Origin of the sequence: Pseudomonas sp. C6002, assembly GCF_013385805.1 — a bacterium.
In the GTDB taxonomy this organism is placed as follows: Bacteria; Pseudomonadota; Gammaproteobacteria; order Pseudomonadales; family Pseudomonadaceae; genus Aquipseudomonas.
The window spans coordinates 114,937-172,607 of sequence record NZ_JACAPH010000004.1; the positions used below are offsets into that span (position 1 = coordinate 114,937).

Here is a 57,671-nt window from a genome sequence, read left to right on the forward strand (position 1 = left end):
GGGCGACAGGTTGATCGCCACTTGCAGGTTGCCCATGCCGGCAGCGGTCAGTTGTCGGCTCATGCGGCAGGCCTGGCGGGCGATCCATTTGCCGATGGGGATGATCAGCCCGGTCTCTTCAGCCACGCTGATGAATTGATCGGGGCGGATCATGCCCTTTTCCGGATGGTTCCAGCGTAACAACGCTTCCATCCCCAGCAGACGACCGCTGCGCAGGCACAGCTTGGGCTGGTAGAACACGTCCAGTTCGTTCTGGGTCAGGGCGCGGCGCAGATTGTTTTCCACGAACAGCTTGTAGCTGGCTTCGGCATTCAGCGCTTCGGTAAATACCTGCACCTGGTGTTTGCCGTTGGCCTTGGCCTTGTGCAGCGCCAGGCCGGCGTTGCGCATCAGGGTCTGCGGGTCACGGCCATGCAGCGGCGCGCAGGCGAGGCCCACGGAGCCGGTGACGCTGATCAGCTGGTTGTCGACGAACATCGGCTTGTCGAGGGTGGCCAGCAACTGGCTGGCGACCTGCTGGCCGGTTTCAAGGTCGGTATCGTCCAGCAGCACGGCAAATTCGTTACTGGCAAACCGCGCCAGGCTGCCACTGGCGGTCAGGCTGTTGCGCAGGCGCCGGGCCAGGCTGATCAGCAGCTTGTCGCCGGTCTGGTGGCCGAGGCTGTCGTTGATCCGCTTGAAGTTGTCGATGTCCACCAGCAGCAGGCTGATGGGGCTGTCGCTGTCCCGGGCAAAGCGTTCGTCCAGGTTGCGGATGAACGCCGGGCGGTTGCCCAGGTTGGTCAGGTTGTCGGTGTAGGCCAGCCGCTCGATGCGCTGCTGGGCCAGCTTGGTCTGGGTGATGTCTTCGTAGATGCCGATGTAATGGGTCAACTCACGGTTGTCGCCATAAACCTTGGAGATCGACAACTGGCCCCAGTAGGGTTCGAGGTTCTTGCGCCGGCTCTTGAACTCGCCTTGCCAACTGTTGCTCTTGGCCAGGCTTGAAGGCGCGTCGAACAGCAGCTCGCTTAGGTTCTCCAGCGCCGGCAGTTCCGACAGCTGGTGGCCGTGGACTTCTTCGGTGCTGTACTGGGTGATCGCGGTAAAGCTGGGGTTGACGTATTCCACCACGCCGTCGCAATTGACCAGCAGGAACGCATTGGCGCTTTGCTCCACGGCTCGCTGGAACAAGTGCAGGGCACTGGTGGCGGTGCGGCGGTTGTGGTTGTTGATCACCTGGGCGAACTGGTCGGCCAGCTCGCCGGCAAAGGCGATCTCGTCGGACTGCCAGACGCGGGTGCTGCCACTTTGCTCCAGGCACAACACGCCGACCACGTTGCCATCGACGCGGATGCTGGCGTCGAGCATGGCGTGGATGTCCCGCGGGCGCAGACTCTCGGCCATTTCACGCGTGCGTGGGTCGCGCATGGCGTTGGTGGCGTCGATCGCACGGCTGGTTTGCAGGGCTTCCAGGTAATCCGGGAAGCCACTGGCATCGATAGACTCTGGCAGGTGGTGCTGCTGATCGGCGCGGTGATAAGCGGAAATCGGCACCAGATGCTGGTTTTCGAGGTTCCAGATGCTCGCGCAGTCGATCTGGTAGATATCGCAGGCACTGCGGGTGATCAGCTCGGCGGCTTCCTGCAGCGAGTTGTTGGTGCTGTAGCGCTGGCGGGCCAGCAGCAGGATCAATTCCTGCTGGGCGCGTACCCGCTCAAGGTGTTGCAGTTGTTCCTGCTGGGCGCGCTGGTTGAGTTCCAGGGCAATCTGCAAGCGGCTGTTCTGGCTCTCCAGGTCTGCCGCAGGGGCCGGTGGGAGATCACTGAACAGGCCGTCGACCACCATCAGGTAGCCGCGCAGCAGGTGACGATTGTGTTGTTTGTAGGCTTCACCCAGTTCCAGCAGGCTCAACGGGCCGTCGTTGGTGTGCAGGGTGTAGCGCACCAGGTAATGCGGGCTGATGGTCAGCTGTTCCTGGATCGCATCATGCAGCTGATAGCGCGCCTGGGGCTCCATCAGGCTGGCGTAGGGCGAGCCGATCAGGGCGCACAGTTCCATCGCGGGCAGGCCGAACTGGCGTTCGCAATTGGGGTCGAGGTACAGCAGGGCCCAGCTAGCCTCATTAAGCCGCTCGAAACGCAGCATACCGAGGCGCGAAGGCACCGGTAATTGCGTCACTACCTCGGCCGCCGTACGGGCGACATCGGGTTGGCTTTTCATGGGGAAACTCGCTTGGAAAAATGCGCATCGCGCCGGGCTCACGCCCTCTTTACTGTTGCCTGCGGCAAGGTTGCATCATGCAGCACAGGCTGACAAGAGAGGATGAAGGCTAAGTGCTATAAGTGGGTTATCGGCCAGCGAGCGGTTTTCTGCAACCGGGGTGATGGGCGGTGTACAACCTCGATTTCCGTGTCCAGGTTTTCCCTGGAAAGCAGGCAAAAAAAGCCCCGCCAATTGGCGGGGTTGAGGTACGAGCGTGGCGCTCGGAAATCGTTGAAGCCAGGTCTTCTGCATGGGCAGAAGACCTGTTGTGGCTTAAAGCAGGATGGTGCGGATGTCGTTCAGCAACTGGCTCAGGCGCTGGGTGAAGCGTGCGGCAGCCGCGCCGTTGATCACACGGTGATCGTAGGACAGCGACAGTGGCAGCATCAGCTTCGGCTGGAACGCTTTACCGTCCCACACAGGCTGGATAGTGGCCTTGGAAACACCCAGGATCGCCACTTCCGGCGCGTTGACGATTGGCGTGAAGCCAGTGCCGCCAATGTGCCCGAGGCTGGAGATGGTGAAGCACGCGCCCTGCATGTCGTCCGGGGTGAGCTTCTTGTCGCGGGCCTTGGCAGCCAGTGCAGCAGCCTCAGCGGCAAGCTGCAGCAGGCTCTTCTGGTCGACGTTCTTGATGACCGGTACCAGCAGGCCATCCGGAGTGTCGACGGCAAAGCCGATGTGCACGTACTTCTTGCGAATGATCGCCTTGCCGCTTGGCGCCAGCGAACTGTTGAAGTCCGGCAGCTCCTTGAGCAAATGTGCGCAAGCCTTGAGCAGCAGGGGCAGCACGGTCAGCTTCACGCCGGCCTTCTCGGCCACGGCTTTCTGCGCAACGCGGAATGCTTCCAGGTCGGTGATGTCGGCCTGGTCGAACTGGGTCACGTGCGGGATGTTCAGCCAGCTGGCGTGCAGGCCGGCCGCGCCGATTTGCATCAGGCGGGTCATCGGCACTTCTTCGATTTCGCCGAAGCGGCTGAAGTCGACGGTGCGGATCGGCGGAATGCCCGAGCCACCGGTAGCAGCGCCGGCAGCCGGAGCTTCCTTGGCCTTCTGCATCATGGATTTGACGTAAACCTGCACGTCTTCCTTGAGCACGCGACCGTGAGGACCGCTGGCGGTTACCGCGCTCAACTCGACGCCGAATTCACGGGCCAGTTGGCGCACGGCAGGGCCGGCATGAACCTTGGCACCGCTTGGCGCAGGTGCAGCCGCCGGAGCCGGTGCGGCCTCGGCTTTTGCAGCAGGCGCAGGCGCGGCAGCAGCCGGTGCGGCTTCAGCCTTGGCGGCCGGAGCAGCGGCGGCCGGAGCGGCAGCAGCAGGAGCCGAAGCGCCCGCTACTTTCAGCTTGAGGATGAAGTCACCAGTGCCGACTTCGTCTTCCAGCTTCACGGCAATGCTTTCCACCACACCGGCAGCCGGCGAAGGGATTTCCATGGAGGCCTTGTCGGACTCCAGGGTGATCAGCGATTGATCAGCTTCGACGGTGTCGCCGACTTTAACCAGCAGCTCGATGATCTTGGCCTTGCCCGACGAACCGATGTCCGGAACATGAATGTCCTGGACTGTTTCGGCGGCAGGTGCAGCCGCCGGAGCCGCAGGGGCCTCGGCAGCAGCGGCAGGCTTCTCGGCGGCAGGAGCCGGGGCAGCAGCAGGAGCGGCCGCCGCAGGGGCCGCATCAGCGGCACCTTCGATTTCCAGCTCAAGCAGTTCGTCGCCTTCTTTCAGGCGGTCGCCCAGCTTCACTTTCAGGCTTTTGACCACGCCGGCCTTGGGAGCAGGGATTTCCATGCTCGCCTTGTCCGATTCCAGGGTCAGGATGCTCTGGTCGGCTTCGACGGTGTCGCCGACCTTCACAAACAGTTCAATTACTTCACCTTCACCGCTGCCGATGTCAGGTACGCGAATGAGTTCGCTCACAGAAAGTCTCCTCAGCAGTCCAGTGGGTTGCGTTTTTCCGGGTTGATCCCGAACTTGACGATAGCGTCTGCTACCACCTTGGGTTCGATTTCACCACGGTCAGCCAAGGCTTCCAGGGCTGCCAACACCACGAAGTGACGGTCGACTTCGAAGAAGTGACGCAGCTTCTTGCGGCTGTCACTACGGCCGAAACCGTCGGTGCCCAGGACTTTGAATTCCTTGGACGGTACCCACTGACGAATTTGTTCAGCAAACAGCTTCATGTAGTCGGTAGAGGCGATAACCGGACCCTTACGGCCAGCCAGGCACTCTTCGACGTAGGTGCGCGCAGGCTTCTGGCCTGGGTGCAGGCGGTTGCTGCGCTCTACGGCCAGGCCGTCGCGACGCAGTTCGTTGAAGCTGGTAACGCTCCATACGTCAGCACCGACGTTGAACTCTTCACGCAGGATTTTTGCAGCTTCACGCACTTCGCGCAGGATGGTGCCGGAGCCCATCAGTTGCACGTGGTGAGCGGCTTCCTTGGTGTCTTCTTCGAGCAGGTACATGCCCTTGATGATGCCTTCCTCGACACCGGCCGGCATGGCTGGCTGCTGGTAGGACTCGTTCATCACGGTGATGTAGTAGAAAACGTCCTGCTGCTCTTCGGTCATCTTCTTCATGCCGTCCTGGATGATCACCGCCAGCTCATAGCCGTAGGTTGGATCAAAGGTGCGGCAGTTCGGGATGGTGCCCGCCAGGATGTGGCTGTGACCGTCTTCGTGTTGCAGGCCTTCGCCGTTCAGCGTGGTCCGCCCGGCAGTACCGCCGATCAGGAAGCCACGGGTACGGCTGTCGCCTGCTGCCCAAGCCAGGTCGCCAATACGCTGGAAACCGAACATCGAGTAGAAGATGTAGAACGGCAGCATCGGCTGGTTGTGGCTGGAGTACGAAGTACCGGCAGCGATGAAGGAGCTCATGGCGCCCGCTTCGTTGATGCCTTCTTCGAGGATCTGGCCCTTCTTGTCTTCCTTGTAGAACATCACCTGGTCTTTATCGACTGGCTCGTAGAGCTGGCCGACGGAGGAGTAGATGCCCAGCTGACGGAACATGCCTTCCATACCGAAGGTACGGGCTTCGTCCGGGATGATCGGCACGATACGCGAGCCGATTTCCTTGTCCTTGACCAACTGCGCGAGGATCCGCACGAAGGCCATGGTGGTGGAGATTTCACGGTCGCCCGAGCCGTCCAGGATCGCCTTGAGGGTATCCAGTGGCGGAGTCGGGATGTTGAAGCTCTTGGCGCGGCGCTGTGGCACGAAACCGCCCAGTGCAGTGCGACGCTCGCTGAGGTAGCGGGCTTCGGCGCTGTTTGGCTCCGGCTTGAAGAACGGCAGGTTCTCCAGCTCTTCGTCCTTGACCGGGATGTCGAAGCGGTCGCGGAACAACTTCAGGCTGTCGACATCGACTTTCTTGGTGTTGTGCGCAGTGTTCTTCGCTTCGCCGGCACCGGTGCCATAACCCTTGATGGTCTTGGCCAGGATGACGGTCGGTTGTTCTTTGTGGTTGACCGCTTCGTGGTACGCCGCGTAGACCTTGTACGGGTCGTGGCCGCCACGGTTGAGTTTCCAGATCTCGTCGTCGGACAGGTCTGCAACCATTGCCTTGAGTTCAGGCGTGTTGAAGAAGTGTTCACGTACGAACGCGCCGTCTTTGGCTTTGTAGTTCTGGTACTCGCCGTCGATGACTTCGTCCATGCGGCGTTGCAGGATGCCGTCGACGTCCTTGGCCAGCAGTGGGTCCCAGAAACGGCCCCAGATGACTTTGGTCACGTTCCACTGAGCACCACGGAACACGCCTTCGAGTTCCTGGATGATCTTGCCGTTGCCGCGAACCGGGCCGTCGAGGCGCTGCAGGTTGCAGTTGATGACGAAGATCAGGTTGTCCAGCTTCTCGCGGCCGGCCAGGGAGATGGCGCCCAGGGATTCCGGCTCGTCACACTCGCCGTCGCCCAGGAAGCACCAGACTTTCTGCTTGCCTTCAGGGATGAAGCCACGGGCTTCCAGGTACTTCATGAAGCGTGCCTGGTAGATCGCCTGGATCGGGCCCAGGCCCATGGATACCGTCGGGAACTGCCAGAAATCAGGCATCAGCCAAGGGTGCGGATAGGACGAGAGGCCCTGGCCGTCGACTTCCTGGCGGAAGTTGTTCATTTGTTCTTCGGTGATGCGGCCTTCCATGAACGCACGGGCGTAGACGCCTGGCGAGGTGTGGCCCTGGAAGTAGATCAGGTCGCCGCCATGTTCTTCGGTCGGGGCCTGGAAGAAGTAGTTGAAGCCGATGTCATACAGGGTTGCGCTGGAAGCGAAGCTGGAGATGTGACCGCCCAGGTCAGAATCTTTCAAGTTCGTGCGCATTACCATCGCCATGGCGTTCCAGCGTACCAGCGAGCGAATGCGGCGTTCCATGAACAGGTCGCCAGGCATGCGTGCTTCGTGGGTTACCGGGATGGTGTTGCGATACGGCGTGGTGATGGCGTAGGGCAGTTGCGAGCCGCTGCGGGTCGCGAGTTCGCCCATACGGGTCATCAGGTAGTGAGCACGGTCTTCGCCTTCTTTGTCGAGAACCGATTCCAGGGCGTCCAGCCATTCCTGGGTTTCGACGGGATCGAGGTCTTGCATGGCTTGCTCCAGGGCGGAAAGGCTACCAGAATCGGTTGCCTGAAGTTTGCGACTGGCCTTGTGGGCAGACGACATAAATTCTTGGATGGCCGAAGGTTGCTTCGGCGTCCTGTAGTTTTACTACAAATCGTCGGCCATTTCAGCCTTTCGAATGTATATACGAGTAGTAAAACTACACAAGACTGAGCGGATTGCTCGGTCTAGCTGGCGAGCATAATCGTTATTGTTGATCTTTTGCGAACAAGAAAGGGTAGAGATTTGATGTTGACTGCCAAAAAAGAAAAATTTTCAGCTATTTCTAACCTTTGTTCGACAGTCCTTCACCGAGCGTGGTTCTTGCGTTCACAGCTACAAGCCCTTTACGCGCCGATCAAGGATAGACCATGAGCCTTCCAATGCAGGCCGAACTCCCGGCCATCCTGCTTCCATTTGCCAAGCGGGCCGAGCAGTCATTTCGTGACGCCGTGGCCGGATTGGACGGCGATAATGGCCTTTCTGAGTGGACGCCGCAACGTTGGGCTGACTTCGCCCGTGTGTGCGCCGCCAGTGATTTCGTCATTGAACAGAGTGTTCGTGACCCTTTGATGTTGCTCGAGCTGGTGGCCTGGGGCGAACTGGACCGCAGCTTTGCCCCCGGCGAGCTGTGCGGGCAGATTGCAACGGCCGTGCAACAAGCCGAGACAGAAGACGAACTGGGCCGGGTTCTGCGCCGCCAGCGCACCCGCCAGCAGGTGCGGATCATCTGGCGCGACCTGACCCGACAGGCGGACCTGGTGCAAACCTGCCGCGACCTGTCGGACATGGCCGACGCCAGCATCGACCAGGCCTATCAGTGGTTGTACCAGCGCCACTGCGTATTGTTCGGCACACCCACGGGCCGTCGCAGCGGCGAACCGCAGCACATGGTCATCCTCGGCATGGGCAAGCTCGGCGCAGTGGAGCTGAACCTGTCGTCCGACATCGACCTGATCTTCGCCTATCCCGAAGGCGGCGACACGGTTGGCGTGAAGCGCTCGCTGGACAACCAGGAGTTCTTCATCCGCCTTGGTCAAAAACTGATCAAGGCCCTGGACCCGATGACCGTCGACGGCTTTGTGTTCCGGGTCGACATGCGCCTGCGACCTTACGGTTCAGCCGGGGCGCTGGTGCTCAGCTTCAACGCGCTGGAGCAGTACTACCAGGACCAGGGCCGCGACTGGGAACGCTACGCCATGATCAAGGCGCGGGTGGTGGCCGGTGACCAGGTGGCCGGTGCGCAACTTCTCGACATGCTGCGACCGTTTGTCTACCGGCGTTACCTGGACTTCTCCGCCATCGAAGCGCTGCGCACCATGAAGCAGCTGATCCAGCAGGAAGTGCGGCGCAAGGGCATGGCCGAGAACATCAAGCTCGGCTCGGGCGGCATCCGTGAAGTCGAATTTATCGCCCAGGCGTTCCAGCTGATCCACGGTGGCCGTGACCTGAGCCTGCAGCAGCGCCCACTGTTAAAAGTGCTGGGTACCCTGGAAGGCCAGGGTTACCTGCCGCCGGCGGTGGTCGCCGAGCTGCGCGATGGCTATGAATTCCTGCGCTACACCGAGCACGCGATCCAGGCGATCGCCGATCGCCAGACGCAGATGCTCCCGGATGGCACCGAAGACCAGGCGCGGATTGCCTTTATGCTGGGCTTTCCGGACTGGACCGCGTTTCATGAGCGCCTGATGTACTGGCGTGGCCGGGTGGACTGGCATTTCCGCCAGGTGATTGCCGATCCGGATGAAGAAGAGGGCGAAGAGAGCGAGTTGGTGGTGGGCGGTGAGTGGTTGCCGTTGTGGGAAGAGTCCCAGGACGAGGAAGCCGCCTGCCGTCAGTTGCAGGAAGGCGGTTTTACCGACGCGCCCAAAGCCTTGAAAACCCTGGCCGGCCTGCGCAGCAGTCCGCAATTGCGTGCCATGCAGCGCCTGGGTCGCGAGCGTCTGGATGCATTTATCCCGCGCTTGCTGGCCCAGGCCGTCGAACATGCCAACCCGGACCTGGTACTGGAGCGCGTCCTGCCCTTGGTCGAAGCCGTCGCCCGGCGTTCCGCTTATCTGGTGTTGCTGACGGAAAACCCCGACGCCCTGCGTCGCCTTCTGACCCTGTGCGCCGCCAGCCCGTGGATTGCCGAGCAGATCACTCGCTTCCCGCTGCTGCTGGACGAACTGCTCAACGAAGGCCGCCTGTTCAAGCCGCCGCTGGCGCCGGAACTGGCCGCCGAATTGCGCGAACGCCTGACGCGTATTCCCGAAGACGACCTTGAGCAGCAGATGGAAGCCCTGCGCCACTTCAAGCTGGCCCACCGCCTGCGGGTGGCCGCCTCGGAAATCGCTGGCAGCCTGCCGCTGATGAAAGTCAGCGACTACCTGACCTGGCTCGCCGAAGCCATCCTCGAACAAGTGCTGGCCCTGGCCTGGCGCCAGACGGTTGCCCGCTACGGCTCGCCGCAACGGGTGGACGGCACCTTGTGCGATCCTGGCTTCATCATTGTCGGTTATGGGAAAGTCGGCGGCATCGAATTGGGGCATGGTTCGGACCTGGACCTGGTGTTTATCCATGACGGTGACCCCCAGGCCGAAACCGACGGTGCCAAGCCGATCGATGGCGCGCAGTTCTTTACCCGGCTGGGGCAGCGAATCATTCATCTGCTGACCACCCAGACCAACTCGGGCCAGTTGTATGAAGTGGACATGCGCCTGCGGCCTTCGGGCGCATCCGGTTTGCTGGTGAGTTCCCTGGGCGCATTTGCGCGTTATCAGGAAAACGAAGCCTGGACCTGGGAGCACCAGGCGCTGGTGCGTGCGCGAGTGCTGGTAGGCAGTCAGGATGTGGGCCGTGCTTTCGAGCAGGTACGGGCGCAAGTGCTGGGCCGTGCGCAGGACCTGGACAAGCTGCGCCAGGAGGTCAGCGAGATGCGCGCCAAGATGCGCGACAACCTCGGCACCAAGTCCACGGCGGCGGGAACGGCGGCGAATGCCTTCGAACCCACGGCGTCGTTCGACCTCAAGCAGGACGCCGGAGGTATCGTCGATATTGAATTTATGGTGCAATACGCGGCTCTGGCGTGGTCTGCGCAACATCCATCGTTGCTGCGCTACACCGACAATATCCGCATTCTGGAAGGCCTGGAGCAGGTCGGGCTAATGCCCGCCGCCGATGCCCATTTGCTGCGCGAGGTGTATAAAGCCTACCGTTCCGCCGCTCACCGCCAGGCCCTGCAGAACGAGGCCGGTACGGTGGCCGGGGACCAGTTCGCTGACGAACGGCGCCAGGTGCAGCGAATCTGGCATGAACTGGGGTTAAGCTGAAACACTATATAAGGCGGGGAGGCATGAGCCTCCCCGTATCGTTTGTGGAAACTACATGAATATTCTGATCGTTGGGCCCAGTTGGGTCGGTGACATGGTGATGGCGCAGACACTGTTCCAGTGCCTCAAGCAACGTCATCCCGACTGCCAAATCGACGTGCTCGCCCCCGAGTGGAGCCGGCCGATCCTTGAGCGCATGCCCGAGGTGCGTCAGGCCTTGAGCTTCCCGCTCGGCCACGGCGCGCTGGAGCTGGCGACCCGTCGACGCATCGGCAAGTCCCTGGCCGGCCGGTACGATCAGGCGATCCTGTTGCCCAACTCGATGAAGTCGGCACTGGTGCCGTTCTTCGCCGGTATTGCCAAACGCACCGGCTGGCGTGGCGAGTTTCGCTATGGCCTGCTCAACGATGTGCGCAAGCTCGACAAGGCCCGTTACCCGCTGATGATCGAGCGCTTCATGGCCCTGGCCTACGCGCCGGGAGCCGAGTTGCCTGCACCGTATCCACGTCCGAGCCTGCAAATCGACCCGGTCACCCGGGATGCGGCCCTGGCGAAGTTTGGCCTGGAGCTGGACCGTCCGGTGCTGGCGCTGTGCCCTGGCGCCGAGTTTGGCGAGTCCAAGCGCTGGCCTTCGGAGCATTACGCCAAGGTTGCGGAGATGAAGATTCGCGAGGGCTGGCAAGTCTGGTTGTTCGGCTCGAAAAACGATCATTCGGTGGGCGAGGATATTCGCCAGCGCTTGATCCCGGGGCTGCGCGAAGAGGCGGTCAACCTGAGCGGCGACACATCCCTGGCCGAGGCCATCGACCTGCTGTCCTGTGCCGACTCGGTGGTGTCCAACGACTCCGGCCTGATGCACGTGGCCGCGGCGCTGAACCGCCCGCTGGTGGCAGTGTATGGCTCGACGTCTCCCGGGTTTACCCCACCGCTGGCCGACAAGGTCGAAGTGGTGCGCCTGGGCCTGGATTGCAGCCCGTGTTTTGATCGCACCTGCCGCTTCGGCCACTACAACTGCCTGCGCCAGTTGCTGCCGCAACCTGTCAGCGACGCGTTGCAGCGGTTGCAGGGCACTGTGGTCGAGGTTCGTTAAGTTGCGGGTTCTGGTAATCAAGACCTCATCCCTGGGCGATGTGATTCATGCCTTGCCGGCGTTGACCGACGCGGCGCGGGCGATCCCGGGCATCCGGTTTGACTGGGTGGTGGAAGAAGGCTTCGCCGAGATTCCCACCTGGCACCCGGCGGTGGACAAGGTGATCCCGGTGGCGATCCGCCGCTGGCGCAAGAACCTCTGGCAGACCTTCAAGAGTGGCGAATGGCGGCGCTTCAAGAAGAGCGTGCAGTCGACCAAATACGACCTGGTGATCGACGCCCAGGGCCTGCTGAAAAGTGCCTGGCTGACCCGCTACGTACGTGCCCCGGTGGCCGGTTTCGACAAACAGTCGGCTCGCGAGCCATTGGCGGCGCACTTCTATTCCCGACGCCTGGCCGTGGCCCGTGGGCAGCACGCGGTGGAGCGCTTGCGCCAGCTGTTTGCCGTCGCCCTCGGTTATGACCTGCCAAAAGGCCTGGGCGACTACGGCCTCAGTGTCGACAAGCTGCTGGGCCTGCCGCCGAAAAAACCGTTTGTACTGCTGCTGCACGGCACCACCTGGGACACCAAGCACTGGCCGGAAGCCTACTGGCGCGACCTGGCCGAGCGCATGGACCGCTTTGGCGTGGACGTGAAGTTGCCGTGGGGCAATGCCGCCGAAAAAGCCCGGGCTGAACGCCTGGCCCAGGGCCTGAAAAACGCCGAAGTGCTGCCCAGGCTGAACCTCGCGGGCGTGGCCCGGGTGCTGGCGGGTGCGAAGGCGTGTGTTGCGGTCGACACCGGCCTTGGCCACTTGGCCGCAGCGCTGGATGTGCCAACGATTTCCCTGTTCGGCCCTACCAATCCTGGCCTGACCGGGGCTTATGGCAAGGCGCAGATTCACCTGGCCAGCGACTTCCCGTGTGCGCCTTGCCTGCAAAAGAAATGCACTTATCAACCGACTGCCGAAGACCAGCGTCGGTTCGATCTCAAGCGCGAGTGGCCCCTGTGCTTCACTCGCCTGAACCCTGAGCGTGTCGCAACTCGTTTAAGCACGTTGTTACTGGCTGAGGAACACTGATGCAACTGGCTTTTGTCCTCTACAAATACTTCCCCTTTGGTGGCCTGCAGCGCGACTTCATGCGTATTGCCCTGGAGTGCCAGCAGCGCGGGCATCAGATTCGCGTCTATACGCTGATCTGGGAGGGTGACGTGCCGCTGGGCTTTGAAGTACTGGTGGCGCCGGTCAAGGCGCTGGTCAACCATCGGCGCAATGAAAAGCTCTACGCCTGGATCCAGGCCGACCTGGCCAAGCGCCCGGTGGACCGCGTGGTGGGCTTCAACAAGATGCCGGGGCTGGACCTGTACTTCGCCGCCGACGGCGTGTTCGAAGACAAGGCGCAGAACCTGCGCAACCCGATGTATCGCTGGTTCGGCCGGTACAAGCACTTTGCCGAATACGAGCGTGCAGTGTTCGACAAAGACGCCAAGACGCAGATCATGGTGCTGTCCGAACACCAGCAGCAGCTGTTCACCCAGTATTACGGGACCCAGGCCGAGCGTTTTCATTTGTTGCCGCCGGGCATCGCCCGCGACCGCCGCGCGCCGCCCAATGCTGCCGAGATCCGCGCCGAGTTTCGTCGCGAATTCGGCCTGGCCGACGATGATTTGCTGCTGGTGCAGATTGGCTCGGGCTTCAAGACCAAGGGCGTCGATCGCAGCCTCAAGGCCGTGGCCGCGCTGCCGTCGAGCCTGAAGAAACGCACCCGGCTATTTGTAATCGGCCAGGACGACCCCAAAGTATTCCAATTGCAGAGTGCTGCGCTGGGCCTGGGCGACCAGGTGCAGTTCTTCAAGGGCCGCAGCGATATCCCGCGCTTTCTGCTGGGCGCTGACCTGTTGATCCACCCCGCGTACAACGAGGCGGCCGGCATGGTGCTGATCGAAGCGGTGGTCGCCGGCCTCCCGGTGCTGGTGAGCAAGGTCTGCGGCTACGCGTTTTACATCGACAAGGCCCAGAGTGGGCGGGTGTTGGACGAACCGTTCGAGCAGGCCCAGCTCAACCAGTACCTGGTGGATATGCTCGACGATCCACAAGCGCGCGCGGCGTGGAGCCGCAATGGTCTGGCCTTCGCTGAGACGGCCGACCTCTATAGCATGCCGCAGTACGCTGCGGACCTGATTCTGGCGGAGCCAAACCGATGAAGTTGATTCTTGCCGAACCGTTCAAGACCCTGTGGGCCGGACGCGATGCGTTCGCCGAAGTCGAGAAGCTGGACGGCCAGGTGTTTCGTGAGCTGGCCGCGCGCCGTACCCTGCGTACGGAAGTGGAAGGCCGCCATTATTTTGTAAAGATCCACCGGGGAATTGGCTGGGGTGAAATCCTCAAGAACCTGATCACGGCCAAGTTGCCTGTCTTGGGCGCGGGCCAGGAGTGGGACGCGATCCAGCGCCTGCATGAACTCGGCGTGCCCACCATGACCGGCGTGGCCTTTGGTGAAAAGGGCAGCAACCCGGCCGACCAGCACTCGTTCATCGTCACTGAAGAGCTGGCGCCTATCGTCAGCCTTGAAGACCTGACCATGGACTGGGTCAAACAGCCGCCCGTGCCGGCGATTCGGCATGCCTTGACCGTTGAGCTTGCGCGCACCCTGGGCACGATGCACCGGGGGGGCGTGAACCATCGTGATTGCTACCTGTGCCACTTCCTGTTGCACACCGACCAGCCGGTTACCGTGCACAACATCAAGCTCTCGGTGATCGACCTGCACCGTGCCCAGGTGCGTTCGAAGATTCCCCGGCGCTGGCGTGATAAGGATCTGGCGGGGCTTTACTACTCCGCCCTGGAGATCGGTTTGACCCGGCGCGACAAACTGCGGTTTCTCAAGGCGTACTTCCAGCAACCTTTGCGCCAGATCCTGGGCGAGCAAAGCGCGCTGCTGTCGGCGTTGGAACGCATGGCCGCCAAGCTTTACGCACGCAAGCAACGATACGGGGATGCGCTCTGATGGCGGGTTGGAACCTGGAACCCGCTTACGCCGCCCTGGCGGATGACTTTGGTAGCCTGGAAGCCGTGTTCGCCCTGCAAGGCGAGCGGCTGACCCGCGATCCGTTGTCCGAAGTGATTCGCGTGGAGCGCGGCGGGGTCAACTATTACGTCAAGCGCTACGTCGGTGCAGGCAAGGGGTTGCGCCGCTATCTGGGCAAGCCACGAGTCAAGTCCGAATGGCAGAACCTCAAGCGCTTCGCCAAGTGGGGCATACCCACCGCCGATGTGATCGCCTGGGGCCTGGAGCGTAAAGGCCTGGCGTATCACCGCGGGGCGATGATCACGCGCGAGCTGCCGAAGACTGAAGACTTGTCGGCATTGGCCGAGCGCAATGACCCGCAACTGTCAGACCCGGTGTGGGTCAACAAGATCAGTCGCCAGCTCGCTGAATACACGCGGACCATGCACGACCACCGGTTTACCCACAACGATTTGAAGTGGCGCAATTTGTTGGTGGATGACCAGCAAACCCTGTACCTGATTGATTGCCCCAACGGCGATTTCTGGCGCGGGTTCTGGCTCAAATACCGCATCACCAAGGACCTGGCCTGCCTGGACAAGGTCGCCAAGTATCACTTGTCGGCCACCCAGCGCCTGCGCTTCTACATGCAATACCGTCAGCGCAAACACTTGAGCGCGGCGGACAAACAGCGAATTCGCCACGTGGTGAAGTTTTTCGAGGGGCGAGAATGAGTGATTTCCTGGCGGCCGAAGATCGAGCATTGCTTGAGCGCAACGGCCTCGGCACTTTCGACGCGCTGTGGGCCAAGCAACTGGATGCGGTGGACGAGCCCAATACCAGCCGCGGCGGCTGGAGCAGCGTGTTTCGCCTCGAACTCGAAGGCCAGGGCTACTACCTCAAGCGCCAGAGCAACTACCTGACGCGCACCTTGCACCGCCCGTTTGGCGAGCCGAGTTTTGCCCGCGAATTTCGTAATATCAGCCGCTATCGGCAATTGGGTATTCCGGCATTGCAGGCGGCGTTTTTCGGTGAGCGCAAAGTGGCCGGAGAGCATCGGGCGATGTTGCTGACCCGGGCGCTGGATGGTTGGAATGACCTGGATTCATTGCTGGAGCAATGGTCTGAGTTGAGCGACGTGCAGCAGCGGGCAATCCTGCTGGCCTGCGGTCAGCTTGCTCGTCAGTTGCACAGCGTGGGCCAGGTGCATGGCTGTTTTTATCCCAAGCATATTTTCCTGCAGGCCACCGGCGACGGGTACGCGGCGCAGTTGATCGACCTGGAGAAAACCCGCCCGCTGCTGTTCGGCTGGCGTGACCGGGTCAAGGACCTGGAACCGCTGTTGCGCCGTGCGCCGCAATGGTCGGACGATCAGGTTCGCCAGCTGTTGGCGGCCTACCTGGACCAGCCGCAGGACAGCGCATTGGTTGCCACCTGGCACCAGCGCCTGGCGGCCCGGCGCAGTCACAAGGAGAACCGCTGATGCGTTTGTCCGAACTGAAAAATGCTGGCCGCACGCCAAGCCTGCCCCTGAGCATCGAACTGGCAGACGCTGCCGGGCCTGGGCAGTTGCAACTGCTGAGCCTGCTGCGGGTATTGCCGGGCCAGCGTTATGTCGGCGCAGCTGTGTGGCGCGGGCGCCCGGTGCTGGCCAAATTGTTGGTGGGCAGCAAGGCGGCGCGGCATTTTCAGCGTGAACTCAAGGGCGTGCGGCTGTTGGCCGAGCAAGGCCTGACCACGCCGCTGTTGCTGGCCGATGGTCTGCAAGAGGGTGAGGGCGGTTGGCTGCTGTTCGAGTTTCTTGAAGGCGCCGACAGCCTGGCTGATGCTTGGCAGGCTGTTGAGCACCTGCCGCCGCTGGCTGACCAGCAGCAAGCGGTGCTCGCCGAAGCGCTGGGTGCGATTGCGCAGATGCACGCCAAGGGCCTGTGGCAGGAAGACCTGCACCTGGACAACCTGCTGCGTCAGGACGGCAAACTGTATTTGATCGACGGCGCCGGGATCTGTGTCGAAGAGGCGGGCAAACCGCTGTCGCGCAACCGGGTGCTGGAAAACCTTGGGGTGTTTTTCGCGCAGTTGCCGAAAAACCTCGAGCCGTTTACCGAAGAGTTGCTGGTGTATTACCTGCTGAGCAATGGCGAACACGCGTTGCCGCTCGAAGCGTTGCAGAAGCAGGTACGCAAGGTCAGCGTCTGGCGCTTGAAGGATTTCCTGAGCAAGGTTGGCCGGGAGTGCACGCTGTTCAGCGTCGTGCGCGGGCCGTTCGCCTTGCGCGCGACTCGTCGTGAGGAAGAAGCGGCGATGCTGCCGGTGCTGGCGCAGGCCGATGCGCTGCTGGACCAGGGCCATCTGTATAAAACCGGCGGGGCGGCCAGTGTCGCCAAGGTCGAGGTGGCCGGCCGGCCGTTGGTGATCAAGCGCTACAACATCAAGGGCTTTGCCCATTGGCTCAAGCGCTTCTGGCGCCCGAGCCGGGCCTGGCATTCGTGGCGCGAAGGCAATCGCCTGGCGTTCCTCGGCATCGCCACGCCCAAGCCGCTGGCGTTGCTGGAAAAGCGCTTCCTGTGGCTGCGCAGCCGCGCGTATCTGGTGACCGAGTACCTGCCGGGGCCGGACATCATCGAGCGGTTCGCGCCGTATGTTGAGAGTGGCGAGGCACCCGAGGCCGAATTGCAGGCCCTGGATAATTTGTTCGCAGAGTTGATCCGCGAGCGCATCAGCCATGGGGATTTCAAGGGGCATAACCTGTTCTGGCACACGGATCGCTGGGCGCTGATCGACCTGGATTCGATGTGTCAGCACACGTCCTTGAGCAGCTTCGCTCCGGCATATGCCAGGGATCGGGCAAGGTTTATGCGTAACTGGCCTGAGAGCAGTGCGTTGTATCGGGTGATTGATCAGCGGTTGCCAAAGGCAGTGGGCTAGGGGTTTAGGGCCGCTGCACGGCCCAACGGGAGCAAGCTCCCTCGCCACAAGTTCGATGGTCAGTTTCTAAAATGTGTACTCGGCGCCGGCGCCTGCATACCACGAGCGTCCCGGCGCTGCTTCGTAATAGCGGCCGTTGCCGTCTCCGACAATCACCGACCCCACATATTGGCGATCCAGCAAGTTATCCAGGCGCAGGGTCTGGTGGAACGTCCAGTGCTCCACCTTCTGCTCAAAGCGTGCACGCCAGTTGAACACGCTGTAGCCCGGTGCCGCGTGTTGCTGGTTGGTGTCTTCGACGTAGACCTTGCTGCGGTACATGCCTTCCACGGCGGTGCTGACCCAGTCCCGGGGTTTCCAGTTGAGCTCGGCGAATAGTGTGGTTTGCGGCACACCGGGGAGGTAGTTGCCTTTGTCCACCGGTTTGCCGCCACCGATGAAGTCGCTGTCGTAAGTGGCTTGCAAGCGGGTGTAGGCGATGTTGGTGCTCCACTGCTCGCTGAGCTGGCTTTCGATGCCCAGCTCGAAGCCGCGGCGCAGGGTGCGGCCGGCGTTCTGGTAGCTGGTGCGGCCGCCGATCGATTGGTCCACCACCAGCTCGTCCTCGGTGGTGATCTGGAAGACAGCGGCGTTGACCCGGGTGTCGTTCAACTGTGCCTTCAAGCCCACTTCATACTGCGTGCTTTCCGACGGCTTCAGGCCGAAGTTGAACCCTTCGATGTTGCCCGGCGCGTACGCCAGTTCCGCCTGGGTTGGCGTCTCGAACCCCTTGCCGGCACTGACGTAGCCGTGCAGGTCGGGCGTGAAGGCGTACATCACGCTCACGGACGGTGTGTTCTTCTGATAGGTCTTGTTGCCGCTGGAGTCGCCGTTGCTCAGGAACTGGTCGTCGACATCCAGTTCCATGGTGCTGTGGCGTACCCCGGCTTGCAGGGTCCAGCGATTGATGGCCCAGTTGGCCTGGATGTAGGGGTCGAGGCTGCGGGCGGTGTCGATTTCATCCCGGCGCAACTGGCCTTTTACGCCAAGGGTGCTGCCGCTGTAGTTCTGGTAGCCGTGGCGGCTGTCTTCGCTCTGGTCGAAATCCAGGCCGGTGATGATCATCAGCTCGCCCGGCACGCTGTCGACCGGTTGCATCCAGCGCACGGAGCCGCCGTAGAACTTGCGGTCGAACTGCACCACGCCGCCGCCGCGTTCGTTGGCGGGCGTTCCCTTGGGAATCGACAGGTACTGAATCACGCTCCGTCGCCCGGTATAGGCATTCACCTGCAGTGTGGCATCACCGAAATACCGCTCGTAATTCATCCCCAGTTGCTGGTGGTCGATGCTTTTGCGGGTGTTGTACAGCTCGGCGGCGCTGCTGACCGAGCGCGGGTCGGCCTTGTACGCATCCCACGCCTGCCCCAGCGGATCCTGCGTGCCGTTCTGTTCCAGGCTGCTGTAGATCAGCGCCAGTTTGCTGTCTTCATCGGGCTCGAAATTGAGCTTGGCAAAGGTCTGGTCGCGGCGGGCGCTGCTGTGGTCGCGATAACCGTCGGTGTCCATGCGCGAGGCGTCCAGCACGAAGCCTGCGCCGTCTGCCGCGCCTTCGGCGGTGAGGTGGTTCTTGCTCAGGCCGTCACTGCCCACCAGCGTCTCGGCACCGATGCGCGGCGGGCCTTCGCCGTTGCGGGAGAACATCTGGATCACGCCGCCGGCATTGCTGCCATACAGCGTGGCGGCCGGGCCGCGCAGGACTTCGATGCGCTCGGCGGTGTCGAGGTTGAACGTCGCCGCCTGGCCCTGACCGTCCGGGGTGCTGGCGGGTATGCCGTCGGCGATCAGCTTGATACCGCGCACACCAAATGCCGAGCGAGCACCGAAGCCACGGGAGGAAATCTGCAAGTCCTGGGCGTAGTTCTGGCGATTTTGAACCACCAGGCCGGGCACGCGGGACAGTGCCTCTGAAGCATTGATGCCCAGTTGGCCATCGCTGATTTGCTCACGGCTGATGCTGTCCACCGAATACGGCAGGTCAAACGACGGGCTGGCACTGCGCGAACCGGTGACCACGCTGGGGTCCAGGACCAGTGGCGCTTCATCGGCCTGGGCGCTGCTGTACAGGCCAAGCAGTCCGGGAAGCAGCATCGCAAATCGAGTGGGTACAACAACTTTCATGAGTAAACCAGCATCCATGGCGCACAAAAGTGCGCGAGTTTAACGATTCAGCCAGCTTTTGCCATTTCGGAATCTTCTTACATGGCGCGGCGGTGCGTGGGGTCTGGGTCGCCAACAGGGCCGATGTTAGCGTTGCTGGCCATTCAGAGGGCTTGCCATGACGCTAAAAATGACTGCTGCGCTAAGCATTGGAATCCTTGTGTTGAGCGGCTGCGGAACGGCCAATACGCTGTTGCGCGAAGACGCGGCGGCGGCACGTGAACTCAGGAAGCAAAAAACCTACTGCCAGTCGATTCCCCGTGTCTACAGCGGGGTTGCCTTTGATTTCTGCCTGCTGCACGCCGCGCCGGACCTCACTGGCGTGCTGATGCCATTCGTTCTATTGGATATAACGGTCTCGGGCATTGTTGATACAGTGGTCCTGCCCTATACGGTCTACAAGCAAGGTACCGATGGCAACATCAGTATCTATTGGCGCCCGGGTTCATAAACGGATCCGGCAAGGTTGTATGGGGCAGGGATGAATGCCCACACTTATGCCAAATGGAGTTGTCCGTGAGTCTTGCAACCAGAGTCCTTCTCGCCGCTGTACTGGTATCCACCACCGGTTGCGGCACCATCAACACGGTGTTTCGCCCGGACGCCGTTGCCAGCCAGAACCTCAAGGAATCGCGCAGTTATTGTGAAAACGTGCCGCGTATCTACAGTGGGGTGATCTACGGTTTCTGCACCTTGAACGGCGCGCCCGACACCACCAAAGAGCACACGCGCGATGCCTCCGGCTCCCTGCCGATCTTCGCCGCCGAGCTCGTGGCCTCCGGCTTGCTCGACACCCTCGTGCTGCCCTACACGGTCTACCGCCAGAACAGGGACGGCAGCATCGAGATTTTCCGCTAGGCCTGCAGTGACAACCGGTCGCCACAATCCCTAGATCATCCCGCGCCGTGTTTACGCTATAATCCCGCCCTTTAGCTGTTTCTCGCCCAGGCGGGAAGCACACTTTTTTCAGGCGTGACGCGCCTGCATGCAGACTAAAAGAGGCTAGACCCCTGTGGCATTGACGATTCTTGGCCTGTCCGGCGCCCTTAGCCATGATCCTTCCGCAGCCTTGTACATCGACGGCAAGCTGATCGCTGCCGCCGAAGAAGAGCGCTTCGTGCGCGACAAACATGCAAAGAACCGCATGCCCTACGAGTCGGCGAAGTTCTGCCTGGAACAAGCCGGTATCAAGCCTTCCGACGTTGATGTGGTGGCGATTCCGTTCGCCCCCATCAGCCTGTTCGGCGAGGCCCGCTGGCACTATGCCAAGCGTTACTGGTACGCCCCGGACCGCGCCCTCGACGCGATCCTGATGGGCAACCGTCGCTACAAGCGCTATCGCAACAAGATCGTCTGGTGCCTGGAGCAACTGGGCTTCGATCCGAAGAAAATCAAGATCGAACCGGTTGAACACCACCTGGCCCACGCTTCCAGCGCCTATCACTGCTCGGGCTTCCAGGAGAAGACCGCGATCCTCGGGATCGACGGCAAGGGCGAGTACGCCACCACCTTCTTCGGCTACGGCGAAAACGGCAAGATCCACAAGATCAAGGAATTCTACGATCCGGACTCCCTCGGCGGCCTGTATGGCGCGATCACCGAGTTCCTCGGTTTCGAGATGCTCGACGGTGAGTTCAAGGTCATGGGCATGGCGCCGTATGGCGATGCCAGCAAGTACGATTTCTCGCGCCTGGCCTCCTTTGAAAACGGCGAGCTGGTGATCAACACCGACTACGCCAACGTCATCGGCCTGCGCCGCTACAAAGAGAAGGGCAAGGGTTTCTACTTCTCGCCAAAACTGATCGAGTGGCTGGGTCCGAAGCGCGAAGGCGATATCGCCGACGAGCCGTACATCCACTACGCGGCCAGCATGCAGGCGCTGTTCGAGAAGCTGGCGTTGCAGATGATCGACCATTACCTGGGCGACATCCTCAAAGACACCGGCAAGCTGGCCTTCGCCGGCGGCTGTGCGCTGAACGTCAAGCTGAACCAGAAGATCATTGCCCGCGACGACGTCAAGGAGCTGTTCGTGCAGCCGGCGTCCGGCGATGCCGGTACTGCGGTGGGTGCAGCCGCCTACGTGTCTCACGCCCGTGGCGTACCGGTTGAGAAGATGGAACACGTCTATCTCGGCCCGTCCTACAGCAACGAAGACGTGATCGCGGCGTGCGCCAAGCACGAGAGCAAGCCGGTTTGGCGCAAGATTGAAAACATGCCCAAGCGCATCGCCAGGATCATGGTCGACGGCAACCCGGTGGCCTGGTTCCAGGGCCGCATGGAGTTTGGCCCGCGTGCCCTGGGCGGTCGTTCGATCATCGGTTGCCCAAGCGCCACCGGCGTGGCTGACCGGATCAACCACCAGATCAAGTTCCGCGAGCGCTGGAGGCCTTTCTGCCCGTCGATGCTCGACACCGTTGCGCCACAGATGATCAAGGTCGATCACCCGGCGCCGTTCATGACCTTCACTTTTGAAGTGTCGGAAGAGTGGAAAACCCGCGTGCCGGAAGTGGTCCATGAAGATGGTACCTCCCGTGCCCAGGTGCTCAAGCGCGAATACAACCCGCGCTACTACGACATGATGAAAGAACTGGAAGTACTGACCGGCAATGGTGTGTCGCTGAACACCTCGCTCAACCGTCGTGGCGAAGCGATGATCTGCTCGCCGACCGACGCGCTGAACATGTTCTTCGGTTCCGACCTGCAGTACCTGATCATGGAAGACATCCTCGTGGTCAAGGACGGCGTGGACCCTTATGACGCCGTGGTCTAAATGCTGAACCGCTTCCAGGGCTGGCGTGAACGTGGCTGGACGCCTGTCGAGGCCGAGGTTTACGCCCAGGCCTGGCAGCGTTTTGGCGGCAGCGTGGCGACTCATCCGCAGATCGTCGAGCGGCTGGCGCACCTGGCGCAGATTCCGGTGCGCTACCTGGGCTGGGAGCAGGACGGTGAGCTGAAGGGCGCAATTGCTACCTGGGGGCGCGACCTGGCCCTGTCCAAGGACGTGCTCAAGCGCAAAGGCAAAAAAGGCCTGTTTGATCTGGGTAATGCCGAGATCATTCTGCCGATTGCCGCCGATGCGCAGGTGCCATTGCGCCATCGCGCGCGTTATCTCTCTGCACTGAATGAGGGGCGCGTAAGCACCCTCAAGCCCCAGGCCGAGCAGTTGGCCATGGCGCGCACACCGGAAGAGTTGTCGAAGAAGTTTCGCTACAACCAGCGCCGTGAATTGCGTTTGCTGGAAGAGGCGGGCGGCGTGGTGCGGGCGGTCGGCGAGTTTTCCAGCAGCGAACTGGCGGCGATTTACTGCGACCTGTTCCAGCGGCGCTGGGGTTTCCCGGCGGCGGGTGCCGAGCGCTTGGCCGAGGTGCTGGAGTTGCTCAAGGAATTCCTGTTCGGCTCGGTGCTGTTTCTCAATGACGCTGCGATTGCCGTGCAACTGGTGTATCAGGTGCAGGCGCCGCAGTGGGTCAGCGCCGAATACGTCAACGGCGGTGTCGACCCTGAAACCAAGGCGTTCAGCCCCGGCAGCGTGCTGAGTTTCCTCAATACCCAAAGTGCCTGGGAGCAAGCGCGAGCGAGCGACAAGCCGCTGCGTTTCTCCTTCGGGCGTTCCGACCGTGAATACAAGGAGCGCTGGTGCAACCCGGTGCCGGTGTTCAGCGTATGAGTCGCAAACAGCAATTGCTCAAGCAGCACCGGCGCAACAAGCGTATTGCGCTGTTGGTGGGCCTGTTGCTATTGGTGGCTGTCGGTGTGCTGGTGGCCTGGTGGTTGCCACTGGTGCTGGCCGTGGTGCTGTGGGCCGCACATGAGGCCTGGTTTGCCGATCATCTGTTCTACTCGCCGAAAGACGATTATGAGTACGCGTTTCCTGAAGGGAGCGAGTGCGCGGGCCTGCGTCTTGAAGCCGGGCGCCTGCTGTTGGACACGCCTCTGGTGGGCGATGAAACCCTGATCGTCGGGGTTGAACTCAAAAGCTCTTGGCTCGGGCGTTTTCTCGATCCTGCGGTGGAGTTATCGGGCCTGGATGCACCCGACCGGCAAGTCTTCGAGCGGGGGGTTGCAGGACGGCGCTACCTCAACCTGACAGGCATGGGCGAAGCGCTGGCCAGCGGTAAGCTGCGCTTGCGCGGGCGCTTCTGCCGGATCAAGGGGCAGCCGACGCTCTGGTTGTTCCGCCAACCGGACTACCGTCGCCAACGGGTGATGGTCATCGCGCCCCATGCCGACGATGCCGAACTGGCCGCTTTCAGCCTCTACAGCCAAGCCGATGAGAGCTGGATCGTCACCCTGACGGCGGGCGAAATCGAAGCCGATCACTATCAACAAATGGGCATGCCCAAGGCCGATGCCGCACGGCTTAAAGGCCGCCTGCGTGCCTGGGACAGCGTCACCGTGCCGCGTTGGGCGGGAGTACCCGAGGCGCAGTGCGTGCAGTTGGGCTACTTCTGCATGCAACTGCCGGCGATGCAGGCTGCGCCGGATCAGCCCCAGGCCTCCCGGGAAGCCCAGTTGGACGATACGCGGCTGTTTCGCCAGTTCAATGCCCTGGCCTTGCCCGGGGATGTGGACGGCGCCCCAACCTGGAATAACCTGATTGCCGACCTCCGAGCGCTGCTGCTCAAGGCGCGCCCGCAGGTGATCGTGTTGCCGACGCCGTTGCTGGATCCGCACCCGGATCACATCTGCGCCCACGCCGCGATCCTTGAGGCCCTGCAAGGCCTGGAGTGGCAACCGGGCACGTTGCTCGGCTACGCCAACCACCTGCATGATAACGATCGTTGGCCCATGGGTGATTCGGGCGCTGGCGTGGCCTTGCCGCCGCGTTTTGATGCCTCCGGTAAACTTGTGCCTTGCAGCTTGCCGCTGACGCTCAGCCAGCAGCAGGACAAGGCCATGGCCCTGGGCATGATGCACGACTTGCAGCCGCGGGCGCCGTTCAAGCGCCGCGTGCGCAGGTGGTTGCAGCAATTACTGGCGGGCCGTAGTCCATCGCCTTACGGAGAGAATGAGTTCTTCCGCAAGGCGGTGCGCCGTCATGAGTTGCTCTGGGTGTTGAAGCAGGATTGAGACCTTATTGAAGGCAGGCTTGCAGCGCCTGCCGCCCCTTTTCGCCGGGCTGCGCGCCCGCAGCCAGATTGCAGCATGGAGAGTTATGAAACCTCGTTTCAAGGTTTTGCAGTTACAGCCGGACTACAACGTCAAGACCCACGACTTCGCCGACCTCGGCGAGCAGATCGTCAAGGCCTTGCCGGCTGAACGTTTCGAGGTCACATCCGGGTTCCTCAGCGGCCGCCCGCTGCCCGGCCAGCCCCTGAGCGTGGCTGAGCACTCCCATTATTTCGAGTTGCCGGAAAAGTCCCTCAAGGGCATTCGTTTCGGCGCGATGTGGCAGATCTACAAATATTGCCGCGAGCAGAAATTCGACGTGGTCATCTGTAACCGCTTCAAGTCGGTGAACATGATGCTGTCGCTCAACCGCTGGTTGAAGATCCCCCTGTGCATCGGCATCTCCCACGGTTTTGGCGAGTACGCCCGGGGCTACCGCCGGCGCCAGACGCAGAAGTGGGTCAGCCCGGCGTGGCGATTCGTCGGGGTGTCGGCAGCGGTCAGGGATTACCTGGTGGACCTCAACTGCGGGTTCACCCGCGAAAACACCACCTTTGTCACCAATGCCATCGACATCCCCCAGGCCGAAGCCTTGCAGTTGCCACGGGATGAAGCGCGCAAGGCCCTGGGCCTGCCGCTGGATGCACGGATGATTGGCGCCCTGGGCCGCCTGGTGCCGATCAAGGGCCACACCCATTTGTTGCAAGCGTTCGCCACCCTCAAGGACAAATACCCTGAGGCCCAGGTGGGGATCATCGGCTCCGGCCGCGCCGAAGCAGACCTGCGCGCCGATATCGAGCGCCTGGGCCTGACCGGCCGTGCGCACCTGCTGGGCTTTCGCGAAGATGGCATGAAGTATGTGCGCGGTTTCGACATCTGGACCATGCCGTCGTTGTTCGAAGGCCTGGGCCTGGCGCTGCTGGAAGGCATGAGCGGCCATCTGCCGGTCATCGCCTCCAATGGCCCGGCGATGCTGCCGTTGGTGCAAGGTGCCGGCGGCCTCTCCCATGATCCGGGCAATGTCGAGCAGTTGGCGGCAGCACTGGACACTTACCTGGCGCTGAGCGACGAAGAGCTGCGTGCCAAGGGTGAGCAAGTGTTCCGCTACCTGGAAGAAAACCACACCTTGGACGAGTTCCGGCACAAGTATTTGAACCTGATCGAAACCGGTCTGCGTGAAGTAGGTAAAGCATGAGTCTGCAGCAACCCCTGGTCACTGTGATCATCGCCTCCTACAACCACGGGCCGTACATCGAGCAGAGCATTCTCAGTGTGCTCGGCCAGACCTACGCCAATATCGAATTACTGGTGGTGGACGACGGTTCCAAGGATGACAGCGTGGAGCGCATCCAGCGCTTGCAGGCCGAACACGGGTTTGATTTCCAGGTGCAGCAGAACCAGGGCCTGACCAATACCCTGAACGGTGCCATCGCTCGCGCCAAAGGCAGCCTGATCGCGCCATTCGGCTCCGATGACATCATGCTGCCTGAGCGCATCGCCACCCAGGTTGCCTACATGGAAGGCAAGCCGAAGGTGGGTATTTGCGCCGGCAATATCGAGTTGATTGATGGGGACGGCAAGCCATACCCGGAGAAGAAGCAGCGCCGCGACTTGCCGTTTCGCAGCCTGGATTTCGATGACCTGTTCCTCGATCGCAAGCCCTTTCCGCCGGCACCGACGCTGATGATCCGTCGGCAGGCGCTGGAAGAGGTCGGAGGGTTCGACCCGCTGATTCCGCTGGAAGACTTGCTGATCGAATTGAAGATCACCCACGCCGGGTACACCATCGACGTGTTGAACGTGGTGATGGCGCGCTATCGCCAGCACGCGACCAACACCTACAAGAATCACCGCTACATGATCCAGAACATCCTCAAGACCTACGGGTTGTTCAGCGATCATCCAGCCTACGATCAGGTTCGCTACAACTTCCTGAACTCGATGTTCCTCAAGACCGCCGACCGTGACCGCCCACTGGCGCGGGAGATCCTCAAGCAGATTCCGTTGAAGTTCTGGGGTCGCAAGACCTTGCGTGGGTTGGTGCGGCTGTACCTGGCGCCGCAGCGCAGCTCATAGGGCTTCGGCCGGGCCATTGCGTTCACCGCAATGGCCCGGGGCCTGCAACCCCGGCGCTTCAAACCATCACTTGGCCGGGTTCGCTACCTGCGCAACCGGACGATTGAGCCTGGACACCTGGTCACGGATCTTCGCCGTGGCGCTTGGCGATGCTGCCGAAGCGTAGCCAGCGGCGAGTTGTTCAAAGTGGGTTTCGAACAACCAGTTGCGGTCCTGGGGATAACGCTGCATGTGCCGCAGGTTGCGCTGGCGCAGGGCGTTACGCAGCGGCGATGGGTAGATGCGCATGTCTGCCACGTCAATCAGGCCGAACTCGCCATCATCCATCAAAAGTACGTTGCCCAGGTGCAGGGAGCGGAAGTACACGCCGCGCTCGTGGAGCTGGGCCATGAACCGGCCGAAACGTTCGATCAGCGATTCCCGCAGGCTGCTGTCCAGGCTTTGCAGGGCCTGGCGCAGGGTCAGGCCGGGCAGCGGCTGATAACGTACGGCGCTGCTCGCATCCTTTAACTGATAGAGATTGAGGATGACCGGTGATGGAATCCCCAATGCACGCAGTTGCTCGCTGTTGCTGGCAAAGCGCTCTGAATAGGGATTGAAGCTGCCTGAGGTGTACCAGCGACGAGGGCGGAACAGCTTGAGGAAGCTGCCATCCTCCAGGCGCAGGACCTTGGGCCCCAGGCCATCGGCTTCGATCACGTGGGCGTTGGCGCACAGCTGTTCGAAGTCTTGCGATTTCAGGCGTTGAACCGGCATGCGCAGCAGGCTGCGGCGACGCTGGGCGATGCTCAGGCCGGCGATCAGTGCCAGCGGGATCCACAGCAGGAACCAGTGCTCTTTTGGTCGCGAGAGAATGCCGCCGCCTTCGGTCAGGCCGGCACCGATGCCATAGGCCAGCAGGGAGGAGGCCAGGATGAACAATGGCTGCGCACGTTCCTTGAGGCTTTTGTACAGGCCCCAGCCGAGCATGAATATCCAAGGGATGAAGCCGATGATGCCGACGTAATAGAGCACGCCGAGGGCAAAGCTGTGGGGTTCGCGCAGTTGATTGCCGTCGGCGAGTGTCAGGTACAACTCTGAGTCGTAGCTGTGGCCGATCCAGGGGTGTTCGGCAATACGCTCAAGCGACATGCTCCAGAGTTCGAAGCGGGACGAGCTGCCACGATTGGTGATCAGTTCGGGATAGAGCAGCAGCAGCGCCGCGGCCGCCAGCGCCATACAGGCGATCAGCAGGGCCGAGCGCCGATTGCGAGTGATGAAACTCATCCAGAGCACGGCAAGGAGCAGGGCAACCAGCGGCGTTCTCGAGCCGGTGGCCATCACTGCAGCGCCCATGATTGCCAGTGCCGGAACGCTGAACCAGAGTACGTGCGCACGCTTGGTGGTCATGCATACGTACAGCCAGTAAATGCAGAAGAATCCGAATACGTGAGAGCTCAGCAGCGGATTATCAAGAGCGCCACGCCCGCCGATCATTCGCGAGCCATCCGATAGGTGGGGAGCAAAAGCCACCAGGCTGCAGGCGCTCGATATCAGCGCAATCAGCGCGGCACAGAAGAAGATCGGCTTGAACAGTTCGCTGCGGTAATGCAGCAACAGTCCTAAGCCGACAAACAACGTGAAGGTATTCGGTGGCCGCTTGAACAGGTCGGAGTCTGTCGTGGCCTCAGGGCTCCAGAGCAGGCTGGTGAGCGCCCAGCCCGAGAAAACCAGGAAGGCAATCGCCAGCGGCTCGCGCAATACCTGCTTGAATTCCGTCGGGCGCAGGCACAGCAGCAACAGTGTCGGCGCTGCGAACAGCAGGTAGTAGAACCTGTGCAGCACGTTTCGATTGGTGACGAAGAACAGCGAACTCAGGAGCAACAACAAGCCGATGGGCAGAATCCACAAACAGAGGAAGTCGAAAACGCGATTTGAGCCATAGGTAAGGCGCTTGGAGTGCATACAGAAAAGCCGTTCCAGAATAAAGAAAGCCGACCATACTAAAGTAGTGGCTATATAATGTCGTCCGTTGGATCCAACGGGGCTGCGGTTGTGCCGCGTGCAAGTACAACAGAGAAGCTGTGCTAAAGTCAGCCTCCTTTTTCAAAACCGCCGCGTGATATGACCGACTCCAGTCCGAGCGCAAGCCCTTCGAGCTTGAAAATATACTTCCGCCTGCTCAGCTACGTTAAGCCCTATGCCGGCTTGTTCGCGCTGAGTATCGTCGGCTTTCTGATTTTCGCTTCGACCCAGCCGATGCTGGGCTACATCCTCAAGTACTTTGTCGATGGCCTGTCCAACCCTGAAGCGGTGTTGTTCCCCACGGTGCCTTTCCTGCGTGACCTGCAACTGCTGCAGGCCGTGCCGTTGCTGATCATCCTGATCGCCGCGTGGCAGGGCCTCGGTTCGTTCCTGGGCAACTACCTGCTGGCCAAGGTTTCCCTGGGCCTGGTCCACGACCTGCGGGTGCAGTTGTTCAACAACCTGCTGACCCTGCCGAACCGCTATTTCGACAATCACAACTCCGGGCACCTGATCTCCCGCATCACCTTCAACGTGACCATGGTCACCGGTGCTGCGACCGATGCCATCAAGGTGGTGATTCGCGAAGGCATGACGGTGATCTTCCTGTTCGCCTCGCTGCTGTTCATGAACTGGCGGCTGACCCTGGTGATGATCGCCATCCTGCCGTTGATTGCCGTGATGGTCAGCACCGCAAGCAAGAAATTCCGCAAGCAGAGCAAGAAGATCCAGGTTGCGATGGGCGATGTGACCCACGTTGCCTCGGAAACCATCCAGGGCTACCGCGTGGTGCGCAGCTTCGGCGGGGAGGTGTATGAGCAGAAGCGCTTCCTCAAGGCGAGCCTGAGCAACACCAACAAGCAACTGCGCATGACCCGCACCGGCGCGATCTATACGCCGGCGCTGCAACTGGTGATCTACAGCGCCATGGCAGTGTTGATGTTCCTGGTCCTGTACCTTCGCGGTGATGCGTCGGCGGGTGACATGGTCGCCTACATCACGTTGGCCGGCCTGTTGCCCAAGCCGATCCGCCAGCTGTCCGAAGTCAGCTCGACCATCCAGAAAGGCGTGGCCGGTGCCGAAAGTATTTTCGAGCAGTTGGACGAAGACGTGGAAATCGATCGCGGCACCATCGAGCGCGACAAGGTCAGCGGCCGCCTGGAAGTGCGCAACCTGAACTTCACCTACCCGGGCACCGAGCGTCATGTGCTCAAGGACATCACTTTTACCGCAGAGCCCGGGCAGATGGTTGCCCTGGTGGGGCGTTCGGGTAGCGGCAAGTCGACACTGGCCAGCCTGATCCCGCGTTTCTACCACCATGAGAGCGGTGAGATCCTGCTCGACGGCGTGGAAATCGAAGACTATCGCCTGCTCAACCTGCGTCGGCACATCGCCCAGGTGACCCAGCACGTGACCCTGTTCAGCGACACGGTGACCAACAACATCGCCTACGGTGACCTGGCCGGCGCACCGCGGGCCGATGTCGAGGCGGCAGCGGCCGATGCCTATGCCAAGGACTTCATCGACCAGTTGCCCAAGGGCTTCGACACCCAGGTCGGCGAAAACGGCGTGCTGCTGTCCGGCGGCCAGCGCCAGCGCCTGGCAATCGCCCGGGCCTTGCTCAAGAATGCGCCATTGCTGATCCTCGACGAGGCCACCTCGGCGCTGGACACCGAGTCGGAGCGCCATATCCAGGCCGCCCTGGACAAGGTCATGCAAGGCCGCACGACCCTGGTGATCGCTCACCGCCTGTCGACCATCGAGAAAGCCGACCTGATCCTGGTGATGGACGATGGCCGGATAGTCGAGCGCGGTACCCACGGCGAATTGCTGGCGCAAAACGGTTACTACGCCCGACTGCATGCCATGGGCCTGGACGCGCCGATCCCGGCCGACATCACCTGATCTGCAGGAGCCGGCTTGTCGGCGATGGCCACCGCGGTTGCACTGAAAAACCGCGGTGGCCGCATCGCCGGCAAGCCGGCTCCTACATTGCACAAGCCTTTGACAACCCTGTGGTAATATCGCGCCCCTGTTCATTTTGTATGTGGGTTGCTCCATGAAGTTGTCCATGCCGCGATTCGATCAAGCCCCTGTCTTGGTGGTCGGCGATGTCATGCTCGACCGTTACTGGCATGGCGGTACCTCACGGATTTCCCCTGAGGCACCGGTACCGGTAGTCAAGGTCGAGCAAATCGAAGACCGTCCAGGTGGCGCTGCCAACGTTGCCCTCAATATTGCCGCCCTCGGCGCCCCGGCATCCCTCGTGGGTGTGACCGGCGACGACGAGGCTGCCGACAGCCTGGCCAACAGCCTGAAGGGTGCGGGTGTGCGTGCGCTGTTCCAGCGCATTCCCCACCAGCCGACCATCGTCAAGCTGCGGGTGATGAGCCGGCACCAGCAATTGCTGCGTATCGATTTTGAAGAACCCTTCGCCACCGACGCCCTGGTGCTCAGCGCCCAGGTCGACGAGATGCTCGAAGGCATCAAGGTGCTGGTGCTGTCCGACTACGGGAAAGGCGCCTTGAAAAACCATCAGGTACTGATCCAGGCCGCCAAGGCCCGGGGCATTCCGGTGCTGGCAGATCCCAAGGGCAAGGACTTCTCGATTTATCGGGGCGCCAGCCTGATCACGCCGAACCTCAGCGAATTTGAAACCATCGTCGGCGGTTGCGTCGATGAGCACGAGCTGGTGACCAAGGGCGCCCAACTCATGGCCGACCTCGACCTGGGTGCCTTGCTGGTGACCCGTGGCGAACACGGCATGACCTTGCTGCGTCCCGATCACCCGGCCATGCACCTGCCGGCGCGGGCCCGTGAAGTGTTCGACGTGACCGGTGCCGGTGACACCGTGATTTCCACCCTGGCCGCGGCAATTGCGGCGGGCGAGGAACTTCCCCATGCGGTGGCCCTGGCCAACCTGGCAGCAGGTATCGTGGTCGGCAAGCTCGGTACGGCGGCCATCAGTGCACCTGAGCTGCGCCGCGCCATCCAGCGATCCGAAGGCTCGGAGCGCGGCGTGTTGAGCCTTGAGCAACTGTTGCTGGCGATTGACGATGCCCGTGCCCATAACGAGAGCATTGTCTTCACCAACGGTTGCTTCGACATCCTCCACGCCGGTCACGTGACCTACCTGGAGCAGGCGCGGGCCCAGGGCGATCGCTTGATCGTGGCAGTCAACGATGATGCGTCGGTCAGCCGCCTCAAGGGGCCAGGCCGGCCGATCAACAGTGTCGACCGTCGCATGGCGGTGCTGGCAGGTTTGGGTGCGGTGGACTGGGTGATCAGCTTTGCCGAGGCGACCCCGGAAAACCTGCTGGCCCAGGTCAAGCCGGACGTGCTGGTCAAGGGCGGTGATTATTCCGTCGACCAGGTGGTGGGTGCCGATATCGTCAGTGCCTACGGTGGCAAGGTCAAAGTGCTGGGGTTGGTGGAAAACAGCTCGACCACGGCGATTGTCGAGAAGATCCGCAATAACTGATGGTGGGAGCGGGTTCGTGTGGGAGCGGGCTTGCTCGCGAAAGCGGTGGGTCAGCTGGCAGATGCAGTGACTGATACACCGCATTCGCGAGCAAGCCCGCTCCCACATTCGACCGCCGCGACCTGATGTCCGGTTACGGGTTGGCTTTTTTCTTCGGCACGATCTTGCGCAAGATCTGCCGCGCCTTACCCGTCAAGCGCTTCAATTTCGATTCTTTCTCCGGTGCACTCAGCCCTTGCTGGCGCAGCCAGTCCTTCCAGCGGATCCGCTCATCCCGCACGATCCAGCCTTCCTGCTGGGCAAAGCTTTCAGCCAGATACAACCCTCGCGTACTCGCCGGATACAGCTGATCCTTCTTCAAGGTATACAGCTCCGCACACGGCTGCCCGTCCTTCAGCGGCATCAGGTACAGGTCCGGGCGCTGGCGGTCCAGGCGGGCCACCAATTGGTCGCCCTCCAGGCGCTCGTCCACATGAAACAGGCTCAGGGACTTCGCCTCCTTGGGCACTTCCAGGCGCAAGTCATAAATCAACTGCAGCGAAGCCGTGGGCAGGTGCACGTAGGCGCGTGGCCGTTCAATCAATTGCATGGTGGCGCAGCGCACCGGGCGCGCGGCCCCGGACAGCGGTGAGAGACGGAACGGCAACGCTTCGCGGTAGTGCAGGGCCGACGAGTAGGGCGCCGGCAGCCAGGTGTCATTGAAACGACCGCCCAGCCAGCCTTCCGGGGTTTCCAGCAGGCATTCCTCGGCGATTTCCTGGATGGCGGTGTGCAGTGGCAGGTTCAGTTCGTGGGCCGGCACATAGCCGGAGATCAGCTTGAGCACGACGTCGCCACGGTCTTGTCGGCGCTGGCGCACCAGCACCCAGTAATCGCGGTTCTGCCAGTGCAGCGTCAGGCGCACCGAGACCCCAAGGTTGGCCAGCTCCAGCACGAAACGCTCGGTGTCTTTCACCTCCACCGGCTTGCGCCGTTGCAGGGTCTGGGCGAAGTTGAGCGGCATGCCGACGCTCTGGTAGCTCAAGCCTTCGGGGGTTGCTTCGACATGCAGCGGCAGTGTCTTGAAGTTGCTGGGGTTCTTTCTTATGAGCGTTCGCGGCATGTCGGCTCCTTCTTGCGTCGGGGTCGGCCGCGTCGGCGGCATCAGAGTTGGCGAATGACCTTGGCAGCGGTCGCCACGTTGTGGGCGAGGTGCAGCGGATTAATGGTCCCGACAATAGCACTGGCAACGCCAGTTTGCGCAAACAACAGCATGAAACTGGCGTGAATTGGATCCACTCCGGATTCCAGGCAGACATGGCCACTGGCTAGTGCCTTTTTCACCAGGATGCCCTTGCCGTGTGCGGCGGCATAATCAATGACGGCTTTCTCGGCCTGTTCGTTCAAATTGTAGGTGACCATGGCGCAATCACCTTGTTCCAGAGCCTTTACACCGCCCTCGACGGTTTTGCCGGAGAAGCCGAAACCACGGATCTTGCCCTCGCGCTTGAGGTCTTCCAGGGTCTGGTAAACCTCGCAATCATTGAGGATATGCAGGTCGTTGCCGTCGGAGTGCACCAGCACCAGGTCGATAAAATCCGTTTCCAGTCGTTTCAGGCTGCGCTCCACCGAAAGTCGGGTGTGGGCTGCGCTGAAGTCGTGATGGGATACGCCTTCGGCAAACTCTTCGCCCACCTTGCTGACAATTACCCATTCCTGGCGCTGGCCGCGCAACAGCGGGCCCAAGCGTTCTTCGCTGCGGCCATAGGCGGGCGCAGTGTCGATCAGGTTGATGCCCAATTGCCGGGCCTGGCGTAACAGCATCCGCGCCGCATCGTCATCGGGAATCTGGAAGCCACTGGGGTATTTCACCCCTTGGTCGCGGCCCAGCTTGACGGTGCCCAGGCCCAGCGGCGAGACCAGCAGGCCGGTGCTGCCCAGTGGGCGGTGGAGGTCGTGCAGAGTCGGCAGGGTCATGGCAGCAGTTGCTCCCAGGCAGGTTGGGCGATAGCGGGTTTCGGCAGCTCGGGCATTTTTTCGGTAGTTCCGGGCTTGATGCCGTCACGTTCCAGTGCGTTGATCACTCGATCGGCGAAATCCGGTGCCAATGCCAGCTTGGTCGGCCAGCCCACCAACAGGCGATCCTGTTCGGCGAGGAACGCGTTGTCCGGGCGGGTCAGGCCTGACTGCAATGGTTCGGCGCGGTCGACGCGCAAGGTGGCCCATTGGGTCTGGCTCATGTCGATCCAGGGCAGCAACTGCCCCAGCTCTTTTTGGGCGGTGGCGATCTGTTGCTCCGGGGTACGGGCCACACCTTCGGCTTCGGCGATATCGCCGCCCAGGTACCACACCCAATTGCCGTCGGCGGCGGGATGCGTGGTCACGGTGATGCGCGGCTTGGTGCCGCCCCCCAGGCAGTGGGCGTACAGCGGCTTCAGGCCGGGGCCCTTGGCGATGATCATGTGCAGAGGTCGGCGTTGCATGGCGGGCTGGCTCAGGCCCAGGGCGCCGAGCAGGTCAGCGGTGCCGCCGCCGGCGCTGACGACGATACGCTGGGCGCGGATCTCACGGCCATCGACCTTCAGGCCGACCAGTGTGCCTTGTTCCAGCAAGGGTTCGATCTGTTTACCCGCGAGCAAACCGTCGCCGGCCAGTTGGGCCAGGCGTTCGATAAGGCTTGGGACGTCGATCACCAGTTCGGCCAGGCGATAGACCTTGCCCTTGAAGCGGCGATCTTGCAGGGCCGGTGGCAGGTCATCGCCCTTCACTTGATCCACGCGGCCACGCACGGCCTTGCTCGCGAAGAAACTGGTGAGGTTGCCGGCGATGGTGCCCGGCGACCACAAATAGTGGGCTTCGGACAGCAGGCGCACACCGGAGAGATCCAGTTCACCGTTGCCCGCCAGGGCTTCGCGCCAGCGGCGGGGCATGTCGGCGATGGCTTCGGAGGCACCGGTCAGGGCGCCGTGCAGTGCATATTTGGCGCCGCCGTGGATGATCCCCTGGGACTTCACGCTTTGCCCGCCACCGAGGGTGGCGCTTTCCACCAATACCGTGGAAAAGCCCTGGCGGCGCAGGCGCGCATTGAGCCAGAGGCCGGCAACCCCGGCGCCGACAATCAGAACGTCGGTGGAAATAACGGATGGCATGCAGCGACCTCAGTGTTCAAGACAGGCTGCGCAGTATACAGGCTCATGAAGTGAATCTTCGCCCCAACGCTCCCTGATGACAGACGCACCGCAGGAGCTGTCGAGTGGAACGAGGCTGCGAGTTTCAGCCTCAATTGAATCTCACGTGAACGCTCAGTGCCCGGCCGTTTTCGAGAACAACTGAATCACCACCACGCCCAGCACAATCAGGCCCATGCCCAGCATCGCCGGGATATCCAGTTTCTGCCCGTAGATAAACAGCGCGGCGATGCTGACCATCACGATGCCCATCCCGGCCCACACTGCATACGCGACACCCACCGGCACGGTGCGCACCACCAGCGTGAGCATCCAGAAGGCCACGCCGTAGCCGACGATCACCAGCAACAACGGGATTGGCGTGCTGAAACCCTTGATCGCTTTCATGGAAACGGTGGCGATCACTTCCGAGCAGATGGCAATGGCCAGGTAATAGTAGGCGGCGTTCATGGGGTAAATCCTCGGTACAGGGTCGCTTGATAAGGTTGGCATTTTAGAGACTTGTCAGATGCGGTAAAGTCATTACCTATCCGAATTGAAGATGGGTTGAGCCATGAGCGTGCAGTGGAGCCTTGAACAGATGCGCCTGTTTGTCAGTGTCGCTGAGCAGCGTTCATTTTCGGCGGTGGCGCGGGACCAGCGTCGGGCGCAATCGGCGGTCAGCAATGGGATTGCCCTGTTGGAGGCGGACCTGGGCGTATCCCTGTTTGACCGCAGCAGCGGCCGCCAGCCCCGTTTGACCGAGGCGGGCACGGCACTGCTCGAGGAGGCGCGGGAAGTCTTGCGCCAGTGCGAGCGCCTGAATGGCCGTGCCTTGTCATTGATGCGCGGTGAAGAGGCGCGCCTGCGCCTGGCCCAGGATGAAGCCATGCTCTATCAGCCGGTGCTCGATAGCCTCGAAGCGCTGGCGGGAAAATTTCCCAGCCTGGAAGTGCAGTTGTCCAGCGCCGCCCAAGGCGATGTCGCGCGCAAGCTGGTGGAGCGCAAGGCGGATCTGGGCCTGCTGTTCTATCACGATCAGATTCCCGAAGCGTTGGAGCGCCGCGTGCTGGGCAGTGTGGAGATGGTGACCGTGTGCGGTATCGGGCATCCCATGGCCAAGGAACAGTTCGTGGATTGCCAGCGCCTGGCGCAGTTTCGCCAATTGCTGATGGCGACCCAGACCAGCGTGTATCCCGGCAGCGAGGCCGCCAGCCCGCAAGTGTGGCGGGCTGACAGTTTCTACGTGCTGGCCGAATGGCTGGCGCGCGGCCTGGGTTGGGCCTGGTTGCCGCGGCATGTGGTGCAGTATCCGGCCTATCAGAACCAGATGGTCGAACTGAACAGCGAATGGACCCCGCCGGCGCTGGTGGTGGAGCTGGTCTGGCGCCGCGACGAGCCCCTCGGCCCGGCCGCGCGTTTCCTCGCCGAACGTTTTGCCGAGTGCTTGCAGGCGATCGACTGAAAAAGCCGATAAACTCCGCCGCCATGAATAGAACTCTCTACAGCTGTCTGTTTTACCTGGCGCTGCCGTTGGTAGCTTTACGTCTGTGGCTGCGGGCCCGCAAAGCGCCTGCTTACGCGAAGCGCGTGGGTGAACGCTTCTCCTGGGGCTTGCCGGTGATGCAACCCGGCGGGATCTGGGTGCATGCGGTGTCGGTGGGCGAAAGCATCGCCGCTGCGCCGATGATTCGCGGGCTGCTGGAACGTTATCCACAGCTGCCGATCACCGTCACCTGCATGACGCCCACCGGTTCCGAGCGCATCCAGGCGTTGTTCGCCAACGAGCCGCGCATCCAGCACTGCTACCTGCCGTACGATTTGCCCTGTGCGGCCAAGCGTTTTCTCGATCGCGTGCAGCCGAAACTGGCGGTGATCATGGAGACCGAACTGTGGCCCAACCATATTCACCAGTGCGCCAAACGCGGGATTCCCGTGGCATTGGCCAACGCGCGGCTGTCGGCTCGCTCGGCCAAGGGCTACGGGCGTTTCGCCAGGCTGACCGCGCCGATGCTGGCGGAAATGAGCCTGTTCGCCGTCCAGACCGAAACCGAGGCCGAGCGTTTTCGCAGCCTGGGTGCACGGCCCGAGACTGTCGAAGTCACCGGCTCGATCAAGTTCGACCTGACCATCGACCCGCAACTGCTGGCGCGCGCCGCCGCGTTGCGTGAACAGTGGCACGCCAGTGAACGCCCGGTGTGGATCGCCGCCAGCACCCACGAAGGCGAAGACGAAGTGGTGCTCGCCGCCCATCGCCAGTTGCTTGCCAGTTATCCCAATGCGTTGCTGATCCTGGTGCCGCGCCATCAGGAGCGCTTCAACCCGATGTTCGAGCTGTGCCAGCAGCAGGGTTTCGCCACGGTGCGTCGCTCCAGCGGCGAGGCGGTGACGGCGCAAACCTCGGTGTTGCTGGGCGACACCATGGGCGAGTTGCTGTTTCTGTATGCCCTGGCCGACAGCGCTTTTGTCGGCGGCAGCCTGGTTGCCACGGGCGGGCATAACCCGTTGGAGCCGGCGGCCTTGGCCAAGCCGGTGATCTGCGGGCCCCACGTGTTCAACTTCCTGGAAATCAGCGCAATGATGCGCGACGCCGGCGCGTTGCAGGAAGTGGACGATGCCGAGGGTTTGGCGGTGGCGGTGCAGCGTTTGTTCGAGCTGCCGCAGGATGCGCAGAAGATGGGGCAGGCGGGGCTGGCGGTGATGCGCGCCAATCAGGGGGCGTTGAAGCGTTTGCTGGACGGGTTGGGCAGACTGCTTAACGTCTAACAACACAAATCAAATGTGGGAGCGGGTTTGCTCGCGAATGCGCAGTGTCAGTCAGCGAATAAGTCGACTGATACACCGCTTTCGCGAGCAAGCCCGCTCCCACATTGGGTTAACTGGCGGTCTTAGTAACCCGGGTTAGCCTTCAGCTGCGCCGCGGCGGCCTTGGCCAGGTCCGGCGGCAGGAAGTCCTTGTCCGGGTTGTAGTCGGCCTTCAGGTAACGCGCCAGATCCTGCAAGTCCCCCGGGTTCAACGTGCCCGCCGCCTGCTTCAAGCGCAGGTTGTCGAGGATGTAGTCGTAGCGGCTGTTGTTGTAGTTGCGCACCGAGGTGTACAGCTGGCGCTGGGCGTCCAGCACATCGACGATATTGCGCGTGCCCACCTGGTAACCGATTTCCGTGGCTTCCACCGCGCTCTGGTTGGAGATGATCGACTGGCGGCGCGCCTGTACCTGCTCCACATCGGTGTTCACCGCGCGGTGCAGGTTGCGGGTGTTTTCCACCACCTGGCGACGCAGGCCCTCGCGTTGCTGCTCGGTCTGGCCCAGGCGGGAATAGGATTCGCGCACTTGCGAGCTGGTCAGGCCGCCGCTGTACAGCGGGATGCTCAACTGCAAGCCTACGGTGCGTTGCGAAACGTCACCGTGATACGGCTGGCCAAAGGCGCTCGGGTTGCTGAAGCCCAGGGCGTCGTTGTCACCTTTTTCATATTGCGCCACGGCATCCAGCGTCGGCGCGTGGCCGGCCTTGCGTTGCTTGAGGGTTTCTTCGGCGGCGGTGACGGCATAGTTGCTGGCCAGCAGGTTCAGGTTCTGGCGGCCGGCGGTTTCGACCCAGGCCTTGGCGTCGTTCGGCGCCGGCGGCAGCACCGGCAGCGTGTGCACGATGCCCTGGATCGAGTTGTACTGGCGGTTGGTCAGGGTGATCAGCGCTTCGAAGGCGTCGTCCACCTGACGCTGGGCCAGGATGCGGTTGGCCCGTGCGGTGTCGTAGCTGGCCTGGGATTGCAGCACGTCGGTCTTGTCCGACAGGCCGACGTCAAAGCGTTCGTTGGACTGGTCCAGCTGGCGCTTGAACGCGGCTTCTTCGGCCTTGGTGGACGCCAGGTTGTCCTGGGCCCGCAGCACGGCGAAGTAGTTTTCGGCGCTTTGCAGGATCAGGTTCTGTTCGGTGGCCGAGAGTTGCAGCGCGGCCTGCTCGTTGACGGCTTCAGCGGCTTGCAGCTGGAACCAGCGATCAGCGCGGAACAGCGGCTGGCTCAAGGTCGCGCGCCAGGAATGGGCGTCGCGGTTGACCGTGGCGGCGGGCTGGTCCAGCTGGGTGCGCACATTGTTGATGTCGGCACCGGCCGACAGGTTCGGCAGCAACCCGGCGCGGGCCTGGGGCACCACTTCTTTCTGCGCGCCGTATTGGGCGCGGGCGGCGGCCAGGTCGGCGTTGTTGTCCACCGCTTCCTGGTAGACGCTGACCAGGTCGGTTTTGGTCGTCAGGGGCGCTTCAGCTGCCCAGACCAGTCCGTTGGTCGCACAAGACACGGCAAGAGCCAGTGAAAGTTTGCGCAGCATGAGGCGATCCCTAGAATAAATATTACAGCGATAATTTGGAGCCCAAGGCTAAGGCGGCCCATTCCTGGCGTCAAGACCTCAGGCAGTCACCGAGTGTAGTGGCGCTATCACGGCACAACAATCCTGTAATTACGCCATTCATCACGATGAATGCACCGCCGTTGGCAATTTGCCTGCTCCATGGTCTAGACTGGCCGCGTTCTTGTCGGGGTGCCTTGTTGGAAGGCTGAGATCGGTAAATACCGGATCCCGTTGAACCTGATCAGGTTAGCGCCTGCGTAGGGAACAAGATTTCTCGTCACCCGGCGAGTCCTCTTGTGCTTCGTCCGGGATGTTGTTCGACAATCGAACAGCCCGTGCGCCAAGCACAGCACTGTCACAGTGCGTCCATCCGTCACAGGTTCACTCCGACAAAAATCCACCGCCTGGATAGTTGGAGAGCCCGTGATGAGCATCGAATTAAAAAGCCAAAAATCAAAAAACACCGTGCACTTGAGTGAATCGGCCAAGGTCGACTCCGGTTCCGTGCAGCCGTTTACCCGCTCGCAAAAAATCTACGTCCAGGGCACCCGTCCGGATATCCGCGTGCCGATGCGCGAAGTCAGTCTCGACGTGACCCCCACCGACTTCGGCGGCGAAATCAATGCGCCCGTAGTGGTCTACGACACCTCAGGCCCCTACACCGACCCGAACGTGATCATCGACGTGCGCAAAGGCCTGGGCGATGTGCGCTCGCCGTGGATCGAATCCCGCGGCGACACTGAGCGCCTGTCGGGCTTGAGCTCGCACTTCGGCCAACAGCGCCTGAGCGATGCCGAGCTGACCGCGCTGCGTTTTGCCCACGTGAAAAACCCGCGCCGTGCCAAGGCCGGGGCCAACGTCACGCAAATGCACTACGCCCGCAAAGGCATCATCACCGCCGAGATGGAATACGTCGCCATCCGCGAAAACATGAAGCTGGAAGAGGCCCGCGCCGCCGGTCTGCTGGACCAGCAACACGCCGGCCACAGCTTCGGCGCCAGCGTGCCGAAAATCATCACCCCGGAATTTGTCCGCGAAGAAATCGCCCGTGGCCGCGCGATCATCCCGGCCAACATCAACCACACCGAACTGGAACCGATGATCATCGGCCGTAACTTCCTGGTGAAGATCAACGGCAACATCGGCAACAGCGCCCTGGGTTCGTCCATCGAAGAAGAAGTGGCGAAACTGACGTGGGGCATTCGCTGGGGGTCGGACACGGTGATGGACCTGTCCACCGGCAAGCACATCCATGAAACCCGCGAGTGGATCATCCGCAACTCGCCGGTGCCGATCGGTACCGTGCCGATCTACCAGGCCCTGGAAAAAGTCGGCGGCGCCGCTGAAGACCTGACCTGGGAGCTGTTCCGCGACACCCTGATCGAACAGGCCGAGCAGGGCGTCGACTACTTCACCATCCACGCCGGCGTATTGCTGCGCTATGTACCGCTGACCGCCAAGCGCGTCACCGGCATCGTGTCCCGTGGTGGTTCGATCATGGCCAAGTGGTGCCTGGCGCACCACAAAGAGAACTTCACCTACACCCATTTCGACGAAATCTGCGAAATCATGAAGGCCTACGACGTCAGCTTCTCCCTGGGAGACGGCCTGCGCCCGGGCTCGATTGCCGACGCCAACGACGCCGCGCAATTCGGCGAGCTGGAAACCCTCGGCGAGTTGACCAAGATTGCCTGGAAGCACGACGTGCAAACCATGATCGAAGGCCCGGGCCACGTGCCGATGCAGTTGATCAAGGAGAACATGGACAAGCAGCTGGAGTGCTGCGACGAAGCGCCGTTCTACACCCTCGGTCCGCTGACCACCGACATCGCCCCGGGTTATGACCACATCACCTCGGGCATCGGGGCGGCGATGATCGGCTGGTTCGGTTGCGCGATGCTCTGCTACGTCACGCCGAAGGAGCATTTGGGCCTGCCGAACAAGGACGATGTGAAGACCGGGATCATCACCTACAAGATCGCGGCCCATGCGGCGGACTTGGCCAAGGGGCATCCGGGGGCGCAGATTCGTGACAACGCGTTGAGCAAGGCGCGCTTTGAATTCCGTTGGGAGGACCAGTTCAACCTGGGCCTGGACCCGGACACGGCGCGTTCTTACCACGATGAAACCTTGCCGAAGGACTCGGCCAAGGTCGCGCATTTCTGCTCGATGTGCGGGCCGAAATTCTGCTCGATGAAGATCACCCAGGAAGTGCGTGAGTACGCGGCCAACCAGCGCATTGAAGCGGTGGATGTGGACGTGGCCAAGGGACTGGCGGAGCAGGCGGAGCGGTTCAAGCAGGAAGGTAGCCAGCTGTACAAAAAGGTCTGAATCAGAACCTGTGGCGAGGGAGCTTGCTCCCGCTGGAGTGCGCAGCGCTCCCGGAATCTGGATCGGTGTCTTGACTGACACTCATCGGTTGCAGGTTTTGGGGCGGCTTCGCCGCCCAGCGGGAGCAAGCTCCCTCGCCACAGGGGACTTTGCTGATTCAAATAATAGTGTCCCTCTGAGATAACACCCTTGAGCATTCAACCCAGCACCTATTCCCCAGACATCGCAGTCCCCTTGGACAAACGCGTCTTCGGCGCCCGCGATCTCTTTTCCCTGTGGTTCTCCCTGGGCATCGGCCTGATGGTCCTGCAAACCGGTGCACTGTTGGCGCCGGGCCTGGGCCTCTCCGGTTCCTTGCTGGCAATTTTCCTCGGCACTTTGGTCGGCGTGCTGTTGCTGGCCGCCGTCGGCGTGATCGGCAGCGATACCGGCCTGTCATCCATGGCCGCCCTGAAACTCAGCCTCGGCACCAAGGGTGCAAGCCTGCCGGCGCTGCTGAACCTGCTGCAGCTGATCGGCTGGGGCTCATTCGAAATCATCGTGATGCGCGACGCCGCCAGCCTGTTGGGCGCCCGCGCGTTCAGTGAAGGCAGCCTGCTGACCAGCCCATTGTTCTGGACCCTGGTATTCGGCGCCCTCGCGACCTTGCTTGCCGTCAGCGGTCCGCTGACCTTCGTGCGGCAGATCCTGCGCAAGTGGGGCATCTGGCTGCTGCTGGCCGCCTGCCTGTGGCTGACCTGGAACCTGTTTGCCAAGGCCGACCTGGCCACTCTCTGGGCCCAGGCTGGTGACGGTTCGATGCCGTTTGCCGTTGGCTTCGATATCGCGATTGCCATGCCGCTGTCCTGGCTGCCACTGATTGCCGACTACTCACGTTTCGGCAAACGCGCGAAAAACGTGTTCGGCGGCACGGCACTGGGTTTCTTCATCGGCAACTTCTGGCTGATGAGCCTTGGCGTGGCCTACACCCTGGCGTTTGCGCCGAGCGGTGAAGTGAATGCGTTGCTGCTGGCATTGGCCGGAGCCGGCCTGGGGATTCCGCTGCTGCTGATCCTGTTGGATGAATCAGAAAACGCGTTCGCCGATATTCACTCGGCGGCGGTGTCCAGCGGGATTCTGTTGCGCTTGAAAGTCGAGCACCTGGCATTGGCCATTGGCGTTATCTGCACGCTGATCGCCTGCTTTGCACCGTTGGCGCAGTACCAGAACTTCCTGCTGCTGATCGGCTCGGTGTTCGCGCCGCTGTTCGGCGTGGTGCTGGTGGATCACTTCATCCTGCGCCGTCGTGGCCATGGTGTTGCCGCCAACCTGCGCTGGCCGGCACTGCTGGCGTGGCTTGGAGGGATCAGCACCTATCACCTGTTGGCGAATCTGTACCCGGATGTCGGCGCGACCCTGCCGGCGCTGGTGCTGGCAGGGCTGTTGCACTTCATCCTGGGCCGGGCCTTCAGTGGCGTGCGGGCACCAGCTCAGGCTTGATCACGCCGGTGAGGCGCGCATAGGGGATGGTCATTTCGATCAGCCCCAATGCGTACGGCGCGATGGTGGTCACGTTGTACTTGAGCACCACTCCATTGCTGGTCAGCGCCACATTCGGGGTTTTCTGGAACGGCCAGTTCTTCACGAACTCCGGGTCACGGTCCATCTGCGAGTTGATCAGCCAGTTGTTGTGGGCGACTTTCGCGGTCTTCCAGAATGCATCTTCCTGGCCCGGCAACAGCATGTCGGTCAGGCTCAGCTCTTTGTGCAGCAGGCGTGAATAGTTGATGAAGCCGCGGCCCGGCTCGCCGTGGGCGGTGCCGGTGTCCAGGTAGCTGGACACTTCGATGATCACCAGTCCGTCATGCTGCTCACGTACCTTGGCCTGCAAGTACATGCTGTTGCGGTCCGGGGACTCACGCAAGAACTTGTCGCGGTAGGCGTTCAGGGTGGCGGGCATGGCCTGGCCAGGTGAAGTGCGGGCCATCTGCAGCAGGCGCTGTTCGATGATCTGGTCCAACTGCGGCTCGGACGGGAAGTGCACGGTGTCGATATTTACCAGCGGGCAATCCGGACTGCTGCAGCCGGGTTTGATCTGCTCGGAGGCGTCGGCGGTGGTGTCCAGCGGCTTCAGATAGGCCGGTTGGAACAGGCTCTGGCAAGCACCCAGGGTCAAGGCGATACAGGCCACGGAGGCGATTTTTAAAAGCGACATGTGTGTCCTTCATAAATCGAGGAAAGGTGAAAATGTGGAGCTTCGACTCCCGACAAGGCAGTCAGTTCGCCACTAAGCTGATTAGAGTGAGTTTGACGCCCGCCGTCTATCCCGGCAACCGGAAAGGGGCTGCATCAAGGGGCACGAGCGCGTTAGGATGGCGCGATGTCGAGGCCGCCTCGATACCGCAAGGCAATAAACGAGGGTTGATATGACGGACACAGCGAAATCGACGCCGAGCAAGGTCGAGATTGTTCAGCGCGACAATGCCTACAAGGGCTTCTACAAACTGGATCGGCTGAAACTGCGGCACGAGAAGTTTGATGGCGGCATGAGCCGTGAACTCAATCGCGAAGTCTTTGTGCGTCATGACGCCGTGTGTGTACTGCCCTATGACCCGCAGCGCGATGAAGTGGTGCTGATCGAGCAGTTTCGCGTCGGCGCCATGGGGCGTACCGACAACCCGTGGCTGATCGAAATGGTCGCTGGCCTGATCGACAAGGATGAGCAACCGGAGGAGGTTGCACACCGCGAAGCCGAGGAGGAAGCTGGCCTTACATTCTCCGCACTCTGGCCGATCACCAAGTACTTTCCGTCGCCGGGTGGCAGCACCGAATTTGTCCATTTGTTCCTGGGCCGTTGCGAAAGCGCCGGGGCCGGTGGCGTCCATGGACTGGAAGAGGAAGCCGAAGATATCCGCGTCACTGTCTGGGCCTTTGAAGACGCCCTGCAGGCGGTACGTGACGGTAAAATTTCCAACGCAGCGAGCATTATTGCCCTGCAATGGCTTGCGCTTAATCGCGCGGAAGTGAGGGGGTTATGGCAGTAAAGGCACGGGAGCGATATCGGGTTGACCTGATCGGGCTGCAAGCAGCCTGCGAGGCCAACTATGCACGGCTGATGCGGCTGCTGCCGGACATGCGCCACACCCCCGAGGCGCGGCGCATTGCCGTGACCCACGGCGACCAGATGCTCGGCGTGCTGACCCTGGAAGTGATCGTGAACTGCCCGTACACCACCACGTTGCGGGTGCGTCAGGAGCACAGCCTGCCGTGGCTGCCGGTGCCGCAGTTGGAAGTGCAGGTGTACCACGACGCACGCATGGCCGAAGTGATCAGCGCCGAACATGCACGACGCTTTCGCAGCATCTATCCTTACCCCAACGTGTTCATGCACCAACCCGATGAGAAAGCACAGCTCAATGTGTTCCTCGGTGAATGGTTGAGTCACTGCCTGGCCCTGGGCCACGAGTTCGAAGTCGTTCGATAGATGTGAACTGCGTCCGCTTCACGGGTTCCCTCTTTGTGTCCTGCCCCAGCATAATCGCCTCAAATGTCCATTCCTGTGATCACGCCCTGGGAGAACGCCTTGCCGAGCGTATCCGCCTTGAACCCTGACGCTTCGGCGTTGCTGGTGCAGTTGTCCGACAGTCACCTGTTTGCCGAGGCGGACGGCGGCCTGCTGGGCATGAATACCCGCGAGAGCCTGCAACGGGTGATCGACACGGTGCTGGTGCAGCAGCCGCAGATTGATCTGGTGCTGGCCACCGGGGATTTGTCCCAGGACGGTACGCTGGAGTCGTATCAGGCGTTTCGTGACATGACGCGGCAGATTCAGGCGCCGGCGCGCTGGATCCCGGGGAATCACGATGAGCCGCAGGTGATGCAGCAGGCGGCGGTCAATAGCGCGTTGCTGGAACCGGTGGTGGATGTGGGCAACTGGCGCATTACCCTGCTGGACTCGGCGGTGCCGGGTTCGGTGCCGGGGTATTTGCAGGATCAGCAGCTGCAATTGCTGGCGCAGTCGTTGAGTGAGGCGCCGGCTCGGCATCATCTGGTGTGTTTTCACCATCATCCGGTGTCGATTGGGTGCGCTTGGATGGAGCCCATCGGTTTGCGCAATCCTGAGGCGTTGTTTGCGGTGCTGGATCGGTTTCCGCAGGTGCGGGCGGTGCTTTGGGGGCATGTGCATCAGGAAATTGACCGGGAGCGCAATGGGGTGCGTTTGTTGGCTTCGCCTTCTACCTGTATTCAGTTCGCTCCCGGGAGTGAGGATTTCAGCGTGAGTGAGCAGGCACCCGGGTATCGCTGGCTGCGGTTGCATGCCGACGGGCGGTTGGAAACCGGTGTGGAGCGGGTGCAGGGCTTCGCGTTTCAGGTGGATTACGGTAGCAACGGCTACTGAGATTTCCCTGTAAACTGCGCCTCTTTGGCAGACCCACAGAGGACCCGGAATGTCCGCATCGATCTTGTATATCCACGGTTTCAACAGCGCACCAGCCTCCAACAAGGCCAGCCAGTTGATCACCGTGATGGACAGCCTCGGTCTGGCCGACCAACTGCGCGTGCCGGCCCTGCATCACCACCCCCGCCAGGCGATCCCCCAGTTGGAGGCGGCTATCCGTGACCTCGGAAGGCCACTGCTGGTAGGCAGCTCACTCGGCGGCTACTATGCAACCCATCTTGCCGAACGCCATGGCCTCAACGCCTTGCTGGTCAACCCGGCAGTCAGCCCTCATCGGATGTTCGACGGTTACCTGGGCACCCAGAAGAACCTCTACACCGATGAGACCTGGGAGCTGACCCACGACCACGTCGCGGCCCTGGCCGAGCTGGAAGTGCCGGCGCCCCAGGACGCCCAGCGTTATCAGGTGTGGTTGCAGACCGGCGATGAAACACTGGATTATCGCCTCGCCCAGCAGTATTACCGGGCCTGTGCCTTGCGCATCCAGGCCGGTGGCGATCACGGTTACCAGGGCTTCGCCCAACAGTTACCGGCGCTGTTGAGTTTTGCCGGCATAGGCTCCGATCAGTACCAATCCTTCGATTTCACCGCATTGTGAAACCGCAGGTTACTTTTTAATCGAACGACTCACGACGAGACCCCATGGCCACTCCCAGCGCTAGCTCTTATAACGCCGACGCCATCGAAGTCCTCTCGGGCCTCGACCCGGTGCGCAAACGCCCCGGCATGTACACCGACACCAGTCGGCCGAACCACCTTGCCCAGGAAGTCATCGACAACAGCGTCGACGAAGCCTTGGCCGGGCACGCCAAGTCGGTACAAGTCATCCTTCACGCCGACCATTCCCTGGAAGTGTCCGACGACGGTCGTGGCATGCCGGTGGACATTCACCCGGAAGAGGGTGTGTCGGGCGTCGAGCTGATCCTCACCAAGCTGCACGCCGGCGGCAAGTTCTCCAACAAGAACTACCAGTTCTCCGGTGGCTTGCACGGTGTGGGTATTTCCGTGGTCAACGCCCTGTCGAACCACGTACGGGTCAAGGTCAAGCGCGACGGCAACGAGTATCAGATGACTTTCGCCGATGGCTACAAGGCCACCGACCTGGAAGTGATCGGCACCGTCGGCAAGCGCAATACCGGCACCAGCGTGTACTTCGCGCCGGACCCGAAATACTTCGATTCACCGAAATTCTCCATCAGCCGCCTCAAGCATGTGCTCAAGGCCAAGGCTGTTCTGTGCCCGGGCCTGCTGGTCAGCTTTGAAGACAAAGGCACCGGCGAAAAGGTCGAGTGGCATTACGAAGACGGCCTGCGTTCCTACCTGGAAGACTCTGTCAGCGAATTCGAGCGCCTGCCGAACGAGCCGTTCTGCGGCAGCCTGGCGGGTAATAAAGAAGCCGTGGACTGGGCCTTGTTGTGGCTGCCGGAAGGTGGCGACAGCGTCCAGGAAAGCTACGTCAACCTGATCCCGACGGCCCAGGGCGGTACCCACGTCAACGGTTTGCGCCAGGGCTTGCTGGATGCCATGCGCGAATTCTGCGAATACCGCAGCCTGCTGCCGCGCGGCGTGAAGCTGGCGCCGGAAGACGTCTGGGAGCGGATCGCGTTCGTCCTGTCGATGAAAATGCAGGAGCCGCAATTCTCCGGCCAGACCAAGGAGCGCCTGTCGTCCCGTGAGGCAGCGGCGTTTGTCTCCGGGGTGGTCAAGGATGCCTTCAGCCTGTGGCTCAACGAACACCCTGAATTGGGCCTGGCCCTGGCGGAGCTGGCGATCAACAACGCCGGCCGTCGCCTGAAGGCCAGCAAGAAAGTCGAACGCAAGCGCATTACCCAGGGGCCGGCACTGCCTGGCAAGCTGGCGGACTGCGCCGGGCAAGACCCGATGCGCTCCGAGCTGTTCCTGGTGGAAGGTGATTCTGCCGGCGGTTCCGCCAAGCAAGCGCGGGACAAGGAATTCCAGGCGATCCTGCCCCTGCGCGGCAAGATCCTAAACACCTGGGAAGTCGATGGCAGCGAAGTACTGGCCAGCCAGGAAGTGCACAACATTGCCGTGGCCATCGGTGTCGACCCGGGCGCGGCGGACATGAGTCAGCTGCGCTACGGCAAGATCTGCATCCTCGCCGACGCCGACTCCGACGGCTTGCACATTGCGACCTTGCTCTGTGCACTGTTCGTCCAGCATTTCCGCCCGTTGGTGGATGCCGGTCACGTCTATGTCGCCATGCCGCCTTTGTACCGCATCGACTTGGGCAAGGAGATTTTCTACGCCCTGGACGAAGCCGAGCGCGATGGCATCCTCGATCGCCTGGTGGCCGAGAAGAAACGCGGCAAGCCGCAGGTCACCCGATTCAAGGGCCTGGGTGAGATGAACCCGCCGCAGCTGCGGGAAACCACCATGGACCCGAACACCCGGCGCCTGGTGCAGTTGACCCTGGAAGATTTCGCCGCCACCTCGGAAATGATGGACATGTTGCTGGCGAAGAAACGCGCGCCGGATCGCAAGAACTGGCTGGAGTCCAAGGGCAACCTGGCCGAGGTTCTGGGCTGATGCGCAGCGGTTTCGCCCTGGCGATACTGTTGTTGAGCGGGTTGGCGGCCACCTCGGTGGTCGCAGCGCCTGCGGCTGAGCTGAAGCTGTTGTCGGAACACCCGGTGGAAGGCATGCGCGGCGGTAACCTGTCGGGCCTGGCCATGTGCGGCAAGGAGTTGTGGACGGTGTCCGACCGCGACGACGATCAGATCTACCGTCTCGATATCAGTGCCGATACCTGGCAGGCCGAAACGGTGAAGATCGACGTGCCGCCGGTGCCGGAGTCCGGCTTGCCCTTTGGCTTGCGCTCGCGCACCAAGGCGGCGTCGTTGATTCGCGGTGGTGACCTGGATTTTGAAGGCATCAGCTGCGATGCGGCGGGCAACCGTTACATCGTCAGCGAAGCCCATGCGGCGGTGCTGCAAGTGCCGGTGAGCGGTGCGCCGGAGTGGTTGAAGATCGCCCCGGGCATGGTGCGTGAGGCTCGGGCCAGTGGCATGCTGCTGCACTTCAATGCGTTGTTTGAAGGCCTGGCGGTGAACCCTGAGGGCAATCAAATCTGGCTGGCGGCTGAACGCGAGCGGCGCGGGTTGATTTCGATCAAGCGTCCGCAATCGCTCTGGGATTGCGACGGTCCTTGTGTGTTGTTGAGCGAGGCGGGCACCGAGATGCAGCCGGCACAGATGCCCAAGGCCAAGGCGGTTTCGCGCAATTTCTCTGACGTCGCGCTGTTCGAGGGCAAGCTGTTCACCCTCGAAAGCAGCCAGTTTCAGTTGTGCCGTCGTGATCCCGTGACGGCGAAGGCCGAACAATGCTGGTCCTACGCCGATGAAATGCTGGCGCCGCAACGCCAATACAACCAGCCCTACGGCCTGGCCGAAGCGTTGGTGCTGTAGGCCGATGGCGCGTGGATCGGCCTGGACAACAACTTCGGCGCCCGCGCCGATGGCGAAAAGCGGCCGGTGGTCTATCGTTTCGCCGCCCCTGCGGGTGGCTGGAGCGCCAAGCCATGAGTGCGCAAACACCCGGCAAGCGCGCCGGGCGTGTGTTGATGTTCGTCGCGTGGGGCGCCGGCCTGTTTTTGGCGACACGATTTTTTGGGCAGTGGGAAGCGCGACAGGAAAACCCCAATGCCGTGGTGACCTCGGAGCAGCACGAGGGTTATATCGAAGTAAAACTGCTGGGCAACGGCCAAGGGCATTTTGTCGCCACTGGCCAGATCAACGGCAAGCCGGTGCAGTTCATGCTCGACACCGGGGCCACCGACGTGGCGGTTCCGGCTGAATTGGCCGACCGTCTCGGGCTTGAACGCGGCATGCCGGTTGGCGTGAGTACGGCCAACGGGCGAACCCAGGGCTTTCGGACCGAGTTGGGCCGTCTGCAACTGGGCGATATCGTCCTTCGGGACGTGCGCGCCATCGTGGTACCGGGTTTGGGCGATGAACAGGTATTGCTGGGCATGAGTGCATTGAAACAACTTGAATTTACCCAGCGCAGCGGCACTTTGCTGCTGCGCCAGACCAAACAATGATGAGGCCCGCATGAGTGACATCCTTGCAGACAGCTTAGATGGCGTTGAACGCCGGTCGCTGGCTGACTTCACCGAAAATGCCTACCTCAACTACTCCATGTACGTGATCATGGACCGTGCCTTGCCGCATATCGGCGACGGCCTGAAGCCCGTACAGCGGCGCATTATCTATGCGATGAGTGAGTTGGGCCTGGACGCTGACTCCAAGCACAAGAAGTCGGCGCGTACCGTCGGTGACGTGCTCGGTAAATTCCACCCTCACGGCGACTCGGCGTGCTACGAAGCCATGGTGCTGATGGCCCAGCCGTTCAGCTACCGCTACACGCTGGTGGACGGCCAGGGTAACTGGGGTGCGCCGGATGATCCGAAGTCCTTCGCCGCCATGCGTTACACCGAAGCGCGTCTGTCGCGGTATTCGGAAGTGCTGCTCAGCGAACTGGGCCAGGGCACGGCCAACTGGGGCCCGAACTTTGACGGCACCCTCGACGAGCCGCTGGTGTTGCCGGCTCGTTTGCCGAATATCCTGCTCAATGGCACCACGGGTATCGCCGTGGGCATGGCCACTGACGTACCGCCCCACAACCTGCGGGAAGTGGCCAGCGCCTGCGTGCGCCTGCTGGATGAGCCGAAGGCTACGGTCGAACAGCTCTGCGAGCATATCCAGGGCCCGGATTACCCGACCGAAGCAGAAATCATCACGCCTCGCGCCGACCTGCTGAAAATCTACCAGACCGGCAAAGGCTCGGTGCGCATGCGCGCCGTGTACCACATCGAAGACGGCGACATCATCGTCACCGCGCTGCCGCACCAGGTGTCCGGGGCCAAGGTGCTGGAGCAGATTGCCGCGCTGATGCAGGCCAAGCCGTCGAAGCTGCCGCAAGTCGCCGACCTGCGTGACGAGTCCGACCACGAAAACCCGTGCCGCATCGTGATCATCCCGACCAACAGCCGGGTCGACCATGAAGTGCTGATGCAGCATCTGTTCGCCAGCACCGAGCTGGAGTCCAGCTATCGGGTCAACATCAACATCATTGGCCTGGACGGCAAGCCGCAGTTGAAGAACCTGCGGGCTTTGCTGGTGGAATGGCTGGAATTCCGGGTGCAGACCGTGCGTCGCCGCCTGCAATTCCGCCTGGACAAGGTCGAACGCCGCCTGCACCTGTTGGACGGCTTGCTGATCGCTTACCTCAACCTGGATGAAGTGATCCATATCATCCGTACCGCCGAGCACCCGAAGGCCGAGCTGATCGCGCGCTTCGAACTCAGCGAAATCCAGGCCGACTACATCCTCGACACCCGTCTGCGTCAGTTGGCGCGACTGGAAGAGATGAAGCTGCGGGACGAACAGGACGCGCTGCTCAAGGAACAAGCCAAGCTCCAGGCCCTGCTGGGCAGCGAGGCCAAGCTGAAGAAGCTGGTGCGCACCGAGCTGATCAAGGACGCCGAAACCTATGGCGACGACCGCCGCTCGCCGATTGTCGAACGCGCCGAAGCCAAGGCCCTGACCGAAACCGAGTTGCTGCCCAACGAGAAAATTACCGTCGTTCTGTCGGAAAAGGGTTGGGTTCGCTCAGCCAAAGGGCATGATATTGACGCCACCGGCCTGTCTTACAAGGCTGGCGACGGTTTCAAAACCGCGGCGGCGGGGCGTTCCAACCAGTTTGCGGTGTTTATCGACTCCACCGGTCGCAGTTATTCGGTGCCGGCGCACACGTTGCCATCGGCGCGGGGGCAGGGCGAACCGTTGACCGGGCGCCTGACACCGCCACCGGGTGCGAATTTTGAATGCGTGCTGCTGCCGGACGATGATTCGCTGTACGTCATCGCCTCCGATGCGGGCTATGGGTTCGTGGTCAAGGGTGAAGACCTGCAGGCCAAGAACAAGGCGGGCAAGGCGTTGTTGAGCCTGCCGAACAACGCCAAGGTGATCCTGCCGCGTCCGGTGGAAGACCGTGAAGGCAACTGGCTGGCGTCGGTGACGACCGAAGGGCGCCTGCTGGTGTTCAAGATCAGCGATTTGCCGCAGTTGGGCAAAGGCAAGGGCAACAAGATCATTGGTATTCCCGGGGAGCGGGTGGCCAGTCGCGAAGAGTACGTGACCGACATCGCCGTGATCCCGGAAGGCTCGACCCTGGTGTTGCAGGCCGGCAAGCGCACGTTGTCACTGCGCCCTGACGACCTCGAGCACTACAAGGGTGAGCGGGGTCGTCGTGGCAATAAACTGCCGCGCGGCTTCCAGCGAGTGGACGCTTTACTGGTGGAAACGCCCGTTTAAGGCGATATAGAGCGCCCGATCTACGATTTAACCCGTAGATCGACGCTTTCGCGCTGGAGTCATGGCGCATATTCACGGATGATATGGCCTTTCCAGCGCCGGCGTGGCTGAGCGCGTACAGGTTATTTTTGAGTATTACATTGTGGTTCGCCTTGTGGCAGCCACCTGGATGGGATGATGACTGCTCCGCGCCTTCCTTTATTTTTGTTGCTCGCTGGCCTTTTGGGCCTGGCGGGTTGCAGCACACACCAACCGGTGTCGCTGTATCAGCTGGACAGTGGAAGTCCGGCTCAGCCTGCACAAAGTGCCGGCATGGCTGTATTGCTTGGCCCTGTTGTAGTGGCCGACTACCTGCAACGTGAAACCCTGCTGCAACGTCAGAACGACGGCAGCCTGCAAGGTTCCACCGATGGCCGCTGGGCCGGTAGCCTTTCGTCCGACATCAATCAGTTGATGTTGCGCCAGGTGGCTGGCCACCTGGACAGCCAGCGTGTGGTATTGGCGCCGGCGCCGTTGGGTTTTGCCCCGGACGTACAGGTGCTGCTGACCATTACGCGACTGGACTCGGGCGTTTCGCAGCCCGCTATCCTCGACGCGCAATGGCGCTTGATCGACCGTCGTGGCCAGGTGCGGGATAACCGCATCGTGCACTTGCAGGAAGAGCACAGCGGCAGCACCGCGTCCCAGGTCCAGGCCCAGGGTGTGTTGCTGCAACGTTTGGCTGACCAGCTGTCGGTGGCCCTCAAGCCATTGGCCAATCAGCCAGCGGTGGCAGAAGCGCCACGCAAACAGGCCCCGGCGCAGCCCAAGGCTGCGGCACCGGAGAAGCCGAAGATGCCGATGGCCGTGCCGATTCGCACCGATATGGAAGTGTTCAGGTTCTGACCTGAATACAGACCAACAAAAAGGCCCGCTGATGAGCGGGCCTTTTGTTTGTGCGGGATTTGAGCGGTACGCAGATCTAATGTGGGAGCGGGCTTGCTCGCGAAGGCGGCGGATCAGTCGATACATAGGCTGACTGACAGGCCGCTTTCGCGAGCAAGCCCGCTCCCACATTGATTTGCGTTGTTCTTTAGTTCTTCGCCCGCGTCTCATGCATCCGCGCCAGCTGGCGCTCAAGCATCGACGGGTAAGGCTCCATCAACCGCTCCACACAGCACGCACCTTCAGGGCTGGCAATCGGGCGGATCCGCGCACGCTGGCGAATCAGCACGTCGTCACTGATCTTGCGTTCCACCAGCAGCAGGTTGCGGCTGTGTTGCGACAAGGCCAGCGCATCCTGGGCAATCTCGGTCAGGAGCAGATCGATCTGGCTCATGCCATACAGATCGTCGCCCACCGTCAAGCCCAATTGCAGTTGCAGGGTGATGCCGCTGTCGGCCACTTCGATTTGCAGCGCATGGCCCAGGGCCCGCAGCAGTTCACCGCAGCAGATGGCGTTGGTCAGGTAGTCTTCGCCGCTGTCTTCGCTGTGGAACAGCATCAAGGTGCTGCCGTCGTTCAGGGTGTGCAGTTCGCTCTGATACAGCGAGGCCGCCTGGTCGAGGCAGTCACGATAACGTTCCAGCAGCTCGGTCAGGCGTGCCCGCGGCAAGCGACGCAGTTGATCCTGTGCGCCCAGTTGCACGGCCAATACGGCGCTGTGCTGGGGCTGGGTGCTGCGCACCGGAGCAGGCTGCATAGCAGGAGCGGTTGGCACTGAAGTATCGCGAAGATCGGCGAACGGGTCTTCTTCGTCCAGTTCGTCTTCTTCTGCCTTGATCACATGACGGGTCGCCGGCTTTTGGGCCGCTACCGGCGCAGACTCGTCGAAGCTCGGGTCCCGCAGGTTGCGCACTTCAAACTCGGGCTCGTCGTCTTCGTAGTCGGTGTCGTCGAACTCGGGCTCGGGTTCAACCTCGGGCACTACGGGCTCCGGCGCGAAGCTGGTGTGCAGTTGGCGGGCGAGGTCGCCGATTTCGTCCTGGCGGTCGGTGGCCGGGGTGTGTTCATCGATATCCCGCAGCCAGATGCGCAGTTGCATCAGTGGCGTGGAGATATGCCGGCCCAGGCGCAGGCTCAAGGCCAGGGACAGTGCCAGCAGGATCGCACTCAAGATACCCATGCTTTGCAGGCTGATGGTCATCGGCTGCTGGAACTGTTGCATGTCCAGGCTGATGCGCAGTTGGCCGGCCTTCACGTCCTGAAACGTGATATTGCTCTGGTACAGGCCTTCGGCTTCACCCAGCAGGCCGTTTTTCGGGCGTTGCCCGGCTTCGGCCATGATCCGGTTGTCCACGCTATAGATAGCGGCGTGGGCCACCAGCGGGTTCTTGGTCAGGTTGTTGAGCAGCACGTTGAGGCTGAGGATGTCGTTGGACACCAACAACTCAGTCGCCGAGGTGGCGGTCTGGGTGGTCAGGCTCTCGCCCAAAGCGTCGGCTTGCTCGTGCATGGCCTGCTTGAACTGCAAACCCATCACGCAGGCGTAGATGACCAGGGCCAGGGCGACCAGGATCACGTTATGGCTGGCGATGCGTAATGCGATCGGTACACGGCGGTGGCGCAGTGCCCGGAAGATCAGCAGGAAGAAGTTATCGGTTTTTACTGGCGTGGGCCGGTTCACTTAAGCTCGGCTCTTTAGTCCGTGAAGTTGACGCGCAGTATAGCGACAGGCCCAAGACCGGCAAAGCGCTGGCTGTGCCCGATGGTCACTGAAAGTGGGTAGAATGCGGTTTTTTTCCAGCTCGGGGGTGCGCTTTGCGCGAAATTGTCCTGATTAACATCACAGGTGAGGACCGTCCGGGTCTCACCGCAGCCATTACCGGTGTTCTGGCCCAGGGTGGTGTGAACATTCTCGACATCGGCCAGGCAGTGATTCACGACACGCTGTCGTTCGGCATCCTGGTGGAAATTCCCAGCACCGAGCAGGCCTCGTCCGTGCTCAAGGACATCCTGTTTACGGCGTATAAGCTGGATCAGCAGGTGCGTTTCACCCCGGTGTCCGAAGAGGATTACCAGAGCTGGGTGGCCGGCCAGGGCAAAAAACGCCACATCGTGACGCTGTTGACTCGCAAGGTGACGGCCGAGCAATTGCAGCGTGTCAGTTCGATCACGGCTCAGTACGGTTTGAATATCGACCACATTGACCGTCTGTCGGGTCGTATGCCGTTGGACACGCCGGCGGACAAGGGCAAGGGCTGCATTGAGTTCTCCGTACGCGGTGAGCCGGCAGATCCTCAGGCCCTGCGTGCCGAATTCCTGAGCGTTGCCCAGGAGCTGAATGTCGATATCGCCTTCCAGGAAGACTCGCTGTTCCGCCGCAATCGCCGCCTGGCGGTGTTCGACATGGACTCGACGCTGATCGAAGCCGAAGTCATCGACGAATTGGCCAAGGCTGCCGGTGTAGGTGAGCAAGTCTCGGAAATCACCGAGCGTGCCATGGCCGGTGAGCTGGATTTCCGTGCCAGCTTCAAGGAGCGCCTGGCGCTGCTCAAGGGCCTGGATGTGAGCGTACTGGACTCCATCGGCGCCTCGCTGCGCCTGACAGAAGGCGCCGAAACCCTGTTCGCCGAACTCAAGCGCCTGGGCTACAAGACCGCGATCCTGTCGGGCGGTTTCACCTACTTCGCCAAGCAATTGCAGGCCAAGCTGGGTATCGACTATGTGTTCGCCAACGAGCTGGAAGTGGTAGACGGCAAGGTGACGGGCGTGGCCGTGGAGCCGATTGTCGACGCACAGCGTAAGGCTGACCTGTTGCGGGAATTGGCGCACAAGGAAGGGTTGCGTCTGGAGCAGACCATTGCGGTCGGCGACGGGGCAAATGACTTGCCGATGCTGGCGATTGCCGGGTTGGGTGTGGCGTTCCGGGCCAAGCCGCTGGTCAAGCAATCGGCCAAGCAGGCGATTTCGACTTTAGGGCTGGATGGCGTGTTGTACCTGTTGGGCTTTCGCGATCGCGACGGTCAGCTCTGAAGATCGTTCCCACGCTCTGCGTGGGAACGCCGCCCTGGACGCTCCGCGTCCGATTTTGAGGTTGGGACGCGGAGCGTCCCGGGATGCATTCCCACGCGGAGCGTGGGAATGATCGCTAGGTCAGGCTTTCGGCAAACCCATGCCCTGGCCCATCTGCACCGGCGTCCCCGCCTGCAGTGCTTCCGACCATTGAACCTGGTCCGGCCCAAACAGCACGATTGCCGTCGAACCCAGCTTGAAGCGCCCCAGTTCCGCACCTTTTTCCAGGTGGATCGGCCCACGGGCAGCTTCGTCATAACGGAAGGTTTTCAGCTCGCGTTTTGGCGGCGTTACCAAGCCTGCCCAAACCGTTTCAATCGATGCCACGATCATCGCGCCAACCAGAACCACGGCCATCGGGCCGCGTTCGGTGTCGAAGATGCAGGCAACACGCTCGTTACGCGCAAACAGTTCCGGCACATTTTCGGCGGTGGTCTGGTTTACCGAGAAGATTCGGCCAGGGATATAAACCATTTCCCGCAGGGTGCCGGCCAATGGCATATGCACCCGGTGGTAGTCCTTCGGCGACAGGTAAACAGTGGCGAAATCGCCGCCCATGAACGGCGCAGCCACCGCCGCATCGCCGCCCAGCAATTCCAGCACGCTGAAGCTGTGGCCCTTGGCCTGGAACACCCGGCCATGTTCAATCGGGCCCAACTGGCTGACAGCGCCATCGGCCGGGCTCAACACCGCGCCTGGGGTCTGATCCAGCGGCCGTGCACCGTCTTTCAACGCGCGGGTGAAGAAGGCGTTGAAGTGCTCGTAAGCGGTCACGTCTTCAACCAGGGCCTGGGACATGTCCACTTGATAACGCTTGGCAAACCAGCGGGTGAACGCATTCTTGAACCAGCGCACGCGGCATTCGGCAATGCAACCGGCCAGACGCGACAGCAGGTGGTGGGGCAGCAAGTACTGGCTGAGGATGAACAACTGCTTTTTCATTAACTGTCCTTAAACCTTAAATCTCAACGGGGGTGTCGGGGTGGTTGCCCCATTCGCCCCAGGAACCGGCATAACCTTTGACTCGTGGATAACCGAGCGCCTTGGCCACCAGGTAGGTGAAGCCA

At 61.7% G+C, this 57,671-nt stretch carries 44 protein-coding genes, 1 pseudogene and 1 riboswitch (2 of these 46 only partly in view); of the genes and pseudogenes, 31 read left to right on the forward strand and 14 right to left on the reverse strand.

Annotated features, from left to right (window positions below; all coding sequences use genetic code 11):
- The 3 genes from HX817_RS01730 to aceE all read right to left on the reverse strand — a co-directional run.
- Positions 1-2,202: the 5' portion of a bifunctional diguanylate cyclase/phosphodiesterase gene (locus HX817_RS01730; RefSeq protein ID WP_177036449.1), read on the reverse strand. It extends 489 nt beyond the left edge of the window; 2,202 of the gene's 2,691 nt are visible here — the first part of the coding sequence; the start codon lies at positions 2,200-2,202; its stop codon lies beyond the left edge, outside the window.
- A gap of 315 nt (positions 2,203-2,517) precedes the next feature.
- On the reverse strand, positions 2,518-4,164 hold the full coding sequence (gene aceF / locus HX817_RS01735) for a dihydrolipoyllysine-residue acetyltransferase (RefSeq protein ID WP_177039696.1): 1,647 nt from the start codon (positions 4,162-4,164) through the stop codon (positions 2,518-2,520).
- An 11-nt stretch (positions 4,165-4,175) separates the two neighbouring features.
- Positions 4,176-6,821, reverse strand: a complete 2,646-nt coding sequence (aceE, locus tag HX817_RS01740; RefSeq protein WP_003209439.1) for a pyruvate dehydrogenase (acetyl-transferring), homodimeric type — start codon at positions 6,819-6,821, stop codon at positions 4,176-4,178.
- A gap of 383 nt (positions 6,822-7,204) precedes the next feature.
- On the opposite strand from aceE, the gene glnE reads away from it, so the two are divergent.
- Genes glnE through HX817_RS01780 form a run of 8 tightly spaced genes read left to right on the forward strand, consistent with a single transcriptional unit; the run spans position 7,205 to position 17,146 of the window.
- Positions 7,205-10,144, forward strand: coding sequence for a bifunctional [glutamate--ammonia ligase]-adenylyl-L-tyrosine phosphorylase/[glutamate--ammonia-ligase] adenylyltransferase (gene glnE / locus HX817_RS01745; RefSeq protein WP_102367964.1), 2,940 nt, complete (start codon positions 7,205-7,207; stop codon positions 10,142-10,144).
- A 55-nt stretch (positions 10,145-10,199) separates the two neighbouring features.
- Positions 10,200-11,234: a lipopolysaccharide heptosyltransferase II gene (waaF, locus tag HX817_RS01750; protein WP_177039697.1), complete on the forward strand. Its 1,035-nt coding sequence runs from the start codon at positions 10,200-10,202 to the stop codon at positions 11,232-11,234.
- Position 11,235: 1 nt separating this feature from the next.
- Positions 11,236-12,294: a lipopolysaccharide heptosyltransferase I gene (waaC, locus tag HX817_RS01755; protein ID WP_003209442.1), complete on the forward strand. Its 1,059-nt coding sequence runs from the start codon at positions 11,236-11,238 to the stop codon at positions 12,292-12,294.
- A complete protein-coding gene (locus HX817_RS01760; RefSeq protein ID WP_177039698.1) occupies positions 12,294-13,418 on the forward strand; it encodes a glycosyltransferase family 4 protein in 1,125 nt (374 codons plus the stop codon). The genes waaC and HX817_RS01760 overlap by 1 nt, the downstream gene beginning before the upstream one ends.
- Positions 13,415-14,221 (forward strand): lipopolysaccharide core heptose(I) kinase RfaP, encoded by an 807-nt coding sequence (gene rfaP / locus HX817_RS01765; RefSeq protein WP_177039699.1) that lies wholly within the window; start codon positions 13,415-13,417, stop codon positions 14,219-14,221. Before HX817_RS01760 ends, rfaP begins: the two co-directional genes overlap by 4 nt.
- Positions 14,221-14,955, forward strand: a complete 735-nt coding sequence (locus HX817_RS01770) for a lipopolysaccharide kinase InaA family protein (RefSeq protein ID WP_003209451.1) — start codon at positions 14,221-14,223, stop codon at positions 14,953-14,955. The genes rfaP and HX817_RS01770 overlap by 1 nt, the downstream gene beginning before the upstream one ends.
- Entirely contained in the window at positions 14,952-15,704 is a 753-nt protein-coding gene (locus tag HX817_RS01775) for a lipopolysaccharide kinase InaA family protein (protein ID WP_008439156.1), read from the forward strand. The genes HX817_RS01770 and HX817_RS01775 overlap by 4 nt, the downstream gene beginning before the upstream one ends.
- A complete protein-coding gene (locus HX817_RS01780; protein WP_177008306.1) occupies positions 15,704-17,146 on the forward strand; it encodes a lipopolysaccharide kinase InaA family protein in 1,443 nt (480 codons plus the stop codon). Before HX817_RS01775 ends, HX817_RS01780 begins: the two co-directional genes overlap by 1 nt.
- Before the next feature lie 66 nt (positions 17,147-17,212).
- On the opposite strand, the gene HX817_RS01785 is transcribed toward HX817_RS01780, so the two are convergent.
- On the reverse strand, positions 17,213-19,303 hold the full coding sequence (locus tag HX817_RS01785; protein ID WP_177039700.1) for a TonB-dependent receptor: 2,091 nt from the start codon (positions 19,301-19,303) through the stop codon (positions 17,213-17,215).
- A gap of 157 nt (positions 19,304-19,460) precedes the next feature.
- On the opposite strand from HX817_RS01785, the gene HX817_RS01790 reads away from it, so the two are divergent.
- The 7 genes from HX817_RS01790 (at position 19,461) to HX817_RS01820 (ending at position 26,527) form a co-directional block, all read left to right on the forward strand.
- Positions 19,461-19,793 carry a YceK/YidQ family lipoprotein gene (locus tag HX817_RS01790; RefSeq protein WP_010169294.1) on the forward strand — a complete coding sequence of 111 codons (333 nt, stop codon included), beginning with the start codon at positions 19,461-19,463 and terminating at the stop codon, positions 19,791-19,793.
- A 53-nt stretch (positions 19,794-19,846) separates the two neighbouring features.
- A complete protein-coding gene (locus HX817_RS01795; RefSeq protein ID WP_008439144.1) occupies positions 19,847-20,200 on the forward strand; it encodes a YceK/YidQ family lipoprotein in 354 nt (117 codons plus the stop codon).
- A gap of 154 nt (positions 20,201-20,354) precedes the next feature.
- On the forward strand, positions 20,355-22,112 hold the full coding sequence (locus HX817_RS01800) for a carbamoyltransferase (protein ID WP_008439143.1): 1,758 nt from the start codon (positions 20,355-20,357) through the stop codon (positions 22,110-22,112).
- Positions 22,113-23,009, forward strand: coding sequence for a GNAT family N-acetyltransferase (locus tag HX817_RS01805; protein WP_008439141.1), 897 nt, complete (start codon positions 22,113-22,115; stop codon positions 23,007-23,009).
- A complete protein-coding gene (locus HX817_RS01810; protein WP_102367969.1) occupies positions 23,006-24,412 on the forward strand; it encodes a PIG-L deacetylase family protein in 1,407 nt (468 codons plus the stop codon). Before HX817_RS01805 ends, HX817_RS01810 begins: the two co-directional genes overlap by 4 nt.
- 85 nt (positions 24,413-24,497) lie before the next feature.
- Entirely contained in the window at positions 24,498-25,646 is a 1,149-nt protein-coding gene (locus tag HX817_RS01815; protein WP_008439138.1) for a glycosyltransferase family 4 protein, read from the forward strand.
- A complete protein-coding gene (locus tag HX817_RS01820) occupies positions 25,643-26,527 on the forward strand; it encodes a glycosyltransferase (protein WP_177039701.1) in 885 nt (294 codons plus the stop codon). Before HX817_RS01815 ends, HX817_RS01820 begins: the two co-directional genes overlap by 4 nt.
- 66 nt (positions 26,528-26,593) lie before the next feature.
- On the opposite strand, the gene HX817_RS01825 is transcribed toward HX817_RS01820, so the two are convergent.
- The gene (locus HX817_RS01825; RefSeq protein ID WP_177036436.1) at positions 26,594-28,471 is read right to left on the reverse strand and encodes an O-antigen ligase family protein; all 1,878 of its coding nucleotides are present in this window, start codon (positions 28,469-28,471) and stop codon (positions 26,594-26,596) included.
- A gap of 159 nt (positions 28,472-28,630) precedes the next feature.
- Between HX817_RS01825 and msbA the strand changes: the two genes are divergently transcribed.
- Both msbA and hldE read left to right on the forward strand, forming a co-directional pair.
- Positions 28,631-30,436: a lipid A export permease/ATP-binding protein MsbA gene (gene msbA, locus HX817_RS01830; protein WP_003209481.1), complete on the forward strand. Its 1,806-nt coding sequence runs from the start codon at positions 28,631-28,633 to the stop codon at positions 30,434-30,436.
- Positions 30,437-30,590: 154 nt separating this feature from the next.
- The gene (gene hldE / locus HX817_RS01835; protein ID WP_003209486.1) at positions 30,591-32,012 is read left to right on the forward strand and encodes a bifunctional D-glycero-beta-D-manno-heptose-7-phosphate kinase/D-glycero-beta-D-manno-heptose 1-phosphate adenylyltransferase HldE; all 1,422 of its coding nucleotides are present in this window, start codon (positions 30,591-30,593) and stop codon (positions 32,010-32,012) included.
- A gap of 133 nt (positions 32,013-32,145) precedes the next feature.
- Here the strand turns inward: hldE and HX817_RS01840 are convergent, their stop codons facing one another.
- The 4 genes from HX817_RS01840 to HX817_RS01855 all read right to left on the reverse strand — a co-directional run bounded on the left by HX817_RS01840 (position 32,146) and on the right by HX817_RS01855 (position 35,629).
- Complete coding sequence (locus HX817_RS01840; protein WP_003209488.1) at positions 32,146-33,114, reverse strand: hypothetical protein; 969 nt, start codon at positions 33,112-33,114, stop codon at positions 32,146-32,148.
- A gap of 41 nt (positions 33,115-33,155) precedes the next feature.
- Positions 33,156-33,968, reverse strand: a complete 813-nt coding sequence (locus HX817_RS01845) for an aldo/keto reductase (RefSeq protein WP_003209490.1) — start codon at positions 33,966-33,968, stop codon at positions 33,156-33,158.
- Positions 33,965-35,140, reverse strand: a complete 1,176-nt coding sequence (locus HX817_RS01850) for an FAD-binding oxidoreductase (protein WP_177039702.1) — start codon at positions 35,138-35,140, stop codon at positions 33,965-33,967. Before HX817_RS01850 ends, HX817_RS01845 begins: the two co-directional genes overlap by 4 nt.
- A gap of 153 nt (positions 35,141-35,293) precedes the next feature.
- Entirely contained in the window at positions 35,294-35,629 is a 336-nt protein-coding gene (locus HX817_RS01855; RefSeq protein ID WP_003209492.1) for a multidrug efflux SMR transporter, read from the reverse strand.
- A 103-nt stretch (positions 35,630-35,732) separates the two neighbouring features.
- Here HX817_RS01855 and HX817_RS01860 point away from each other — a divergent pair, with 103 nt between their 5' ends.
- Positions 35,733-36,623: a LysR family transcriptional regulator gene (locus HX817_RS01860; protein WP_008439125.1), complete on the forward strand. Its 891-nt coding sequence runs from the start codon at positions 35,733-35,735 to the stop codon at positions 36,621-36,623.
- Positions 36,624-36,646: 23 nt separating this feature from the next.
- Positions 36,647-37,924, forward strand: a complete 1,278-nt coding sequence (gene waaA / locus HX817_RS01865) for a lipid IV(A) 3-deoxy-D-manno-octulosonic acid transferase (protein WP_177039703.1) — start codon at positions 36,647-36,649, stop codon at positions 37,922-37,924.
- Positions 37,925-38,046: 122 nt separating this feature from the next.
- Here the strand turns inward: waaA and HX817_RS01870 are convergent, their stop codons facing one another.
- Complete coding sequence (locus HX817_RS01870; protein ID WP_102604279.1) at positions 38,047-39,486, reverse strand: TolC family outer membrane protein; 1,440 nt, start codon at positions 39,484-39,486, stop codon at positions 38,047-38,049.
- 196 nt (positions 39,487-39,682) lie between these two features.
- Positions 39,683-39,788: riboswitch (TPP riboswitch) on the forward strand.
- 145 nt (positions 39,789-39,933) lie between these two features.
- Between HX817_RS01870 and thiC the strand changes: the two genes are divergently transcribed.
- Together thiC and cytX are read left to right on the forward strand one after the other, a co-directional pair.
- Positions 39,934-41,838, forward strand: a complete 1,905-nt coding sequence (gene thiC, locus HX817_RS01875) for a phosphomethylpyrimidine synthase ThiC (protein WP_008439122.1) — start codon at positions 39,934-39,936, stop codon at positions 41,836-41,838.
- A gap of 189 nt (positions 41,839-42,027) precedes the next feature.
- Positions 42,028-43,317, forward strand: coding sequence for a putative hydroxymethylpyrimidine transporter CytX (cytX, locus tag HX817_RS01880; protein WP_177008312.1), 1,290 nt, complete (start codon positions 42,028-42,030; stop codon positions 43,315-43,317).
- Here cytX and HX817_RS01885 read toward each other — a convergent pair.
- Positions 43,286-44,032 carry an RsiV family protein gene (locus tag HX817_RS01885; RefSeq protein ID WP_087692488.1) on the reverse strand — a complete coding sequence of 249 codons (747 nt, stop codon included), beginning with the start codon at positions 44,030-44,032 and terminating at the stop codon, positions 43,286-43,288. The two genes, cytX and HX817_RS01885, sit on opposite strands and share 32 nt — an antisense overlap.
- 211 nt (positions 44,033-44,243) lie before the next feature.
- Here HX817_RS01885 and HX817_RS01890 point away from each other — a divergent pair, with 211 nt between their 5' ends.
- The 9 genes and pseudogenes from HX817_RS01890 to HX817_RS01930 all read left to right on the forward strand — a co-directional run bounded on the left by HX817_RS01890 (position 44,244) and on the right by HX817_RS01930 (position 53,496).
- The gene (locus HX817_RS01890) at positions 44,244-44,861 is read left to right on the forward strand and encodes an NUDIX domain-containing protein (RefSeq protein WP_003209505.1); all 618 of its coding nucleotides are present in this window, start codon (positions 44,244-44,246) and stop codon (positions 44,859-44,861) included.
- Positions 44,852-45,301: a DUF1249 domain-containing protein gene (locus tag HX817_RS01895; RefSeq protein ID WP_003209507.1), complete on the forward strand. Its 450-nt coding sequence runs from the start codon at positions 44,852-44,854 to the stop codon at positions 45,299-45,301. Before HX817_RS01890 ends, HX817_RS01895 begins: the two co-directional genes overlap by 10 nt.
- 99 nt (positions 45,302-45,400) lie before the next feature.
- Entirely contained in the window at positions 45,401-46,216 is an 816-nt protein-coding gene (gene cpdA, locus HX817_RS01900) for a 3',5'-cyclic-AMP phosphodiesterase (RefSeq protein WP_102370213.1), read from the forward strand.
- 49 nt (positions 46,217-46,265) lie between these two features.
- A complete protein-coding gene (locus HX817_RS01905) occupies positions 46,266-46,874 on the forward strand; it encodes a YqiA/YcfP family alpha/beta fold hydrolase (RefSeq protein ID WP_003209516.1) in 609 nt (202 codons plus the stop codon).
- A gap of 44 nt (positions 46,875-46,918) precedes the next feature.
- Entirely contained in the window at positions 46,919-48,823 is a 1,905-nt protein-coding gene (parE, locus tag HX817_RS01910; protein WP_003209518.1) for a DNA topoisomerase IV subunit B, read from the forward strand.
- A pseudogene (locus HX817_RS01915) lies at positions 48,823-49,818 on the forward strand (esterase-like activity of phytase family protein). Before parE ends, HX817_RS01915 begins: the two are co-directional and overlap by 1 nt.
- Entirely contained in the window at positions 49,815-50,336 is a 522-nt protein-coding gene (locus HX817_RS01920) for a TIGR02281 family clan AA aspartic protease (protein WP_087692486.1), read from the forward strand. The pseudogene HX817_RS01915 and the gene HX817_RS01920 overlap by 4 nt, the downstream one beginning before the upstream one ends.
- A 10-nt stretch (positions 50,337-50,346) precedes the next feature.
- Positions 50,347-52,611, forward strand: coding sequence for a DNA topoisomerase IV subunit A (gene parC, locus HX817_RS01925; protein ID WP_003217539.1), 2,265 nt, complete (start codon positions 50,347-50,349; stop codon positions 52,609-52,611).
- A gap of 177 nt (positions 52,612-52,788) precedes the next feature.
- A complete protein-coding gene (locus tag HX817_RS01930) occupies positions 52,789-53,496 on the forward strand; it encodes a membrane integrity-associated transporter subunit PqiC (protein WP_003217538.1) in 708 nt (235 codons plus the stop codon).
- Positions 53,497-53,683: 187 nt separating this feature from the next.
- On the opposite strand, the gene HX817_RS01935 is transcribed toward HX817_RS01930, so the two are convergent.
- Positions 53,684-55,216 carry an AhpA/YtjB family protein gene (locus tag HX817_RS01935; protein ID WP_177039704.1) on the reverse strand — a complete coding sequence of 511 codons (1,533 nt, stop codon included), beginning with the start codon at positions 55,214-55,216 and terminating at the stop codon, positions 53,684-53,686.
- 134 nt (positions 55,217-55,350) lie between these two features.
- On the opposite strand from HX817_RS01935, the gene serB reads away from it, so the two are divergent.
- Positions 55,351-56,565 (forward strand): phosphoserine phosphatase SerB, encoded by a 1,215-nt coding sequence (gene serB / locus HX817_RS01940; protein WP_003217536.1) that lies wholly within the window; start codon positions 55,351-55,353, stop codon positions 56,563-56,565.
- Positions 56,566-56,685: 120 nt separating this feature from the next.
- On the opposite strand, the gene asd is transcribed toward serB, so the two are convergent.
- On the reverse strand, positions 56,686-57,546 hold the full coding sequence (gene asd, locus HX817_RS01945; RefSeq protein ID WP_008439110.1) for an archaetidylserine decarboxylase: 861 nt from the start codon (positions 57,544-57,546) through the stop codon (positions 56,686-56,688).
- A gap of 16 nt (positions 57,547-57,562) precedes the next feature.
- A protein-coding gene (locus tag HX817_RS01950; RefSeq protein WP_102367974.1) for a rhodanese-like domain-containing protein crosses the window boundary here: on the reverse strand, positions 57,563-57,671 show its 3' end. 707 nt of this gene lie beyond the right edge of the window; only the last 109 of its 816 coding nucleotides appear in the window; its start codon lies beyond the right edge, outside the window — the gene reads right to left on this strand; its stop codon occupies positions 57,563-57,565.

What these genes read in the sequence shown, in the direction of transcription:
- HX817_RS01860 (WP_008439125.1), top strand. Translation starts at nt 35,733, where the DNA reads ATGAGCGTGCAGTGGAGCCTTGAACAGATGCGCCTGTTTGTCAGTGTC.
- HX817_RS01775 (WP_008439156.1), top strand. Translation starts at nt 14,952, where the DNA reads ATGAGTGATTTCCTGGCGGCCGAAGATCGAGCATTGCTTGAGCGCAAC.
- rfaP (WP_177039699.1), top strand. Translation starts at nt 13,415, where the DNA reads ATGAAGTTGATTCTTGCCGAACCGTTCAAGACCCTGTGGGCCGGACGC.
- HX817_RS01850 (WP_177039702.1), bottom strand. Translation starts at nt 35,140, where the DNA reads ATGCCATCCGTTATTTCCACCGACGTTCTGATTGTCGGCGCCGGGGTT.
- HX817_RS01795 (WP_008439144.1), top strand. Translation starts at nt 19,847, where the DNA reads ATGGAGTTGTCCGTGAGTCTTGCAACCAGAGTCCTTCTCGCCGCTGTA.
- glnE (WP_102367964.1), top strand. Translation starts at nt 7,205, where the DNA reads ATGAGCCTTCCAATGCAGGCCGAACTCCCGGCCATCCTGCTTCCATTT.
- msbA (WP_003209481.1), top strand. Translation starts at nt 28,631, where the DNA reads ATGACCGACTCCAGTCCGAGCGCAAGCCCTTCGAGCTTGAAAATATAC.
- HX817_RS01885 (WP_087692488.1), bottom strand. Translation starts at nt 44,032, where the DNA reads ATGTCGCTTTTAAAAATCGCCTCCGTGGCCTGTATCGCCTTGACCCTG.
- HX817_RS01810 (WP_102367969.1), top strand. Translation starts at nt 23,006, where the DNA reads ATGAGTCGCAAACAGCAATTGCTCAAGCAGCACCGGCGCAACAAGCGT.
- HX817_RS01870 (WP_102604279.1), bottom strand. Translation starts at nt 39,486, where the DNA reads ATGCTGCGCAAACTTTCACTGGCTCTTGCCGTGTCTTGTGCGACCAAC.
- waaA (WP_177039703.1), top strand. Translation starts at nt 36,647, where the DNA reads ATGAATAGAACTCTCTACAGCTGTCTGTTTTACCTGGCGCTGCCGTTG.
- hldE (WP_003209486.1), top strand. Translation starts at nt 30,591, where the DNA reads ATGAAGTTGTCCATGCCGCGATTCGATCAAGCCCCTGTCTTGGTGGTC.
- HX817_RS01845 (WP_003209490.1), bottom strand. Translation starts at nt 33,968, where the DNA reads ATGACCCTGCCGACTCTGCACGACCTCCACCGCCCACTGGGCAGCACC.
- HX817_RS01840 (WP_003209488.1), bottom strand. Translation starts at nt 33,114, where the DNA reads ATGCCGCGAACGCTCATAAGAAAGAACCCCAGCAACTTCAAGACACTG.
- parE (WP_003209518.1), top strand. Translation starts at nt 46,919, where the DNA reads ATGGCCACTCCCAGCGCTAGCTCTTATAACGCCGACGCCATCGAAGTC.
- waaF (WP_177039697.1), top strand. Translation starts at nt 10,200, where the DNA reads ATGAATATTCTGATCGTTGGGCCCAGTTGGGTCGGTGACATGGTGATG.
- thiC (WP_008439122.1), top strand. Translation starts at nt 39,934, where the DNA reads ATGAGCATCGAATTAAAAAGCCAAAAATCAAAAAACACCGTGCACTTG.
- aceE (WP_003209439.1), bottom strand. Translation starts at nt 6,821, where the DNA reads ATGCAAGACCTCGATCCCGTCGAAACCCAGGAATGGCTGGACGCCCTG.
- HX817_RS01920 (WP_087692486.1), top strand. Translation starts at nt 49,815, where the DNA reads ATGAGTGCGCAAACACCCGGCAAGCGCGCCGGGCGTGTGTTGATGTTC.
- HX817_RS01905 (WP_003209516.1), top strand. Translation starts at nt 46,266, where the DNA reads ATGTCCGCATCGATCTTGTATATCCACGGTTTCAACAGCGCACCAGCC.
- parC (WP_003217539.1), top strand. Translation starts at nt 50,347, where the DNA reads ATGAGTGACATCCTTGCAGACAGCTTAGATGGCGTTGAACGCCGGTCG.
- HX817_RS01785 (WP_177039700.1), bottom strand. Translation starts at nt 19,303, where the DNA reads ATGAAAGTTGTTGTACCCACTCGATTTGCGATGCTGCTTCCCGGACTG.
- HX817_RS01895 (WP_003209507.1), top strand. Translation starts at nt 44,852, where the DNA reads ATGGCAGTAAAGGCACGGGAGCGATATCGGGTTGACCTGATCGGGCTG.
- HX817_RS01820 (WP_177039701.1), top strand. Translation starts at nt 25,643, where the DNA reads ATGAGTCTGCAGCAACCCCTGGTCACTGTGATCATCGCCTCCTACAAC.
- HX817_RS01930 (WP_003217538.1), top strand. Translation starts at nt 52,789, where the DNA reads ATGACTGCTCCGCGCCTTCCTTTATTTTTGTTGCTCGCTGGCCTTTTG.
- HX817_RS01760 (WP_177039698.1), top strand. Translation starts at nt 12,294, where the DNA reads ATGCAACTGGCTTTTGTCCTCTACAAATACTTCCCCTTTGGTGGCCTG.
- HX817_RS01855 (WP_003209492.1), bottom strand. Translation starts at nt 35,629, where the DNA reads ATGAACGCCGCCTACTATTACCTGGCCATTGCCATCTGCTCGGAAGTG.
- HX817_RS01825 (WP_177036436.1), bottom strand. Translation starts at nt 28,471, where the DNA reads ATGCACTCCAAGCGCCTTACCTATGGCTCAAATCGCGTTTTCGACTTC.
- HX817_RS01770 (WP_003209451.1), top strand. Translation starts at nt 14,221, where the DNA reads ATGGCGGGTTGGAACCTGGAACCCGCTTACGCCGCCCTGGCGGATGAC.
- HX817_RS01790 (WP_010169294.1), top strand. Translation starts at nt 19,461, where the DNA reads ATGACGCTAAAAATGACTGCTGCGCTAAGCATTGGAATCCTTGTGTTG.
- HX817_RS01815 (WP_008439138.1), top strand. Translation starts at nt 24,498, where the DNA reads ATGAAACCTCGTTTCAAGGTTTTGCAGTTACAGCCGGACTACAACGTC.
- HX817_RS01890 (WP_003209505.1), top strand. Translation starts at nt 44,244, where the DNA reads ATGACGGACACAGCGAAATCGACGCCGAGCAAGGTCGAGATTGTTCAG.
- asd (WP_008439110.1), bottom strand. Translation starts at nt 57,546, where the DNA reads ATGAAAAAGCAGTTGTTCATCCTCAGCCAGTACTTGCTGCCCCACCAC.
- HX817_RS01780 (WP_177008306.1), top strand. Translation starts at nt 15,704, where the DNA reads ATGCGTTTGTCCGAACTGAAAAATGCTGGCCGCACGCCAAGCCTGCCC.
- HX817_RS01805 (WP_008439141.1), top strand. Translation starts at nt 22,113, where the DNA reads ATGCTGAACCGCTTCCAGGGCTGGCGTGAACGTGGCTGGACGCCTGTC.